This window comes from Bacillus sp. FDAARGOS_235, assembly GCF_002073415.2.
Lineage (GTDB): Bacteria > Bacillota > Bacilli > Bacillales > Bacillaceae_G > Bacillus_A > Bacillus_A toyonensis.
In genome coordinates this window covers 2,573,014-2,620,000 of sequence record NZ_CP020437.2, presented here as the reverse complement: position 1 = coordinate 2,620,000, position 46,987 = coordinate 2,573,014, and the positions used below count along the sequence as shown (strand labels likewise).

Genomic DNA, 46,987 nt, shown 5'->3' with positions numbered 1-46,987 from the left:
GCAGGTTACCCGCGACAGGACGGAAAGACCCCGTGGAGCTTTACTGTAGCCTGATATTGAATTTTGGTACAGTTTGTACAGGATAGGCGGGAGCCATTGAAACCGGAGCGCTAGCTTCGGTGGAGGCGCTGGTGGGATACCGCCCTGACTGTATTGAAATTCTAACCTACGGGTCTTATCGACCCGGGAGACAGTGTCAGGTGGGCAGTTTGACTGGGGCGGTCGCCTCCTAAAGTGTAACGGAGGCGCCCAAAGGTTCCCTCAGAATGGTTGGAAATCATTCGTAGAGTGCAAAGGCATAAGGGAGCTTGACTGCGAGACCTACAAGTCGAGCAGGGACGAAAGTCGGGCTTAGTGATCCGGTGGTTCCGCATGGAAGGGCCATCGCTCAACGGATAAAAGCTACCCCGGGGATAACAGGCTTATCTCCCCCAAGAGTCCACATCGACGGGGAGGTTTGGCACCTCGATGTCGGCTCATCGCATCCTGGGGCTGTAGTCGGTCCCAAGGGTTGGGCTGTTCGCCCATTAAAGCGGTACGCGAGCTGGGTTCAGAACGTCGTGAGACAGTTCGGTCCCTATCCGTCGTGGGCGTAGGAAATTTGAGAGGAGCTGTCCTTAGTACGAGAGGACCGGGATGGACGCACCGCTGGTGTACCAGTTGTTCTGCCAAGGGCATAGCTGGGTAGCTATGTGCGGAAGGGATAAGTGCTGAAAGCATCTAAGCATGAAGCCCCCCTCAAGATGAGATTTCCCATAGCGTAAGCTAGTAAGATCCCTGAAAGATGATCAGGTTGATAGGTTCGAGGTGGAAGCATGGTGACATGTGGAGCTGACGAATACTAATAGATCGAGGACTTAACCATATAATATGTAGCAAATGTTATCTAGTTTTGAAGGAATATGCCTTCATAGTTTGGTGATGATGGCAGAGAGGTCACACCCGTTCCCATACCGAACACGGAAGTTAAGCTCTCTAGCGCCGATGGTAGTTGGGACCTTGTCCCTGTGAGAGTAGGACGTCGCCAAGCAAGCTTAAGACGAGTCAGAATGACTCGTCTTTTTTGTGTTTATTTTTATTTACCAAATGTCATAATCCATAAATTTAATAACGCCAAAAATGAAAAAAGAATGAAATAGAGACTGTTTAAAATAATGGCAATGATTTTTGGTGTTCCTGATTTTCCGACTGCCCTAAAATAATACTTAAGAACAGGAAACATTATTTCTATTATAAGTATATATTTTAAAAAATGAGAGTAGAAAAAATGGGATGATATAAATAAGTATTCAATCATTATAGCAATTACTGCGATAGAGAAAAATAAATAAGATAATAGCATAGTTATTTTTTTTCACGGTTATTCTCCCCCTAAAAATTAAATCGCTATAATATAAGTTCTATTGATGTATAGAGAATAAGAGTTTATATACTTTTATTAAAATGTACTGAAGTACCATATAAACAATTGTACGTAAAATAGATCTCTAGAAATATATATTCTAATTCCCTTTCCTTCTTGCATATAGTTGCAATTCTTCTTTTGAATATAACTAAAACACGAACGTTATTGGTAACTAGTAAAAAAACATTCGATTATTTATTGACATTGTTTATAAAATATTGTTAATATAGCCATAGAAACAATAATATATAAGACCTCATATAATCGCGGGGATATGGCCTGCAAGTCTCTACCTAACGACCGTTATTCGTTAGACTATGAGGGAAAGTCACTCGGTATTTTTCTATTCACAAGGGATACGTATGCCTGAGTAGAGCGCTTTCTCTCATAGTAAAAGAGAAACTGTTCTATTTCAGGCTTTTTTTATTTGAATCGGGGGGATTCTAATATGAAATCACTAGTTGGAGTCATAATGGGAAGTACGTCAGACTGGGAAACAATGAAATTTGCTTGTGACATTTTAGATGAATTAAATATACCGTATGAGAAAAAAGTTGTATCCGCTCATCGGACTCCGGATTATATGTTTGAATATGCAGAGACGGCTCGTGAACGTGGATTGAAAGTTATTATTGCTGGAGCTGGTGGAGCAGCGCATTTACCAGGAATGGTTGCAGCGAAGACAAATCTTCCTGTAATTGGCGTTCCAGTTCAATCAAAAGCGTTAAACGGATTAGATTCATTATTATCCATCGTCCAAATGCCAGGAGGGGTTCCAGTTGCAACTGTTGCAATTGGTAAAGCTGGTTCAACAAATGCTGGATTACTTGCTGCACAAATACTTGGATCATTCCATGATGATATACATGATGCATTGGAATTGAGACGAGAAGCGATTGAAAAAGATGTGCGTGAAGGTAGTGAGCTAGTATGACGAGAATCATTTTACCTGGAAAAACAATCGGCATTATTGGAGGCGGCCAGCTTGGAAGAATGATGGCATTGGCAGCTAAGGAGATGGGATATAAAATTGCTGTTTTAGATCCTACAAAGCATTCACCATGTGCACAAGTTGCTGATGTTGAAATTGTTGCACCATATGACGATTTAAAAGCAATTCAGCATTTAGCAGAGATAAGTGATGTTGTCACATATGAATTTGAGAATATTGATTATAGATGTTTACAATGGCTTGAAAAACATGCTTACTTACCACAAGGTAGTCAGTTGTTAAATAAAACGCAAAATCGTTTTACAGAAAAGAATGCAATTGAAAAAGCCGGGTTACCGGTAGCGACGTATAGATTAGTTCAAAATCAAGAGCAGCTTACTAAAGCGATTGCTGAGTTATCATATCCTTCCGTCTTAAAAACAACGACAGGTGGATATGATGGGAAAGGGCAAGTTGTTTTAAGAAGTGAAGCTGATGTTGAGAAGGCACGAAATCTTGCGAATGAAGCAGAATGCATTCTAGAAAAATGGGTGCCTTTTGAAAAAGAAGTATCAGCTATTGTCATTCGTAGTGTAAGTGGTGAAACGAAAGTGTTTCCAGTAGCGGAAAATATTCATGTGAATAACATTTTACATGAATCTATCGTTCCAGCTCGCATTACAGAAGAACTTTCTCAAAAAGCAATTGCTTACGCAAAGGTACTTGCGGATGAATTAGAACTTGTGGGAACACTAGCGGTAGAGATGTTTGCTACAGCTAATGGTGAGATTTACATTAATGAATTAGCACCAAGACCTCACAATTCAGGACACTATACACAGGATGCATGTGAAACGAGTCAATTTGGTCAACATATTCGAGCAATCTGTAATTTACCTCTTGGAGAAACAAATTTGTTAAAACCAGTTGTCATGGTAAACATTTTAGGCGAACATATAGAAGGGGTCCTAGGACAAGTGAATAGATTAACCGGGTGCTATTTACACTTGTATGGAAAAGAAGAAGCAAAAGCGCAGCGAAAAATGGGGCATGTTAATATTTTAAATGATAATATTGAAGTCGCTCTAGAAAAAGCGAAGAGTTTGCATATTTGGGACCATCAAGAACAACTGTTGGAGGGAAAAAGATGATTAATCGTTATACACGCCCTGAAATGGGTGCTATTTGGACGGAAGAGAATAAATTTAAAGCATGGTTAGAAGTTGAGATTTTAGCTTGTGAAGCATGGGCTGAGCTTGGCGATATTCCAAAAGAAGATGTTAAAAAAATTCGTGAGCATGCATCATTTGATATTGATCGTATTTATGAAATTGAAAAAGAAACACGTCATGACGTAGTTGCTTTCACTCGTGCTGTATCAGAAACACCAACATTAGGTGAAGAACGCAAATGGGTTCATTACGGTTTAACATCTACAGACGTAGTAGATACAGCTTTATCTTACATCTTAAAACAAGCAAATGAAATCTTGTTAAAAGACTTAGAAAACTTCGTTAGCATTTTAGCTAACAAAGCGAAAGAGCATAAATACACGATTATGATGGGAAGAACGCACGGTGTTCATGCAGAGCCAACGACATTTGGTTTAAAACTTGGTCTTTGGTATGAAGAAATGAAACGTAACGTAGAGCGTTTCAAACAAGCTGCGGATACAGTTCGCGTTGGTAAATTATCTGGTGCAGTTGGTACATACGCGAACATTGATCCATTCGTAGAAAAATTTGTTTGTGAAAACTTAGGATTAGAAGCGGCACCAATTTCAACACAAACATTGCAACGTGATCGTCATGCACATTACATGTCAACACTTGCGCTAATCGCAACATCTATTGAAAAGATGGCAGTTGAGATTCGTGGTTTACAAAAGAGTGAAACACGTGAAGTTGAAGAGGCTTTCGCAAAAGGTCAAAAAGGTTCTTCTGCAATGCCACATAAACGTAATCCAATTGGATCTGAAAATATGACTGGTTTAGCTCGTGTTATCCGCGGTTATATGATGACGGCTTACGAGAATGTTCCATTATGGCATGAGCGCGACATTTCTCACTCTTCAGCAGAACGCGTAATTCTACCAGATGCTACAATCGCATTAAATTACATGTTAAATCGCTTTGGTAATATCGTTAAAAACTTAACTGTATACCCGGAGAATATGAAACGCAATATGACAAGAACATACGGCTTAATTTACTCTCAGCGCGTAATGCTTACACTAATCGACAAAGGTATGGTACGTGAAGAAGCTTATGATATCGTACAGCCTAAAGCGATGGAAGCTTGGGAAACACAAGTACAATTTAAAGAGCTTGTAGAAGCTGATGAGCGTATTACGAGCAAATTAACGCAAGAGGAAATTAACGAATGCTTCAACTATGAGCATCATATGCAACATGTTGATACAATCTTTGAACGCCTAGGATTAAACGAAGCGTAAAATTTTATATGGCACAGAATAGAGTCATTCTGTGCCATTCTTTATAAAAATATTATTCACATTTTTCAAACTACAGGGGGCTTGCGAAATGCAAAAGCTAGAATTGCTGTATGAAGGTAAGGCAAAAAGAATTTATCGTACAGAATCAGCAGATATGGTTTGGGTAGAGTACAAAGATAGTGCGACTGCTTTCAATGGGGAGAAAAAAGAGACGATTACAGGAAAAGGTCGTTTGAACAATGAGATTACAACTTTATTGTTCAGAAAGTTACAAGAAGTAGGAATAAAAACACATTTTGTTGAGAAGTTATCTGAAACAGAGCAACTTGTAAAAAAAGTGAGTATTATTCCTTTAGAAGTTGTCACAAGAAATGTAATTGCAGGAAGCCTTTCAAAGCGATTAGGAATGGAAGAGGGAACTGTACTTGCAGAACCAATCGTAGAATTTTACTTCAAAGATGATGATTTAGGAGATCCGCTTGTAACGGAAGATCATATTCGTGTATTAAATGTTGCGTCACCAGAGCAAGTAAGCGTATTACGAGATATGGCTCTACAAATCAATCAAGTATTGATTGAGCATTTCGCAAGCTGTCGTGTAAGATTAGTAGATTTTAAATTAGAGTTTGGTGTAACGGAAGAAGGAGAAATCATATTAGCGGATGAGATCTCACCAGATACTTGCCGTTTATGGGATGAAACGAGCAATGAAAAGTTTGATAAAGACGTATTCCGTCGCGATCTTGGAAATTTAACAGAAGCTTATGAAGAGATTTTAAAACGTTTAGGAGGAATTTCACATGTATAAAGTTAAGGTATATGTAACGTTAAGAGAAAGCGTATTAGATCCACAAGGAACAGCAGTAAAAGGGGCACTTCATAGTCTTTCATTTACAGAAGTACAGGATGTTCGAATCGGAAAGTACATGGAACTAACAATTGATAAATCTGTATCTGACCTTGACGCAAAGGTAAAGGAAATGTGTGAAAAATTATTAGCAAACGTTGTAATGGAAGACTTCCGTTATGAAGTTGAGGAGGTTGTCGCACAGTGAAATTTGCCGTAATAGTATTTCCGGGTTCGAACTGTGATGTCGATATGTTCCATGCAATTAAAGATGAGCTTGGTGAAGAAGTAGATTACGTTTGGCACGATAAAGAGAATTTAGATGAATATGATGCAATTTTACTACCTGGTGGATTCTCTTACGGTGACTATTTACGTTGTGGTGCTATTTCTCGCTTTGCTAACGCAATGAAAGCAGTGCAAAAAGCTGCTGAGCAAGGAAAACCAATTTTAGGAGTGTGTAATGGATTCCAGATTCTTGTTGAATCAGGATTACTACCAGGAGCACTAATAAGAAACGAAAACTTAAAATTTATGTGTCGCACGGTTCAGTTACGTGTTGAAAATAACGAAACGATGTTTACATCACAATATGAAAAAGATGAAGTAATCAATATTCCAATTGCACATGGTGAAGGGAATTACTATTGTGATGAAGTAACTCTTAAACAATTAGAAAAGAATAATCAAATCGCATTCCGTTATGTAGAAAATCCGAATGGTAGCGTTTCAGATATTGCTGGTATTGTAAATGAAAAGGGAAATGTACTTGGTATGATGCCACACCCAGAGCGTGCTGTAGATGAATTGCTTGGTGGTGCTGAAGGGTTAAAAGTCTTTCAATCTATCTTAAAACAGTGGAGGGAAACATATGTCGTTAATGCTTGAACCAAATCCAACACAAATTAAAGAAGAGCGTATATATGCGGAAATGGGGCTAACAGACGAAGAGTTTGCCATGGTTGAAAAGATTCTAGGCCGTTTGCCGAATTATACAGAAACAGGTTTATTCTCTGTAATGTGGTCTGAACATTGTAGTTATAAAAATTCAAAACCAGTTCTTCGCAAGTTCCCAACAACAGGTGAGCGTGTCCTGCAAGGCCCTGGAGAAGGCGCTGGAATTGTAGATATCGGTGATAATCAAGCGGTTGTATTTAAAATGGAAAGCCATAACCATCCTTCTGCTATTGAACCATATCAAGGAGCAGCAACAGGCGTTGGTGGTATTATCCGTGACGTATTCTCTATGGGAGCACGTCCAGTAGCTCTATTAAACTCACTTCGCTTCGGTGAACTACAATCACCACGTGTGAAATATTTATTCGAAGAAGTAGTAGCAGGAATCGCAGGATACGGTAACTGCATCGGTATTCCTACTGTTGGTGGCGAAGTACAATTCGATCCATGTTACGAAGGAAATCCACTTGTAAATGCAATGTGCGTAGGTTTAATTAACCACGAGGATATTAAAAAAGGGCAAGCACACGGTGCTGGCAATACAGTAATGTACGTAGGAGCATCAACTGGTCGTGACGGTATTCACGGTGCAACATTCGCATCTGAAGAACTATCTGAAAGCTCAGAAGCGAAACGTCCGGCAGTTCAAGTAGGAGATCCATTTATGGAGAAACTTCTTATCGAAGCATGTTTAGAACTTATTCAGTCTGATGCACTTGTTGGAATTCAAGATATGGGAGCTGCTGGTTTAACTTCATCTTCTGCAGAAATGGCAAGTAAAGCAGGTATGGGTATTGAAATGTACTTAGATGATGTACCACAGCGTGAAACGGGAATGACACCATATGAAATGATGCTATCTGAATCACAAGAGCGTATGTTAATTGTTATCAAAAAAGGTAGAGAGCAAGAAATAGTAGATTTATTTGAGAAGTATGGTCTTGCAGCAGTTACGATGGGGAAAGTAACGGAAGACAAAATGCTTCGCTTATTCCATAAAGGTGAAATGGTAGCTGAAGTACCAGCAGATGCTCTTGCAGAAGAAGCGCCAATTTATCATAAACCATCAAAAGAAGCAGCATACTTTGCTGAGTTCCAGCAGATGAAAGTGGAAACACCGCAAGTAGAAGATTATAAAGAAACGTTATTCGCTTTACTACAACAACCGACAATTGCAAGTAAAGAGTGGGTATATGATCAATATGATTATCAAGTACGCACAAGCACAGTTGTTACACCAGGTTCAGATGCAGCGGTTGTACGTGTACGCGGTACAGAAAAAGGATTAGCAATGACGACAGATTGTAACTCTCGCTATATTTACTTAGATCCAGAAACGGGCGGTAAAATTGCAGTAGCAGAGGCAGCGCGTAATATCGTATGTTCTGGTGGAGAGCCACTTGCAATTACAGATTGCTTAAACTTTGGTAACCCAGAAAAACCGGAAATCTTCTGGCAAATTGAGAAATCGGTAGATGGTATGAGTGAAGCTTGTCGCACATTACAAACGCCAGTTATTGGCGGAAACGTATCGATGTATAACGAGCGTAGTGGTGAAGCGGTATATCCAACACCGACTGTTGGGATGGTTGGTCTTGTCCATGATTTAAAACATGTAACAACACAAGAATTTAAGCAAGCTGGCGATTTAGTGTACGTAATTGGAGAGACGAAAGCTGAATTTGGTGGAAGTGAATTACAGAAAATGGTCCACGGCAAAATTTTCGGCCAATCACCAAGTATCGATCTAGATGTAGAATTAAAACGCCAAAAACAAGTATTAGAAGCAATTCAAGCTGGCCTTGTTCAATCGGCACATGATGTTGCTGAAGGTGGTTTAGCAGTTGCAATTTCTGAAAGTGCAATTGGTGCTAACGGTTTAGGTGCTACTGTGAAATTAGACGGTGAAGCAACGGCGGTATTATTTGCGGAATCACAATCTCGCTTCGTTCTAACTGTAAAACGTGAAAACAAAGAAGCGTTCGAGAAAGTCGTCGAAGCAATTCAAGTTGGAGCAGTGACAGATACAAATGAAGTAACAATTCATAATGAAGAAAATGAAGTATTACTTACAGCAAATGTAGATGAAATGAGACAGGCTTGGAAAGGGGCAATCCCATGCTTGCTGAAATAAAGGGGTTAAATGAAGAATGTGGCGTCTTTGGAATTTGGGGGCATGAAAATGCGGCACAAGTTTCGTACTACGGATTGCACAGTTTGCAGCACCGTGGGCAAGAGGGCGCAGGCATTGTTGTAAATAATGGGGAAAAAATCGTCGGTCACAAGGGATTAGGTTTAATATCGGAAGTGTTCTCAAGAGGTGAGCTAGAAGGGTTGAACGGAAAATCAGCAATCGGACACGTACGATACGCGACGGCTGGTGGAAGTGAAGTAGCTAACGTTCAACCATTATTATTCCGTTTTTCTGATCATAGTATGGCATTAGCTCATAACGGAAATTTAATTAATGCAAAAATGCTTCGCCGCGAATTAGAGGCAGAGGGAAGTATTTTTCAAACGAGTTCAGATACAGAAGTACTTTTACATCTTATTAAGCGTAGTACGAAAGATTCTTTAATTGAAAGTGTAAAAGAGGCACTAAATAAAGTGAAAGGTGCGTTTGCATACCTTTTACTAACTGGGAATGAAATGATTGTTGCGCTAGATCCGAATGGGTTCCGTCCTCTTTCAATTGGAAAGATGGGTGATGCTTACGTTGTAGCATCAGAAACATGTGCTTTCGATGTAGTAGGTGCAACATACATTCGTGATGTAGAACCGGGTGAATTACTTATCATCAATGATGAAGGAATTCACGTAGATCGTTTTACAAATGAAGTAGATCATGCAATTTGTAGTATGGAGTACATTTACTTTGCGCGTCCGGATTCTAATATCGCTGGTATTAATGTCCACGCAGCACGTAAAAACATGGGGAAACGTTTAGCGGCAGAAGCTCCTATTGAAGCTGATGTTGTTACTGGTGTACCAGATTCTAGTATTTCAGCTGCGATCGGTTATGCTGAGGCGACAGGTATTCCATATGAGTTAGGATTAATTAAAAATCGTTACGTTGGACGTACGTTTATTCAACCTTCTCAAGAACTGCGAGAGCAAGGGGTAAAGATGAAGCTTTCCGCAGTAAGAGGTGTAGTTGAGGGGAAACGAGTTGTTATGATTGACGACTCTATCGTAAGAGGAACGACAAGCAAACGAATTGTTCGTATGCTTCGTGAAGCTGGAGCGACAGAGGTTCATGTAAGAATTGCTTCACCGCCTCTAAAATATCCATGTTTCTATGGTATTGATATTCAAACGAGAAAAGAATTAATTGCAGCAAATAATACAGTAGAAGAAATCCGTGAAATGATCGGAGCGGATTCTTTAACATTTTTAAGTGAAGATGGATTAGTAGATGCAATTGGACGTCCATATGAAGGGAAATATGGCGGCCTATGTATGGCTTACTTCAATGGAGACTATCCAACAGCTCTTTATGATTATGAGCAAGAGCTTTTAGAAAGTATGAAATAAGAAAGTGAAAAAAGCTTCTACTTCTTTTGATGTAGAAGCTAGCTTCTTTCTTAAAAACGGCCGCCCTGGATGGGGAGAAATTAAAAGACGAGGTGTAAATAACGATGGCGAATGCATATAAGCAAGCAGGAGTAGATATTGAAGCTGGATATGAAGCGGTATCTCGCATGAAAAAACACGTACAAACAACAATGAGAAAAGAAGTACTAGGCGGTTTAGGCGGTTTTGGAGGTATGTTTGATCTATCAAAATTTGCATTAGAAGAACCTGTATTAGTATCTGGAACAGATGGCGTGGGAACAAAATTGATGCTCGCTTTTATGGCAGATAAACATGACACAATTGGTATTGATGCAGTAGCGATGTGTGTAAATGATATTGTTGTCCAAGGGGCAGAGCCGCTTTTCTTCCTTGATTATATTGCTTGTGGTAAAGCTGAACCTAGTAAAATTGAAAACATCGTCAAAGGTATATCGGAGGGCTGTCGCCAAGCTGGTTGTGCATTAATTGGTGGGGAAACAGCTGAAATGCCAGGAATGTATTCTACGGAAGAATACGATTTAGCTGGTTTTACAGTTGGGATTGTTGATAAAAAGAAAATTGTAACAGGTGAAAAGATTGAAGCTGGTCATGTATTAATTGGCTTAGCATCTAGCGGTATTCATAGTAATGGTTACTCTTTAGTACGAAAAGTGTTACTAGAAGATGGAGAACTATCTTTAGATCGCATTTATGGACGCTTAGAACTACCTCTTGGTGAGGAGTTATTAAAACCAACGAAAATTTATGTCAAACCTATTTTAGAACTATTGAAAAAACATGAAGTGTACGGTATGGCTCATATTACAGGTGGTGGATTCATTGAAAATATTCCACGTATGTTGCCAGAAGGAATTGGTGCTGAGATTGAACTTGGATCTTGGGAAATTCAGCCGATTTTCAATTTGCTTCAAGAAGTTGGGAAACTAGAAGAGAAAGAAATGTTCAATATTTTTAACATGGGTATTGGTATGGTAGTAGCGGTAAGGGAAGAAGATGCAAAAGATATTGTTCGTCTTCTTGAAGAGCAAGGAGAAACAGCTCGTATTATTGGTCGTACTGTACAAGGGGATGGCGTTACCTTCAATGGGGGCACAGCACTATGAGTAGATTAGCAGTTTTTGCTTCTGGAAGCGGATCTAACTTTCAATCTCTCGTTAATGCGGTAGAAGAAAAGAGATTGGATGCAGATATTAGTTTATTAGTATGTGATAAACCAGAAGCACGCGTTATTGGACGGGCACATTATCATCATATCCCATGTTTCGCTTTTTCAGCGAAAGCATATGAGTCAAAAGAAGCATTTGAAAAAGAAATATTAAAGAAGCTAGAAGAGTATGAAATTGATTATGTTATTTTAGCTGGATATATGCGTTTAATTGGGCCAACTTTACTAGAAGCATATGGCGGGAAGATTATTAACATTCATCCATCACTACTACCGAGTTTCCCAGGGAAAGATGCTGTCGGTCAAGCGTTAGAAGCAGGTGTGAAAGTAACTGGAGTAACAATTCATTATGTAGATGCAGGTATGGATACAGGTCCAATTATTGCGCAAGAAGCAGTAGTTGTTTCTGAAGGTGATACGAGAGAAAGCTTACAAAAGAAAATTCAACAAGTTGAACATAAATTATACGTAAATACAGTGAATCAAATTGTTCAGTCTGTGAAAGAACCAACTGTTAACTAACATACAACCAGGGGTGAAGGATAAATGAAAAAGCGTGCATTAGTAAGTGTTTCAGATAAAACAGGAGTAGTAGGATTTGTTAAAGGTTTACTAGAACAAGGGATTGAAGTTATTTCAACAGGTGGTACGAAAAAATTACTAGAAGAAAATGGTTTACAAGTAATCGGTATTTCTGAAGTAACTGGTTTCCCAGAAATTATGGATGGCCGTGTAAAAACATTACATCCAAATATTCATGGTGGTCTATTAGCAGTTCGTGATAATGAAACACATGTAGCGCAAATGAATGAATTAGGCATTCAACCAATTGACTTTGTTGTTGTTAACTTATACCCATTTAAAGAAACAATCGCTAAGCCTGATGTAACATTTGCTGATGCAATTGAAAATATTGATATTGGTGGCCCAACAATGATTCGCTCTGCTGCGAAAAATCATAAATTTGTATCGGTAATCGTAGATCCAGTAGATTATGATGTTGTATTAGCAGAACTGAAAGAGAACGGCGAAGTAAAAGAAGAGACGAAACGTAAATTAGCAGCGAAAGTATTCCGTCATACAGCGGCATATGATGCGTTAATTTCTAACTACTTAACAGAACAAATGGGTGAAGAAAGTCCAGAAACGTTAACTGTGACGTTTGAGAAAAAGCAAGACTTACGTTATGGAGAGAACCCACATCAAAAGGCTACTTTCTATAAAGCACCATTTGCTGCAACTTCTTCTGTTGCATATGCAGAACAATTACATGGTAAGGAATTATCTTATAACAATATTAATGATGCAGACGCAGCGCTTAGCATCGTAAAAGAATTTACAGAACCAGCAGTAGTAGCGGTAAAACATATGAATCCATGTGGCGTTGGAGTAGGAACTGATATTCACGAGGCATATACTCGTGCTTATGAAGCGGATCCAGTATCAATCTTCGGCGGTATTATTGCAGCAAATCGTGAAATTGATAAAGCTACAGCAGAAAAGTTACACGAAATTTTCTTAGAAATTGTTATCGCTCCTTCGTTCTCGCAAGAAGCTTTAGAAGTGTTGCAAAGCAAGAAGAACTTACGCTTACTAACTGTAAATATTGAAAAAGCGACAAGTGCAAGCAAAAAACTAACTTCTGTACAAGGTGGTCTTCTTGTTCAAGAGGAAGATACGTTATCATTAGATGAGAACACAATTTCAATTCCAACGAAACGTGAACCATCAGAGCAAGAGTGGAAAGATTTAAAACTAGCTTGGAAAGTTGTAAAACATGTGAAATCAAATGCAATTGTTTTAGCGAATGATAACATGACGGTTGGTGTAGGCGCGGGACAGATGAACCGTGTAGGCTCTGCAAAAATTGCAATTACACAAGCTGGCGAAAAAGCACAAGGTAGCGCACTTGCATCTGATGCTTTCTTCCCAATGCCAGATACAGTAGAAGAAGCAGCAAAAGCTGGTATTACAGCAATTATCCAACCAGGTGGATCAATTCGTGATGAGGATTCTATTAAAGTGGCAGATAAGTATGGGATTACGATGGTGTTCACTGGCGTACGTCATTTCAAACACTAATAGAGGATGTCTAAAAGGTCCGGTCGAGATAATCTTCGCATGTCGTCGTTGCAATGCCAGTGCGGTACTCATGTAGGAAAACTATACTCCGTATCCTCTTGGAAAATGCGCCTCGACCTGCTCGGTTCTCTCGATCCTCCCTTTTAAACTTCTATTGATATGAAAAAGCAAACTAGGAGCATAGCTTCTAGTTTGTACCTATTTAATTATTGGGGGATGAAATATGAATGTTTTAGTAATTGGCCGCGGTGGGCGTGAGCATGCTTTAGCTTGGAAGTTTGCACAATCTGAAAAGGTGGAGAAGGTGTATGTAGCACCAGGTAATGAAGGTATGCGAGATGTTGCAATACCAGTTGATATTGATGAAAATGATTTTGATGCATTAGTTTTATTTGCCAAAGAGAATAATGTTGAATTAACTTTCGTTGGGCCAGAAATTCCGCTTATGAATGGAATTGTTGATCGTTTTAAAGAAGAAGGACTTCGCGTATTTGGTCCGAATAAAGCGGCTGCTGTTATTGAAGGCAGTAAAGCTTTTACGAAAGAGTTGATGAAAAAGTATAATATACCAACTGCTGCATACGAAACTTTTACAGACTATGATGAAGCAGTAAAGTACATTCAAAAAGTTGGTGCGCCAATTGTTGTTAAAGCTGATGGATTAGCTGCTGGTAAAGGTGTAACGGTAGCAATGACGCTTGAAGAGGCATTACAAGCTGTGAAAGAAATGCTACAAGATGTGAAATTCGGCGTGGCAAGTAAGAAGGTCGTTATTGAAGAGTTTTTAGATGGACAAGAATTTTCATTGATGGCATTTGTAAATGGAACAAATGTACATCCGATGGTAATTGCTCAAGACCATAAACGAGCTTTTGATGGCGATAAGGGTCCTAATACAGGTGGAATGGGCGCATATTCTCCAGTACCACAAATTCCAGAATCAGCAGTTCAAGAGGCGATTGAAACAGTATTACACCCAACTGCTAAAGCGATGATCCAAGAAAATCGTTCGTTTACAGGTATTTTATATGCAGGGCTTATTTTAACAAATGATGGTCCAAAGGTAATTGAATTTAATGCTCGCTTTGGTGATCCTGAAACGGAAGTTGTATTACCTCGCTTAGAGAATGATTTAGTTGATGTATGCAACGCTGTGTTAGATGAAAGTGAACTAACTTTACAATGGTCAGAAGATGCTGTTATCGGTGTTGTACTTGCTTCTAAAGGATATCCAGAAGCGTATAAAAAAGGTGAAGTTATTAACGGATTAGATACATTGCAAGATGTGATTGTTTTCCATGCGGGGACAGTAATGAAACACGGTGATTTTGTAACAAATGGTGGCCGTGTATTATTTGTTGCTTGCAAGGCGAATAGTTTACAAGAAGCAAAAGATAAAGTATATAAAGAAATCGGTAAAATTGAGAGTGATGGTCTATTTTATCGAAGTGATATAGGATATCGTGCAATTGGGCATGAGATGACGAGAAGTTAATGTATAAAAAATCCCGCTGAGAAATCAGCGGGATTTTTATGCATCTTTATCTTTTTTCAATTTTCCTTTTTGCTTTGCCATTTCTCGAAGTAAATACTCGATGTGTGCATTGACGCTACGAAACTCATCATTCGCCCATTTTTCGATGACTGCGTGTAATTCAGGATCAATACGTAATGGAAAGCTTTTCTTTTTAGCCATTATTATTTACAACCTATTAATATAGGCTTCCTGTATTAATAACTGGTTGCGCACCTTTATCTGAAACGATGGCAACCAATAAGTTATTTACCATATTTGCTTTACGCTCGTCATCGAGTTCCAGTACGCCTTCTTCATCTAACATATGGATTGAATCTTTGGCCATCTTCACAGCACCTTCAACAATCTCTTTTCTAGCAGCCAACACTGCTTTTGCTTGTTGACGTTGTAGCATTGCATGGGCAATTTCTGTTGCGTAAGCTAAATGCGTTAAACGAGTTTCTAATACTTCTACACCAGCGATTTCAAGACGCGCTTCTAATTCGCGTTTTAGCTCTTCTGAAATTTCCTCAGTATTTCCACGTAACGTAATACAAGTTTCATCTTGGAAATTATCGTAAGGATATTTTGTTGCAACGTGGCGGATTGCTGTTTCACTTTGGATTTCTACGAATCGATCGTAATGCTCAACACCAAACATTGCTTTTGCAGAATCAACCACTTTATATACGATAACAGCTGCAATTTCAATTGGATTTCCTTCAATATCATTTACTTTTAATTTCTTACTATTAAAGTTTTCAACACGTAAAGATACAGTTTGACGGAATGCAAATGGAATTGTTAAAAATAAACCGTTTTGACGAATTGTTCCTAAATAATTACCGAAGAACGTAATAACTTTCGCTTGATTCGGTTGAACGATACCGATGCCTGTAGCCAAAACAGATGCTAATATGAGAGCTAAAATAGCTATTACAAACATTTCTTGTACAAGGCAAAATACACCGATAGCGGCTAAAACTAAAATTCCAATAACACCCAGAAACCCATTTACATAAAATACTTGTTTTTCTTTCATATGATCGCCTCCTGATATAAAAATGATATCATTTTTATATCATTTTAAGCAAGGGGTTCACACCTAATTTTCTGAATTTTTTTATTTGGTATCTTTTATGTACGTGTTAGGGATGAAAAAAGAATGTATGTTCTGTTTTGTGGTAAAATAAAGAGGACTTAACCGCCCACTGCAGCAGCTAAGTCCCTTTGAGAGCATCTTGCATCGTGACAAATGATTCAAAGCGGTTTGGCCAGGATTATTTCTTCAATCGCTGACTCAATCTCTTTGTCAGAAGAGTCGTAACTTCCATTTGACTTTGGTTTGTCATGGGTAGAAGTTTGATTCACTTCTTCTTTAGCATGTCCTTTTTCAGTAAAATTCATGCTAGGCATTTTAAATGCGCCCATACTCATGTATTTTCCAAATTTACATACTTCAGCAATAGGGCAGAAACGAACAATCCCCTCTGCAATTTTCATGGCACCAATCCATAGTAAAACTTTAGACCAAGTGCACCACGGTTTGCGTACGAGTTTCGCTGTACTACAACCGAAGAGGATAAGTCCGAGTGTAATTCGAATTAGAGCGTTTATTGTACCGATGTTTTGCTTCATTTGAAAAACACTCCTTTTTGATGAACTTCGAAATAGCAAATACTATTTCTTTTATTAGTATTCCATGTGATTTTTGTGATATGTAATCCAACATTTGACGTTAAAAAAGATGTTGGAATGGGCGTGTGTGTAAGTAGCTTTTTTTGTTATAATGAAAGAATGCACAAAAAGAAGTTTAAAACTAGATCCTCTTTTTGAACAAATAGGGAAGAGGAGATTTAAAAGGAATTTTAAAAAATCCTGATGCAAATTAACTGTTATTTTGAACAGACATAGATATAACTAGAGAAAAGAAAGGGTGTTTTCATGTACGATATTTCCGGATGGAAACATGTATTTAAGCTTGATCCAAATAAGGAGTTAAGCGATGAACATTTAGAAATGATTTGTGAGTCTGGAACCGATGCTGTTATTGTAGGCGGAAGTGATGGAGTTACAATTGATAACGTATTACACATGCTAGTTAGCATTCGTAGATATGCAGTTCCTTGCGTGTTAGAGGTTTCTGATGTGGAAGCAATCACACCAGGCTTTGATTTTTATTACATCCCAAGCGTATTAAATAGCCGAAAAGTAGAATGGGTAACAGGTGTTCATCACGAGGCATTGAAAGAATTTGGGGATATTATGGACTGGGACGAAATTTTCATGGAAGGGTATTGTGTTTTAAATCCTGAAGCGAAAGTAGCCCAGCTTACAGATGCAAAATGTGATTTAACAGAAGATGACGTTATTGCATACGCGCGTTTAGCAGACAAGCTATTACATTTACCGATATTCTATTTAGAATATAGCGGTACGTATGGAGATATTGAACTTGTTAAAAATGTAAAAGCAGAATTGAAACAAGCTAATTTATATTATGGCGGTGGCATTTCTAATGCAGAACAAGCGAAAGAAGTAGCGCAGTATGCCGATACAGTAGTTGTTGGAAATGTTATTTATGATGATATAAAATCGGCGTTAAAAACAGTTAAAGCAGTAAAAGGAGAGTAGGTGCAGGCGTATATGAGTATGACGGATAAGTTATTAAATGGTTTAAATCCACAGCAACAAAAAGCAGTGCAAACAACGAATGGACCGCTACTATTAATGGCGGGAGCGGGTAGTGGTAAAACACGTGTGTTAACACATCGTATTGCATATTTACTTGGTGAAAAAGGTGTAGCGCCATGGAATGTACTAGCTATTACCTTTACAAATAAGGCTGCTCGTGAAATGCGCGAGCGTATTGATACACTTGTCGGACCAGAAGCAGAAGATATTTGGATTTCTACGTTCCACTCTATGTGTGTACGTATTTTACGACGTGATATCGATCGTATTGGTATTAATCGTAACTTTACAATCTTAGATTCAGGCGATCAGTTAACTGTAGTCAAAAAAATTATGAAAGAGCGTAATATTGATCCGAAGAAATTTGAGCCGCGCTCTATTTTAGCCGGCATTAGTAATGCGAAAAATGAACTGTTATCTGCAGATAAATATGCAAAAAAAATTACAATCGCTGATCCATATGAAAAATTAACGAGCGATGTATATACAGAATATCAAAAACGTCTTTTGAAAAATAACTCATTAGACTTTGATGATTTAATTATGACAACGATTCAGCTATTTGAACGTGTTCCAGAAGTACTAGAGTTTTATCAGCGCAAGTTCCAATATATTCACGTGGATGAGTATCAAGATACGAACAAAGCACAGTACCTTCTTGTTAAACATTTAGCAACACGTTTTAAAAACCTTTGTGTTGTGGGTGACTCAGATCAGTCTATTTATCGTTGGCGTGGTGCGGATATTTCTAACATTTTGTCATTCGAAAAAGACTATGAGAATGCGCAAGTTATTCTGTTAGAACAAAACTATCGCTCGTCACAAAATATTTTAAATGCAGCCAATGCTGTTATTGAAAAAAATACGAATCGTAAACCGAAAAAATTATGGACAGACAACCAAGTTGGGAGCAAAATTTCGTATTATCGTGCTGCAACTGAAAAGGACGAAGCGTATTTTGTTGCGAAAAAAATTCGTGATGATATTCAAATGGGTAACCGAAAATATACTGACTTTGCAGTATTATATCGTACGAATGCTCAGTCTCGTATGGTTGAGGAGATTTTCCTGAAATCTAATATCCCTTATAAAATTGTCGGCGGTACGAAGTTCTACGACCGTAAAGAAATTAAAGACATTTTGGCGTACTTACGTTTAATTGGGAATCCTGATGATGAGATTAGTTTCGCACGTATTATTAACATGCCGAAGCGCGGGATTGGTGCGACTTCTATCGATAAAATTATTAATTACGGTGTGCAAAACGGAATTTCATTAACGGCTGTATTTGATGAAATTGAGCATGTTGGTGTAAGTGCAAAAATTACAAAGGCAGTAAAAGAATTCGCAAGTTTACTACACAACTGGGTAAATATGCAAGAGTACTTATCTGTTACAGAATTAGTAGAAGAAGTCATTGAAAAAACAGGATATCGCGAGATGTTGAAAAATGAGCGTTCTTTAGAAGCAGAAGGCCGTTTAGAAAACTTAGATGAGTTTTTATCTGTTACGCAAACGTTCGAATCTCAAAGTGAAGATAAGAGCCTTGTTGCATTCCTAACAGACTTAGCTCTTGTCGCGGATATTGATCGTGTAGATGAAGATCCAACTGCTGGTGAAGAAGTTATTTTAATGACGATGCACTCAGCAAAAGGGCTAGAGTTCCCTGTAGTCTTTATCGTTGGTTTAGAGGAAGGAATATTCCCGCATACGCGTTCTCTTATGGAAGAAGATGAAATGCAAGAAGAGCGTCGCCTTGCTTATGTAGGTATTACTCGTGCAGAAGAAGAATTATACTTATCGAATGCGCAAATGCGTACTTTATTTGGTAGGACAAGTATGAATGCAGCATCTCGATTTATTACAGAAATCCCGGCAGAGTTGGTGGAACCATTAAATGAAACAGCGCCGAAGCGTGAAACTTCGTTTAGTGCAAAAGGAAGAACGACAGGAGCTGCGGCAACAACAACACGCTCTCGTTCAGCTTTCGTACGTCCGGCTGTTAAGACAACAGGCGGCGAGCAAATTGGCTGGGCAGTAGGCGATAAAGCTTCCCACCAAAAATGGGGAGTCGGTACAGTTGTAAGTGTAAAAGGCGAAGGTGATTCAAAAGAATTAGATATCGCGTTCCCAAGCCCGATTGGTGTTAAACGTTTATTAGCAAAATTTGCACCTGTGACGAAACAATAGGAAAGGAATGAGGATATGTCAAAAGAGATAGCAAAAAAGCGTATAGAAGAACTACGTGATTTGTTAAATACATTTAACTATCAATATCACGTATTAGACAATCCTTCTGTTTCTGATGCGGAGTATGACCGTAATATGCAGGAGCTTATAAAATTAGAAGCAGAGAATCCAGAGTTCATGAGTGAAGACTCTCCCTCCGTGCGCGTTGGGGGAACTGTTCTTGATATATTTGAAAAAGTAACGCATAAGTCACCGATGTTAAGTTTAGGAAATGCATTTAACGAAGGAGATTTGCGTGATTTTGACCGAAGAGTACGTCAAGGAATTGATGATGCGAATGTAAGATATATATGCGAATTAAAAATTGACGGACTTGCTGTTTCACTTCATTATGAAAAAGGACGCTTTATTCAAGGTGCAACACGTGGTGATGGTATAACAGGTGAAGATATTACCCAAAACTTGAAAACGATTAAAGCAATTCCACTTCGATTAAATGAAGAGGTAACGTTAGAAGCGCGAGGCGAGGCTTATATGCCGAAGCGTTCATTCGTTAAACTAAATGAAGAAAAAGAGCAAAACGGTGAAGATGTATTTGCGAATCCGCGTAATGCGGCAGCAGGTTCAATACGTCAACTTGATACGAAAATTGCAGCAAAGCGTAACCTATCCATGTTTGTATATGGTCTTGCAAATGTAGAAGAAAAAACAATTTCATCGCATAGCGAATCACTTGATTTCTTAGGTGAACTGGGGTTTAAGACAAATCCAAATCGCCGTACATGTGAAACAATTGAAGAGGTTATAGCTTATGTAGAAGAATGGCAGGAAAAACGTCCGAATCTTGATTATGAGATTGATGGGATCGTTATAAAAGTAGACGATGTTGCTCTTCAAGAAAGCCTAGGAACTACTGCAAAGAGTCCAAGATGGGCGATTGCTTATAAATTCCCGGCTGAAGAAGTTGTAACGAGATTAACGGGCATTGAATTAAGTGTTGGCCGTACAGGGGTTGTAACACCGACTGCAGAGTTAGAACCAGTACGAGTGGCTGGTACGATCGTTCGTCGTGCTTCCTTACATAACGAGGATTTAATTCGTGAAAAAGACATTCGAATTGGTGACTACGTTGTTGTGAAAAAGGCTGGAGATATTATTCCTGAGGTTGTGAACGTTATTTTTGATAAGCGTACTGGTGAGGAAGAAGAATACCGCATGCCAACGCATTGTCCGGCATGTGAGAGTGAACTAGTTCGTTTAGAAGAAGAGGTTGCACTTCGTTGTATAAATCCAACTTGTCCTGCCCAAATTCGCGAGGGATTAATTCATTTCGTTTCAAGAAATGCAATGAATATTGACGGACTTGGCGAGCGTGTCATCACACAGCTCTTTGATGCAGATTATATTCGTACGTTTGCAGATTTATATGCATTGACGAAAGAACAATTACTACAGCTAGAGCGTTTTGGTGAAAAATCAGCAACAAATTTAATACAAGCAATTGAGAATTCGAAGGAAAACTCGTTAGAGCGATTATTATTTGGCCTTGGAATTCGCCATGTCGGGGCGAAAGCAGCACGTACATTTGCAGAGCATTTTGAAACGATGGATGCACTTGTGAAAGCGACGGAAGAAGAGCTAAAATCAATTAATGAAATTGGAGAAAAAATGGCGCAATCCGTTGTGACATATTTTGATAATGAAGATGTATTAGAGCTATTACAACAGTTTAAAGAGTATGGCGTGAACATGACATACAAAGGCATAAAAAGTGCAGATTTACAAAATGTTGAATCTTACTTTGCAGGGAAAACTGTCGTCTTAACTGGGAAATTAGAAGTGATGGGACGCAGTGAAGCGAAGAAGAAGATTGAGGCATTAGGTGGAAAAGTAACAGGAAGTGTTAGTAAAAGTACGGATTTAGTTGTTGCTGGTGAAGCTGCTGGCTCAAAATTAGCGCAAGCAGAGAAGCACAATGTTGAAGTTTGGAATGAAGAGAGGTTCTTACAAGAGCTAAATAAGTAAGAGGTGCAAACTTACCATGAAAAAAATAGCATTAGCGGTATTAAGTCTTGGCCTACTTGTAAGTGGTTGTAGCGCAGGTGCCGACAAAGATGAAAAAGTGGCTGAGAAATCAGGGAAAGCAAAAGAGCAAGCAGTCGTTCCGAAGTATGCTATTTCGGATGAATATTATAAGACGACTGTTCCATTTGATGCAGGATCTGCACGTGGATTAGTTGTGCAGGGATTAAATAATCGTCTTGATATAGATGAATTTGAAACAGGATTAATGCGTATTGCAAAAGAATCATTTAATACGAAAGATTATTTCTTTAAAGGTGGAAGTACTCTAGATGATCAAACCGTAAAAATGCTTGTAAAAAGAAAGCGTACAGATGCCGAACAAAAGGAACTAGAGAGCAAATTAAAAAAAGATGCAGTTAAATTTCCGAATATAGGGCTCAATCCAGCGTTAGGCGAAGGATCAGAATCACTAGAAGTGAAAAATAAAAAAAATCCAATATATATTTCAAATATTTTAGAGCATAATTATTATGTGAAAAAAGGCGATAAAGATGTTGAACTTGGTGGTATTGTAGTTGGTTTAGCAATGAATTCTGTTCAATATTTTAATGAAGAGCATGGTTATCCGCGTGAGGCTAAAATCGAGGACGAAAAAATGTTAGCTGAAGGGAAAAAAATGGCGCAAGAAATCTTGAAAGTTATGCACCAAAAAAAGCCCGACATAAAAAACGTTCCGATTACATTTGCGATTTATCGTCAATCTCCAAAGTCTGCACTTGTGCCAGGAAACTTTGTTTCTTATGCTAATGTGGAAAAAGGTAGTGAAACGGTTGAAGATTGGAAACAAATTAACGAGAAATACTATTTGTTCCCGTCTGAACAAGCAAAAACAGACAATAAGCGTGAAGATCTTGCAAGGGTATCTAACTTCAAAGCAAAACTAAGCGATTATTTCCAAGGCGATTATTCCGCTGTTATCGGTACTGGTATGTATAGAGACGAGGAATTAAAAGAAATGAAGCTGGATATTCCTGTCCAGTTTAATGGAAAAGCGGAAATAATTGGTTTTACACAATATGTAGCAGGGCTTGTTATGGAATACTTCCCAAATTATATGAGAGTACAAGTAACGATTAAATCTGTAGAACGTCCAGAAGCGATTATTATACGTGAAGCGAAGCAAGATGAGCCACTCGTAAAAATTTTAGATTAAAGATAAAAGCTGTTCCACAAAGGAACAGCTTTTTTTCTTGAGGAATTTTGTTATAATTTTAAATGTTATAAATAAGGGGATAAGGGGTAAAGGTCATGGACGAACTAAGTCTTCAAGTCATTATTTTATTAATTGCATTCGGATTTTTAGCAGCTTTTATTGATTCAGTTGTTGGAGGTGGAGGATTAATTTCGCTTCCTGCACTAATGTTTGTCGGTTTGTCACCAGCTTCGGCAATTGCAACGAATAAATTAGCTGCAACGATGGGGACGTTTACGAGTGCAATTTATTTTATTCGATCAGGAAAAGTCGATTTTAAAATTGTAGGAAAGTTAATCCCGTTAACTATTATTGGAGCGGTCGCAGGTGCTTTAGTGGTAAAATTTATTCCACCGGATATTTTACGTCCATTAGTACTTGTAATGTTGGTGTTTATTGCCATTTATATTATTGCAAAAAAGGATTGGGGAAGCGTATCTACCTATAAGAAGATGACGAAAAGGAAAACATTAATATTTTTCTTTGTTATTTTAATGATAGGGTTTTATGATGGTTTTTTTGGACCAGGGACAGGATCATTTTTAATTTTTGCATTTTTATTAATAGGTTTGGATTTTATTCAAGCAGCGGCATCTGGAAAACTTTTGAACTTTGTTAGTAATATCGTATCTTTAATTACTTTTTTATTTTTAGATATAATTCATTTTGAATACGGTATTATTATGGGATTATCAATGATTTTAGGTGCTTATTTTGGATCGAAGTTTGCAGTTCAAAAAGGCGTTGGATATGTAAGGACTTTATTTTTATTAGTTACTATATTATTGATCGGAAAAAATGTTTTGGAATATACTCATATTTTGTAGATTCATACGCATGTATGAATCTCTTTTTTTTGTTATATTTTAAAAATTTATTAATTTTTAAAATATAAGTCTAGGAATATTTGAATAAATCTAAATTATCGTGTAGAATAATGTTGTAAAATGTAAACGTTTTTCTAAGGGGAGGCTAAAAAGAATGGTAGTAGCATACAAACATGAGCCATTTACAGATTTTTCAGTAGAGGCTAACAAATTAGCGTTTGAAGAAGGTTTAAAGAAAGTAGAATCTTATCTTGGACAAGACTATCCATTAATTATTGGGGGAGAAAAAATCACTACAGAAGATAAAATTGTTTCTGTAAACCCTGCAAATAAAGAGGAACTTGTTGGTCGTGTTTCAAAAGCAAGCCGTGAATTAGCTGAAAAAGCAATGCAAGTAGCGGATGCAACATTCCAAACTTGGAGAAAGTCAAAACCAGAAATGCGTGCAGACATTTTATTCCGTGCTGCAGCAATTGTTCGTCGTAGAAAACATGAGTTCTCTGCTATCCTTGTAAAAGAAGCAGGTAAACCATGGAATGAGGCAGATGCTGATACAGCGGAAGCAATCGATTTTATGGAATATTATGCTCGTCAAATGTTGAAATTGAAAGACGGTATTCCAGTAGAAAGCCGTCCAATTGAATATAATCGTTTCTCTTACATTCCATTAGGAGTAGGTGTTATCATTTCTCCTTGGAACTTCCCATTCGCAATTATGGCAGGTATGACAACAGCTGCTTTAGTTTCTGGTAACACAGTATTACTAAAACCAGCTAGTACAACTCCTGTAGTAGCTGCGAAATTCATGGAAGTATTAGAAGAAGCTGGCTTACCAGCTGGCGTAGTAAACTTCGTGCCAGGTAATGGTTCTGAAGTTGGTGACTACTTAGTAGATCATCCTCGTACACGTTTCGTAAGCTTCACTGGATCTCGTGATGTAGGTATCCGCATTTATGAGCGTGCAGCGAAAGTAAATCCAGGTCAAATCTGGTTAAAACGTGTTATCGCTGAAATGGGCGGTAAAGATACAATCGTTGTTGATAAAGAAGCAGATCTTGAATTAGCAGCTAAATCTATCGTTGCATCAGCATTCGGATTCTCAGGACAAAAATGTTCTGCATGTTCTCGTGCTGTAATCCACGAAGATGTATATGATCACGTATTAAATCGTGCTGTTGAATTAACAAAAGAATTAACAGTTGATAACCCAGCTGTATTAGGTACAAATATGGGTCCTGTTAATGACCAAGCTGCATTCGATAAAGTAATGAGCTATGTTGCAATTGGTAAAGAAGAAGGTAGAATCCTAGCAGGTGGCGAAGGAGACGATTCTAAAGGCTGGTTCATCCAACCAACAATCGTTGCTGATGTTGCAGAAGATGCTCGCTTAATGAAAGAAGAAATCTTCGGACCAGTAGTAGCATTCTGTAAAGCAAAAGACTTCGATCATGCACTTGCAATTGCAAACAATACAGAATACGGTTTAACAGGAGCAGTTGTTTCTAATAACCGCGACCATATTGAAAAAGCACGTGAAGACTTCCACGTAGGTAACTTATACTTTAACCGTGGATGTACTGGTGCAATCGTAGGTTACCAACCATTCGGTGGCTTTAACATGTCTGGTACAGACTCTAAAGCTGGTGGCCCAGATTACTTAGCACTTCACATGCAAGCAAAAACTACTTCTGAAACTTTATAAGAAATAGTAGAGGAGCTTTTCACAGAATGTGAAGAGCTCCTTTTAAATTAGAATCCCATATATTACTATTATTCGAAGAGGACGAGCTAAACCCTATTAATAGCGGGATAAACATGTAAATAGAAATAAAGTGACGGGAAAAGTTGATTTATTAGTCACATTTTTTAGTATTCATTTTAAGAATTTCCTGTATAATACAATTTGAAAGAAAATCTATGGTTTGACAAGAAACACTCTTTTCGGTTTTGCTCACTGAATGGAGTGTTTTTTTGTAACCAAAAATTCCTCTGTACTCATTGCATTTGCATATACTCCATTTAAACTGGCCAAAATTGTATTGTGAATATAAACAGCTGGTATAGTAGCATTCTTAAAAGAAAGATCTTTTGTAGCACAAGCATCGTGTATAACGGTACAATGAAAGCCGAAATCAAAAGCAGCTCTTACGGTAGCATCAATACACATATGAGTCATCATCCCGCATATGACGATGTGTTCAATGTCTAAACGTTGTAATTGTTCTAAAAGATTAGTTTCTCGGAAGCTATTTGGATAATGTTTGAGTATAACAGTTTCTTCTCTAAGCGGACGGACATTCTCGTGAATATGGACACCTTCTGTATTAGGTAGGAAAAAAGTAGCATCATTTTTTATTGCTACATGCTGGATATGAAAAATAGGTCCGCCGTTCATTCTAAAGTGTTTTAGTAGCTCACTGGCATACTCACTTGCTTCTACCGGATTGCGCAATTCCATCTTTCCATTTGGAAAATAATCATTTTGGATATCAACGAGTAATAGAGCTGTTTTCATATATTCACCTTCCTCTGATTTCATATTCAAATAATAGTATTCAATTCATAGAAAAAATAATCCTTTTAAAAAATATGAGGGAGAAGAATTTTACATAACCTTCAAGATTACTATTTTATTATGAATTTTTATTTGAAAATTTTAATAAAGAAATAATTAATATTTTTCTAAAAAATGTATTGACTCTCACTATTCTGAGTTCTATAATGAGAATTAATTAAACGACAATTAAATCGATACATTCTTATCCAGAGAGGTGGAGGGACTGGCCCTACGATACCTCAGCAACGGGTTTTTTAATACCGTGCTAACTCCAGCAAGTCTTTATAGGCTTGGAAGATGAGAAGATGTGAACGAGTACATATAAGTGCTCTCCTTCTTATCTTTTATTACTGATAAGAAGGAGAGCACTTTTTATTTTACCTCGAAAGCTCTACTTCTAGTTTTTACAGCATATAGGAGGGAAGAAAATGATTTCTTTTAATAACGTAAGTAAAGTATATGAATCAGGTGGGCAATCTGTTCATGCTGTGGAGGATGTAACATTATCAGTTGAGAAGGGCGAAATTTTTGGCATTATCGGATTTAGTGGTGCTGGAAAGAGTACGTTATTACGCCTAGTAAACATGTTAGAGAGACCGACTGCAGGAACGATCTCAATAGATGATAAAGATATTACATCCTTATCAACGAAAGAATTACGGAAACTTAGACAAAGAATTGGGATGATTTTTCAAAGTTTTAATTTATTTAATTCAAGAACAGTGTTTGGGAATATTGCTTATCCATTAAAGTTAGCGAAAGTACCAAAGAATGAAATAAAAGAAAGAGTCAATGAACTGCTGAAGTTTGTAGGGCTAGAAGATAAAGCAAACTATTATCCGGAGCAGTTATCAGGCGGACAAAAGCAACGTGTTGGGATTGCTAGGGCACTTGCAACATCACCAGATATACTTATATGTGATGAGGCAACATCAGCCTTAGATCCAGAAACAACGACAGAGATTTTAAACTTATTAAAGAAAGTCAATCGTGAATATAATTTAACAATTCTTCTTATTACACACGAAATGCATGTTGTGAAAGAAATTTGTCACCGTGTAGCTGTAATGGAGAAGGGAAAAGTTATTGAAGAAGGAAAACTGTTTGATGTTTTCACACAACCAAAAACAAAGACAACTCAAAACTTTGTACGTTCTGTTATTAATGACCACTTGCCAGAAAGTGTTCTAGCGAAAATTCAAAATGGTGGTCAGATTTATCGCTTAACTTTTACTGGTGAGGAGACAGGACAGCCGGTACTATCATATATCGCAAAAAACTATAACGTCGATGTAAATGTACTGTACGGAAATATTATTGAACTTCAAAATGTGCTATTTGGAAATCTTCTTGTAGAATTGCAAGGTGAACAGAAGGAAATTCAAAAAGCATTACAACATTTAAGACTGCAAGTGAAGCTGAAGGAGGTAGAAGCTCATGCGAGTTGATTGGAGTATATTTTGGCCTCGCATATTAGATGCGACGGGGGACACCCTCTTAATGGTAATTGTAACCCTTATATTCGCTATAATTCTTGGTATACCTCTAGGTTTACTTTTATATGTAACGAGAAAAGGTAATTTTTTAGAAAATAAATGGGTTTTTTCTATTCTTAACGTCATCATTAATACAATTCGTCCAGTTCCATTCATTATCTTTTTAGTAGCTTTAAGCCCACTAACAAGAAGCGTGATCGGAACGACGATTGGAACAGCGGCAGCAATCTTCCCAATGACGTTAGTGGCATCTATTGGTATTGCTAGAATGGTTGAAACAAATCTTGTCTCAGTTCCGAAAGGAGTAATTGAAGCTGCACAAGCGATGGGCGCTTCACCACTTAGAATTGTTTTTGAAATTCTCGTGCCAGAAGCGTTAGCACCATTGATCTTAGGTGTTACGTTTATGACAGTTGGTTTAATTGAATTTTCTGCAGTTGCTGGGCTTGTCGGTGGTGGTGGTCTTGGTGACTTAGCGATGACATATGGTTATCAACGTTTTGATACATCAGTTATGTTCGTAACGGTCGTTTTACTTATTATTCTCGTACAGATAGCTCAAAATTTAGGAAACTACTTTGCGAAAGTGTTTTTACGCAGATCATAAAAAGGAAGAGGGGAAAAGAAAATGAAGAAAATTTTAGCATTTGCATTATCAGCGATTGTAGGAATTTCAGCACTAAGCGGCTGCTCGGGTGGAGACACAGGTGCAGGAGCAAAAGAGAAAGTAGTTCGCGTCGGTGTAACTGGAACGGATGGAGACGTTTGGGAAATTTTGAAGAAAAAAGCTGAAAAAGAAGGGATTAAAATTAAACTGGTTGAGTTCTCTGATTATACAACGCCAAATAAAGCGTTAGCTGATGGAGATATTGAATTAAACTCATTCCAGCATATTGCTTTCTTAGAGCAATTTAAAAAGGAGCATAAGTTAGATATTACAGCTGTCGGTACAACACAAATTGCACCAATGGGCTTATTCTCTGAAAAATATAAGAAAGCAAATGAAATCCCAGATGGTTCAGAAATTGCTATTCCAAATGATCCAACGAACCAAGCACGTGCATTAAAACTTCTTGATGCAGCGGGGTTATTGAAACTTAAAAAAGATTTTGGTCTATTTGGGGATCCAAGTGGTATCGCTGAAAATCCGAAGAAGTTAAAAATTACACCGGTTATTGCACAGCAAACACCTCGTGTATTAAAAGATGTAGCTGCTTCAGTTATTAATAACGGTGTGGCTGGTCAAGCTGGATTAGATCCAGCGAAGGATCCTATTTTCTTAGAAGATCCAAAGAATGAAAATGCGAAGCCTTATATTAATATTTTCGCAGCTCGTACGAAAGATAAAGACGATCCAACACTGAAAAAAGTAATTGAATTATATCATTCAAAAGAAGTAACAGATGCAGTTAAGAAAGAAACAAAGGATGGTTCAATTTCAGTAGATCTTTCATTTGAGGAGCTTGAAAAAATCGTAAAATAATCATTGGGTTTAATGAACTAATAGAAGGAACCCCTCCGCTGTTAGTTCGTTCAACATATAATCTACTTAACAAACAAAACCCTAATTTTGTACCTTCCAATTTTGTATAACGTAGAATCCAATGTTTGTTAAGTAGAGTGATGGACCGGGAGTTTTCCTGGTCTTTTTTTATTACTGAAAGCAGCTAGCGAATAGTAAGGTAATCCAAATTATAAGGGGATAAGAAAGTAAGCTGAAAATGAGTGTAATTACGAATTGCTTTTTATGAATTAATTGTTTTTTGGATGAAAAAAAGAAAATAGAAAAGATAACAATGAAAACTGAGGATATTACGCCAGGATTATAGGAGCGATAAATCAAAAACAAAATAATATGTTGCACTGCGTTAAAGAAAATGGCCCCTTGTATAAAAATAATCCAGTATATAGAAGACAAGAAGTTTAGTTGATATAGAAAGACGATAAGTACGACGAAGATTGTTAATATGGAAATGGCAATGAAAAATTGTTGGCTAGTTATAAGATGAATTGAAAATTGATTAGCAAGATATTGTCGCATTTGGAAAGCTTCTTCAAGGTTATGAATGAAAAATAATAAAGGAATGATCCAAAGCGTAATAGTGGAATGTTTTTTTATCAACTTATATCACTCCAATAAAGTATAGAAAGCCTAAAAAGGCCCTCTATACAGAGATGATTATTCAATTATGATACTTTTTAAATTATCTTCATGATGCTCTCGTTCTTTCGGATAAGCAGCTAGCTCCTCTTGCAAAATACTTAGCATTTGCTTAGCTGATTGCTGGATTGGAGTAGGTAGCTCTTCTAATATACGCATACCGACTCTTACTTTTGTCCGAATTACTTTTCGTAGTAATTCCTCATGCATGCACCACACCTCCAAATCGAATGTTTAGTACATCCTCTTCAAACTTGGCTCCTTGAATAGAAAGGTGTGTTAATGTTTTTGGTAATGTGATGTTACGTTTAACAGAGCCGGCTCGAATAATAAGCTCATCACCTTTTTGATTTAATGAAAGTTCACTTTTGTTTGAGAAGGGGATGGACAGAACGAAAATATATTCATCGCCATCTTTTTTCACATATTGTGTGCGACCATTGAATTTCACTTCAGTAGGAGAGGGATCGGATTTAAATAAAGCATTGCCTACACGCTCTAACATAGGTAAACCAACAACTTCTTGTTCAAACATGGGAGCTTCGTAAATAGGAAGCGGCTGAAAACTATCTTGAATTAATGTTTTATATTTCTTTTGCGTATCTTTCCATGCTTGAAAATAAGGATCGGTGACAGTGTTAGGGATGACACGGTTAATCATGATGGCATCTACGTTATAATCGTATAAATTTAAATAAGTAAAACTACGCTGAGCTTCTTTAATGACCATTTTTTCGGGATTTACAACGATGCGGATACTTGTTATTTCTCGGTTCGATAAAATATCTCTCATTTCTCCAAGCTGTTCAAGTGTATTTGTTAATTCGTCCATAATATCATCGGTTGGAAGGGGGACACCAAGAAGTGGTTGAGCTACAGGACGAACGACTTTTAAAACTTTTCTTTTAATAGGAAATAATTTTTCCATCCACCAGCCGAGCATGTCTGGAAAACTAAGCATTGCTAATGTTTCTCCTGTTGGAGCGCAATCGATGATGATAACGTCGTATGTGTTTTTTTTATAATAATCGAGCACGCGAAGTAAGCTAATTAAATCTTCCATACCAGGAAACATCGTTAATTCTTCTGTTGTAATATCATCAGCTGCTTTGGAAGTGAATAACAAGGTAATGTATTTCTGTAACTTTCCCCAGCCTTTTTCCATTTCATAAATCGTATTAATCTCTTGTGCCCACAAGTTTTCGCGAATTTCTAATGGCTCAGAAGATAGCTTTATACCAAATGAATCTCCTAAACTATGAGCAGGATCTGTACTCATTACTAATGTTTTTAATCCTTGTTTTGCGCTTTGAAGTGCTGTTGCTGCTGAAATGCTAGTTTTTCCTACGCCGCCTTTACCTGTATACAAAATAATTCTCATCATTCTATCCCCTTTGTTTCGGTTATCGAATATTACGAACATCGAAGTATTTAAGTGAATAAAAACCCAGTTAGGGCTTTATCCCGCATTAACGGGCAGTAAGACTTCCGTCCAAAAATTCGGCTGGAGCAAAGAAATTAGGTGGGGGGGCAACTGTCCGTAAATGCCCGATTGGTTCAACTAATAATCAGTGAGGGATGAGAAAACCCCTCACTGATTAAAGTTTCACTTTATTCAATCGGAATGTTTTTCATTCTAGGTGTAGAAACCTTTTCTTCTATTTTTTGCTGTGACGTAGCAATGTGATTCATAATTTTTTGGAAGATTTGTAGTAAGAATGCTTTTTCTTCTTCTGACAATGCTTCTGTCACTAGGCTAAAGTAATGGGCTGCATTTTGTTTTACTTCTTGAACGAGCATTACGCCGTTTTCTGTTAAACGAATTAATACAATGCGTCGATCGTTTTCATCACGGTACCGTTCAATATACCCCTTTTTTACAAGGCGATTTACAACACCTGTCGTTGTACTCATCGGTATATCAAGAAGGTCAGCAATTTTTGTCATTGTAATATCTGTATTTCGCTCCATCCAAAGTAAACAAAATACTTCTGTCTTGGAAAGTGTTAAATCAAGGCTTACCCATTCTTCAGGATAGAAAAGTTTCTTGGCGTTATCCAGCAGTAAGTCTAAAAAGTGTTCATATTGCAACAATTAATTCCACTCCCGTATATTTCGAGGTTCGTAATATTTGTTTTTATTTTATATAGAATAGAAATAAATGTCAATATTTTTAATTTATTTTTCAGATTAGACAGAAAACAATCTTTAAAAGGGCATTTTTTTATGATAGATTAATAAATAGAAAAAGAATTTTACATAAAAATCCATAACGGTAAATATATTTATCTATAATGGATGTGCATCTAACAAGGGGGATAATGATGAGAAGAAGAAATACGCAAGCGTTCACGTTTTTAGCATGGACTTCATTTGTTTGTGCGCTTTCAGGGATGCTAATTGGGATTTACACGTTAGATGAAACGCTTAGTGTAAAAGGGTACTATTTAATTGGAACGTTATTTTTAACGATGTCTTGTTTTGTATTACAAAAAACAATTCGTGATAATGAAGAAGATAACGAGAGATTTCCAAAAAATAAACCGTTAGATAAAGAGTAAATTGTAAAGAAAGGCGTTTGCCTTTCTTTTTTTATGTAAAAATGCCGTAAGTGCCATGTGTTGACTTGCTTGAAGTACTGAAAATTTGGTATCATCAATAGTATTGTAGATTGAACGATATATTATGGAGGTGGCCTAGCCGTGTCAAGAATTTCCGTTGAGAATGTAAAGCACGTAGCACATTTAGCACGTCTTGCAATTACTGATCAAGAAGCAGAAAAATTTCAAAAACAACTAGATGCAATAGTTACATTTGCAGAACAGTTAAATGAATTAGATACAACAGATGTAAAACCAACAACTCATGTATTAACTATGAAAAATGTTATGCGTGAAGATGTGCCAGAAAAAGGTTTACCAGTAGAAGAAGTATTAAAAAATGCACCGGATCACAAAGATAATCAAATCCGTGTTCCAGCAGTATTAGAATAGAGGAGGGGAATTTCGATGTCATTATTTGATCATTCTGTATCAGAGTTACATAAGAAGTTAAACAACAAAGAAATTTCCGTTACGGATTTAGTAGAAGAATCTTACAAACGTATTGCGGATGTTGAAGATAACGTAAAAGCTTTTCTTACATTAGATGAAGAAAATGCACGCGCGAAAGCGAAAGAATTAGATGCTAAGATCGGCGCTGAAGATAATGGTTTATTATTCGGTATGCCAATCGGTGTAAAAGATAACATTGTAACTAACGGTCTTCGTACTACTTGTGCGAGCAAAATGTTAGCAAACTTTGATCCAATTTACGATGCGACAGTTGTGCAAAAGTTAAAAGCTGCTGACACAGTTACAATCGGTAAATTAAATATGGACGAGTTCGCAATGGGTTCTTCAAATGAAAACTCAGGTTTCTACGCTACAAAAAATCCATGGAACTTAGATTACGTTCCAGGCGGATCTAGTGGTGGTTCTGCAGCAGCTGTAGCAGCAGGAGAAGTATTATTCTCTCTAGGTTCTGATACGGGTGGTTCTATTCGTCAGCCAGCTGCATATTGCGGTGTTGTAGGTTTAAAACCAACTTACGGACGCGTATCTCGTTACGGATTAGTAGCATTCGCATCTTCACTTGACCAAATCGGACCGATTACACGTACAGTAGAAGACAATGCATACTTATTACAAGCTATTTCAGGTATTGACCGCATGGATGCAACTTCTGCAAATGTTGAAGTTGGAAACTACTTAGCTGGTTTAACAGGCGATGTTAAAGGTTTACGCATTGCTGTACCGAAAGAATACTTAGGCGAAGGTGTTGGCGAAGAAGCTCGTGAGTCAGTACTAGCTGCTTTAAAAGTATTAGAAGGTATGGGCGCAACTTGGGAGGAAGTATCTCTTCCACACTCTAAATACGCTCTAGCAACGTATTACTTATTATCTTCTTCTGAAGCATCTGCTAACCTTTCACGCTTTGATGGCGTACGTTACGGTGTTCGTTCTGATAATGTAAATAACTTATTAGATCTTTACAAAAACACACGTAGCGAAGGTTTCGGTGACGAAGTAAAACGCCGTATTATGCTTGGTACATTTGCACTTAGCTCTGGTTACTATGATGCATATTACAAAAAAGCACAACAAGTACGTACATTAATTAAAAACGACTTTGAAAATGTATTTGCTAACTACGATGTTATTATTGGACCAACAACGCCAACTCCAGCATTTAAAGTGGGCGAAAAAGTGGATGATCCAATGACAATGTATGCAAACGACATTTTAACAATCCCAGTAAACTTAGCAGGTGTTCCAGCGATTTCTGTTCCATGTGGATTCGGTGCTAATAGTATGCCACTTGGATTACAAATCATTGGTAAACACTTCGATGAAGCGACAATTTACCGCGTTGCACATGCGTTTGAGCAAGCAACAGACTATCATACAAAAAAAGCAAGTCTGTAAGGAGGCGAGCATAGATGAATTTAGAAACAATTATTGGTTTAGAGGTTCACGTTGAGTTAAAAACAAATTCGAAAATTTTCTCTGCGAGTCCAACAGAATTCGGAGCAGAGCCAAATACACAAACGAGTGTAATTGACTTAGGATACCCAGGGGTACTTCCGACTTTAAATAAAGAAGCAGTTAACTTTGCAATGAAAGCTGCAATGGCATTAAACTGTGAAATCGCAACGGAAACGAAGTTCGACCGTAAAAACTATTTCTATCCAGATAATCCGAAAGCTTACCAAATCTCTCAGTTTGATAAGCCAATTGGAGAAAATGGTTGGATTGAAATCGAAGTAGATGGCAAAAAGAAACGTATCGGTATTACACGTCTTCATTTAGAAGAAGATGCTGGTAAATCAACGCATACAGCTGACGGGTCATTAGTAGACTATAACCGTCAAGGTATGCCTTTAATCGAAATCGTGTCTGAGCCAGATATGCGTACGCCAGAAGAAGCATACGCATACTTAGAGAAGTTAAAATCAATCATTCAATACACTGGCGTATCTGATTGTAAGATGGAAGAAGGTTCTCTACGTTGTGATGCGAATATTTCCCTTCGTCCAGTTGGACAAGAAAAATTCGGTACAAAAGCAGAACTGAAAAACTTAAACTCATTCACTTACGTACAAAAAGGTCTTGAGCACGAACAAGTGCGTCAAGAAAAAGAATTGTTATCTGGTGGTATCATCCAACAAGAAACACGTCGTTATGATGAAGCAACGAAGAAAACAATCTTAATGCGTATAAAAGAAGGATCTGACGATTACCGTTACTTCCCAGAGCCAGATTTAGTTGAACTTTATATCGATGATGCGTGGAAAGAAGAAGTGCGTGCTTCTATTCCAGAACTTCCAGATGCACGTAAAGCTCGCTATGTTGCTGAAATTGGATTACCAGCTTATGATGCACACGTATTAACATTAACGAAAGAGATGTCTGATTTCTTTGAAGCAACAATTACAGATGGAGCAGATGCGAAATTAACATCAAACTGGTTAATGGGTGAAGTACTTGCATACTTAAACAAACAACAAAAAGAATTAAAAGATGTTGCATTAACGCCTGCTGGTTTATCTAAAATGGTTCAATTAATTGAAAAAGGTACAATTTCTTCTAAAATCGCGAAGAAAGTATTTAACGAGTTAATTGAAAAAGGTGGAGATCCAGAAGAAATCGTTAAAGCGAAAGGTCTTGTTCAAATTTCTGACGAAGGTACACTTCGTAAAGTCGTAACAGAAATCCTTGATAATAATGAACAATCTATTGAAGACTTCAAAAACGGTAAAGACCGTGCAATTGGCTTCTTAGTTGGTCAAATTATGAAAGCGACAAAAGGACAAGCAAACCCACCGCTTGTTAACAAAATCTTACTTGAAGAGATTAATAAGCGATAAAATAAGAGAGAGATTCTTATTTTTGAATGCTAAAATAGTATAGATTCTTAAAGATTAAACAGAAAAAACACCCTTATTTGGGTGTTTTTTCTGAGTTAATCAAACGTTTGTTTAAATGGTGAAAAATAATTTAAATAAACGTTTGATTAACTGTCAAAAGTGAAAAAATGTTTGTATAGCAACTATGGTATGATAGTTGCAAAAAGGTGGGAATAATGATAAATCTAGACATAGAGGTTTTTTTTCATCTCATGAAATAATAGATAATTATTATTCGTTATATGTAAATTTTTATGGAAGAATGGATAGACATAAAGTGAAACTTTAATCAGTAGTGGGGGTGTTCATCCCCCGTTGATTATTAGCCTTCACCAATCGGGTTCTTACTGCCTGTTTGAGCGGGATAAAAGAAGGATAGGAAGATGAGAGGAGGTAGGCATAGGGATACTGAATAAGAATTCGGTGTATTCTTTTTTTCAATGAATAAGGAATTTCCTGTGCTAATAAATGATGAAACGAGCAAGGATTATTTATAACCCTACTTCTGGGCGTGAGCTATTTAAGAAGAGCTTACCAGAAGTATTACAAAAATTAGAACAAGCTGGATATGAAGCGTCTTGTCATGCGACGACTGGTCCTGGAGATGCAACTGTAGCGGCGAGACAAGCTGCGGATCGTAAGTTTGATGTTGTTATCGCCGCTGGTGGTGACGGTACGTTAAACGAAGTGGTAAATGGTTTAGTAGGACATGAGCATCGTCCGAAGTTTGGAATTATTCCAGTTGGAACGACAAATGACTTCGCACGTGCGATCGGTGTACCTCGCGCTATAGAAGAGGCAGCCGATATTATTTGTGAAGGGAAAACAGTTCCTTTAGATCTTGGTAGAGCGAATGATACATATTTCATTAATATTGCTGGTGGCGGCCGTATTACAGAATTAACATATGAAGTACCAAGCAAGCTAAAGACAGTATTAGGCCAACTTGCTTACTATTTAAAAGGAATAGAAATGTTACCATCATTACATCCAACATATGTTGAAATCGAGTATGATGGGAAGTTATTACAAGAAGAAATTACGATGTTTTTAATTACAAATACTCGTTCAGTTGGTGGATTTGAAAAAGTAGCACCGTATGCATCGATTAACGATGGATTATTTGACTTATTAGTGCTGAAAAAAGGTTCTATCGCTGATTTAATTAAAGCAGCAACACAAGCGCAGCGTGGGGAACATATTAACAATCCGAAAGTACTATACACACAAGCAAATCGAATTAAAGTGCATTCACCAGATAAACTAATGATTAATTTAGATGGTGAGTACGGTGGGGATGCCCCGATGGAATTCGAAAACATATATCATTGTCTGGAATTATTTGTTCCTGAACATCAAGAGGATGCCCTGTAAGGGCATCTTTTTTTATTAGAATTGTAAATTGGAAGTTAGTTTGATTTTTATGGTATTTTTACAATTCATTTATTTTATATCCATATTTTATTGATACACTGAAGAGGATAAGAAATGAGAGGTAGGGTGCTATGGAGAAGGTAAAAGCAATACTATTTGATAAAGATGGGACATTAATGGATTTTCACTCAATTTGGATAAAAGTAGCGGAAGAGCTTGTAGCGGAATGTATAAATTTATATCAATTACCAGAGTCAATGCAGCAAGCTTTATTAAAAGAGATTGGTGTGGATGGGGTATTTGTTCATCCAAGTAGCGCACTAGCGGCTGGAACAAGCCTCGATGTAGCAAAGGGGCTTTGTAAGTATATTAAGTCATCTAAGGAAGAGGAGATGCATGAATGGGTAAGTGAAAAATTATTTTCGCTTATGTACGAGCATCGTTCCTATATGAAAATGACGGCAGATCTACCAAGAATTTTACAAAGTTTAAAAGATAAAGGATTTATTTTAGGTGTTGTTACAGCTGATGATTTTGCGCCGACAGAATTATTTTTAAAACAATATCAATTAGAATCCTTTTTTGATTATATTGTAGCTTCTGATACGTTTCCGGCACAGAAACCTGATAAAAGAATTATAGAATCCGTTTGTGAAAGGTTTCATTTAGAGGCATGTGAGGTGGCAGTCGTTGGAGATACGCCAACCGATCTATATTTAGCTAAAAACGGTGGTGATTGTTATGCTATTGGAGTACTATCTGGTACGGGGGACCGTAAAACTTTAGAACCACTTGCGGACTTAGTCGTAGAATCTGTTGGTGAGTTTATTTCTCATTCAGGTGAGTTTATTTGGGAACAAGGAAAGTCTAGTATGCAAGGGAAATAAGTCTATAAAGACTCTTGATGAGTCTTTATAGACTTATTTTTTATGCCTGGATACAAAGAGTATAGGATGAATACTAGAACGGAAAGTTGGCATGTATTTTGCAATAAAAAGAGAAAACAATGTAAAGAAAAGGATGGGGTACGCAATGAACACAAAAAAATTTGCTAAAGTAAATGAACAAATTCCAGGACCAAAAGCAGCAACTTTATTAGAGCGCCGCCAAAATATAGTACCAAAAGGAGTAAGTAACGGCATATCAACGTTTGTACAATCTGCAAATGGAGCTCTTGTAACAGATGTTGATGGTAATCAGTATATTGATTTTGCTGGGGCAATAGGGACAATTAATGTAGGGCATTGTCATCCGGCTGTTAAAGAAGCACTTCATAAACAAGTAGATCAATACATTCATACGGGATTTAATGTCATGATGTATGAGCCATATATTGAATTAGCGGAAAAGCTTGCTGCATTAGCGCCAGGAAGTTTTGATAAACAAGTACTATTTTTAAACAGTGGTGCTGAAGCGGTAGAGAATGCAGTGAAAATCGCCCGTAAATATACGAAAAGATCAGGTATTATTGCGTTTTCTAAAGGTTTCCACGGGCGTACATTGATGACAATGACGATGACAAGTAAAGTGAAGCCATATAAATTTGGATTCGGTCCATTTGCTCCAGAAGTATATAAAGCGCCATTCCCATATGAATACCGTCGTCCAGAGGGGTTAACGGAAGAGCAGTACGATGATTTTATCATTGAAGAGTTTAAGAACTTCTTTATATCAGAAGTAGCACCAGAAACAATTGCAGCTGTTGTTATGGAGCCGGTTCAAGGGGAAGGCGGATTTATCGTCCCAAGTAAGAAATTTGTTCAAGAAGTACGCAATATTTGTTCAGAACATGGCATCTTATTTGTAGCGGATGAAATTCAAACTGGATTTAGCCGTACAGGAAAATACTTTGCAATTGATCATTATGATGTCGTTCCAGATTTAATTACAGTGTCTAAGTCATTAGGAGCTGGTGTACCGATAAGCGGTGTTATTGGACGTAAAGAAATTATGAATGAGTCTGCACCTGGAGAGCTTGGTGGAACGTATGCAGGAAGTCCATTAGGATGTGCGGCTGCATTAGCGGTTCTGGATGTAATAGAAAAAGAAAAATTAAATGATAGAGCGATAGAATTAGGAAAAGTCGTAATGGACCGATTCCAAGAGATGAAAAATAAATATAATTGCATCGGTGATGTGCGCGGATTAGGGGCAATGTGTGCATTTGAAATCGTTCAAGATCGTAAGACGAAAGTGCCTGACAAAATATTAACAGCTAATTTGTGTGCGGAAGCAAATAAACGAGGATTACTTTTATTATCTGCGGGGACATATGGAAATGTTGTCCGTGTATTAATGCCATTGGTTATTACAGGTGAGCAACTTGAGGAAGGTTTAACGATTATTGAAGAATCATTACAAGCTTGTTATGAGCAAGCAAATATCGCCCGTGTATAAAAACTGAATGATAAATCGCAAACATTCTAGCTGACTCTATATAAAATGCAGAAAATTCACTTTATAATAAAGGTAGTGAAGTGAATCGATGGATTTGAAGTTAGGGGTGGCTAGGATGGTTGCAGAAAAGGAACGAGTGTTAATGGATTTAAAAGATGTATTTGAATATGCGTTTGACGAAATTTTTGTTACAGATGAGCAGGGAATCGTTGTCCGTGTAAATAGTACATGCGAAAGGCACTATCAACTAGCTGCTGAAGAGTTAGTAGGTAAACATGTAAAGGAACTACAAAAGGATGGAATCTTTTATCCATCTGCAACATTAGAAGTAATTGAAAAAAAGAGACCGATTGAACTCGTTCAAACGACGAAATCGGGAGAGTATTTACATGTTCGGACGAGGCCAGTTTTTGATGATGAGGGAAATTTAAGAAGAGTGATTAGTTATTCTCGAGATCTTACTGAACTCTATCAATTACGACAAAAGGTAGAGGAAATGGATAATCAGTTAAAAACATACAAAAAAGAATTAAGGGAAACATATGAACATGAAGGACTTATTTTTAAAAGCATTGCTATGCAAAAAATAATAGAAACGATTAAAAAAGTATCTGTGGTAGATAGTACTGTTCTCGTTTTAGGTGAGACAGGCGTGGGAAAAAGCCGCTTAGTACGTCATCTACATGAAGTAAGTCACCGGAAGAATGAAAGTTTCTATGAAATTAATTGTGCGGCTTTGCCAACAAATTTAATTGAATCGGAGCTTTTTGGATATTCAGGTGGGTCTTTTACAGGTGCAAATCGTGAAGGGAAAAAGGGATTATTAGAGTCAGCACATAAAGGGACTCTTTTCTTAGATGAAATTGGTGAAATGCCGCTTGAAATTCAAGCGAAGCTTCTGCAAGTATTGCAAGAAAAAACATTTCGTCCTATAGGCGGAAGAGAATTAAAAAAGGTGGACGTTCGAATTGTAGCGGCAACAAATAGAGATTTAAGTGAGATGGTGAAACGAGGAACATTTCGGAAAGATTTATATTATCGTCTGAATGTCATTCCGATTTCAATTCCGCCACTTCGGGAAAGAACAGAAGACATTTTACCACTCGTTTATTATTATTTACAGCACTTTAATAAAAAGTACGGACGTGATGTAAAGTTAGCACCTAGTACGTTACAAATGTTTGTTGGATACCCGTGGGAGGGAAACAATAGAGAAATAGAGAATGTAATTGAAAGAATTGTTATTACTGCTGACGATGTCGTTACGATAGAGGATTTACCAATAGCAATGCAGGAATCAACAGTTGAACAGTCAGGTCAAAGTCTCTATAAAATGTTGGAAGAAGTGGAACGAAATATTATTTTAAAAGCGTATAAAACATGTGGATCAAGCTATAAAGTAGCAGAGTTTTTAAAAATAAGTCAATCTGCTGCCACTAGGAAGATTAAGAAGTTCATAGAGGAGGAAGAAAACATTGGATAAAAAATCGACGTTTGTAAATGTAGAGAAAAAAGCGATGTATATAAATGGTGAGTGGATTACACTGCAAGAGCAAATCGAAGTAAACAATCCAGCAACGAAAGAAATATTTGCAACTGTACCAAAGGGCGGGATAACAGAGGCAAAGCAAGCCGTTGATGCGGCGCATGAGGCTTTTAAAACATGGTCAAAATTAACAGCCGCGGATCGTGCAACGAAATTAAAAAAGTGGTTCACACTTATTGATGAAAATAAAGAAGAAATCGCAGCGATTATGACGAAGGAGCAAGGAAAGCCGTTTGCAGAAGCGCTTGGTGAAGTGAATTATGCAAATAGCTTTGTTGAATGGTATGCAGAAGAAGGGAAGCGCGTATACGGTGAAATGATTCCTGCTTCTCATCCGAACAAACGTATTTTAGTTATGAAGCAACCAGTTGGGGTTATGGCAGCTATTACACCGTGGAACTTCCCAGCGGCTATGATTACGAGAAAGGTAGCTCCAGCGCTTGCAGCAGGTTGTACAGCAGTTGTAAAGCCTGCAAGTCAAACACCGTTAACTGCATTGAAGTTAGCTGAATTAGCACACGAAGCGGAAATTCCAAAAGGTGTAATAAACATTGTAACAGGTAGTGCAAAAGCAATTGCTGATACGTGGATGGAAGATGAGCGCGTTCGAAAAGTGTCCTTTACAGGATCAACGGAAATTGGGAAAGAGTTAATGGCTAGCGCTGCGCAAACGATGAAAAAAGTTTCATTAGAATTAGGTGGTCACGCTCCATTTATCGTAATGAATGATGCAGATTTAGATAAAGCGGTAGAAGCCGTTATTGGTTCGAAATTCCGTAATGCAGGACAAACGTGTATATGTACAAACCGAGTATTCGTTCAAGAAGAAGTATACGAAGTATTTGTAGAGAAGTTCCAAAAGGCAGTAGGGCAACTTAAAGTCGGAGAAGGATTCGGTGCGGGAACTACTGTAGGACCACTTATTGATGAGAATGCAGTTTCAAAAGTACAAGAACATATTGAAGATGCAGTTCAAAAAGGTGGAGAACTTTTATATGGAGGCCAACAGGTTACAGAACTAGATGGACATTTCATTCAGCCGACTGTAATTGGATTGGCAAATGATACAATGCTTTGTATGACTGAAGAAACATTTGGACCAGTTGCACCAGTTGCGAAATTTAAAACAGTTGAAGAAGTAATTGAACGTGCAAATAATACACCATACGGTTTAGCTGCGTATATTTTTACGAAGGATATTAGCCAAGCGTTCCAAATTAGTGAAGCGCTAGAGTACGGTATTATCGGTTTAAATGATGGTCTTCCGTCAGTTGCACAAGCGCCGTTCGGTGGGTTTAAAGAAAGTGGTATCGGGCGTGAAGGCGGTCATTTCGGCATCGAGGAATATTTAGAAATCAAATACATTTCATTAGGATTATAAGTAGTACACTAGAATCTCTATAAGGTAACAGAGAAGGAGATTCCAGTATGATATATTGGCTATTATTACTTGTTACAATTATTTTTGAAGTAGCTGGAACGATTGCGATGAAATTATCGAATGGCTTAACAAAGCTTGTTCCAAGTGTACTTATTTTCGTTTGTTATGGTATTTGTTTCAGTATCTTTGCTATCGTTGTAAAAAAGATTCACTTAAGTATTGCTTATGCGATCTGGTCTGGCCTAGGGACACTACTTATTACGATTATTAGTATATACTTCTTTAAAGAGCATATTAACTTATTCCAAGCGTGTTGTATTTTATTTATCGTTTTAGGTGTAATTGGACTTAAAGTATCATCGGCATCATGAGAGCTATCTTGTGTAGAAGATAGCTTTTTTCTATTTGTGAAGTTAGCAATTAATACGACAAAATATGACAAGAAAGTGTGAAGGGTTTTGTTATGATACATATGAAATGTTGTCTTATGTGGAGGAAAAAGTATGTTAAAAAAGGTGAGTCAAATTGTTTTAATTTGTGGCATAGTTTTTAGTTTAAGTGCTTGTACCGAGACTGAAAATAGTAATGAAAGTAAACAAGAGAACGTTCAAGAAAAAATTTATAAAATAGGTGAGACAGTAGATGTAGATGGTTTGCAAGTAACTCTCGATTCAGTCCAATTAGGGTATCCAGATTACACCATAGATAAAAAGAAAGATGATATTTTAGGGATTGTTTTCACGGTGAAAAATAATAGTAAAAAAGAAATACCTTTTGCATTTTACGAATTTGAGATTACAAATAAGAAAGGTACAAAGTTTAAAGAATATAAATATGATAGCTTCATTAGTAAAAAGGTAGCACCAGATGAAAAAATCCAAGACATCATGCGATTTGATGTAGATAAAGAAAATACATATATCGCCACATACAGGCCGGAGTTTACACGTGAGAATAGAACGATAAAATTTGAATTGAAACCAAATAAATAAAAAACACATTGGATTATCCAATGTGTTTCTTTATGGTAATTAATTTAAAACGCCCAGTTACCTTTACGGAAGATAGGCTCATGTCTGCCATCAGCTGTAATACCGTCAATATCAAGCTCAGCTGATCCAATCATGAAGTCGTTGTGTGTGATACTAGCGTTTGCTCCGTTTTCAGCAAGTTCTTCTTTAGACATTGTTTTTCCGCCAACTAAGTTAAATGCATAAGCATTTCCGATTGCAAGGTGGCAAGATGCATTTTCGTCAAATAGTGTATTGTAGAATAAAACATTTGTGTTTGAAATTGGTGAGTCATGAGGTACTAAAGCTACTTCTCCTAAGAAGTGAGAACCTTCATCTGTTTCTACTAAATGTTTTAAAGCTTCTTCACCAGCTTCAGCTTTATAGTCTACGATACGTCCGTTTTCAAATGTTAACGTGAAATTATCGATAATATTACCTGCAAATACTAACGGTTTTGTACTAGAAACTTGGCCGTTTACACCTGTTTTAAGTGGCATTGTAAATACTTCTTCAGTTGGAATATTAGCCATAAATGGTACGTTCTTTTCATTTAGGCTACCGGCACCAGCCCATACATGTTTTTCTGGAAGTTCGATTGTTAAATCTGTTCCAGGACCTGTATAGTGAAGAGCTTTATAATGCTTTTCGTTTAAGTAATCCACTTTTGTATGTAATGTTTCATCATGTTCTTTCCATGCTTCTACAGGATTTTCTAAATCAGCACGAGTAGCTTTGAAAATAGCATCCCATAACTTTGCTTCTTGTTCATCTGGCGCTACGTCAGGGAATACTTTCGCAGCCCATTCTTTCGTAGGAACAGAAATTACACACCAACTTACTTTATCGGCTTGTACGTAATCACGGTATACTTTCATCGCTTCACCAGCTACTTTATGAGCTGTTGCGATACGTGTTGCTTCTACACCTTTTAATAAATCAGGGTTTTCTGCATAGATAGACATAAATGCAGCGCCTTCTTTTGCTAATTCTTCACGAGCATGTGCTTTCCAAGAAGGGAATTCAGCAAATGCTTCTTCAGGAGCTAGATCGAACTTTAAGCGTGTTAACGTCTCATCATTCCAATCAACATATACGTGTTTTGCACCAGATTTATATGCTTTTTCTGTAACGAGGCGTACGAATTGTACAGCTTCAAGAGGTGCGCTAATTGATAAAGTTTGTCCGGGTTGAATATTAACACCAACATTAACTGCAAGGGCAGCATACTTCTCTAACGTTTGTTCAAATGACATATGTATAATCTCCTTTAGTTTGAAAGATTTCTTACTATATATAATACAAGAAAATTCTAAAAATATATATAAATATAAAGTAAAAAGAGAGCTCAAAATGTATTGAGCTCTCACATTTATTTAATGGAAGAAGCGAACTGTTCAACTGTAGTTGTATGGTGTATACGAACACGTTTCATTTTTAGCAACTCATCTGGTTCACCTTTCGTAATGAACTTTCCAGGCTTTGTTGTCGTCGCAAATTGATAATATTTCTTCGTTTCTGTAATGACTTTATCATCTACATGGCCGAATGGATAAGCAATTGCGATAACGGGCTTACCTGTTATTTTTTCTAGCTTTTCTTTCGATCCTTTTAATTCTTCTTCGTAGTTTGTAATCTTCGGTAAATCAGCATGTGTTGCTGTATGAGACTGCACTGAGAAAATACCGGAATCAACCATTTCCTTTATTTCATTTGTAGAGAGAGAACTTTCAACATCGACATTATCAACAATCATATATTCTGTTGCTGTCGGCTTGAAAGTATCGTCTTTTAGTTTTTGCAAAATATGAAATGCAGTCATATTATTTTTCATACCATCGTCAAATGTAACAAAAATTGGCTTGTTGACTTTATTAATATCGCCCCAGCGTTCAAACGTTAATAATGTATAACCGTTATCTTTTAAATATTTCATTTGGCCTTCAAAGTTAGCAGGTGATACGAATAAGTCTTTAATGCCTTGTCCATGATAATCATCGATTGCATGGTACATAAGAACGGGAACCTTTTGCTCGAAAGTAATAGCAGATTTTGTGAGTGAGATGATTTTTCCATCTTCCTTGACTCCTGTTGCTTCAATTTGGAACTCACCGCGTTTTCCTTCAAATTCTTTTATGTCAAATGGAAGTGTAAATTGTTTCTCCTTTTCTTTAGAAGAAAAAGATTTAGCATGTTCCTTTCCATCCGCAGTGCGCCAAATTTTATATTGTACTTCGGTTAGAGAATCTTTTATTTCTGTAATATGGATACTTGTGTTTGTAGAATCGTGTGTAATCGGATTATAAGAAATTTTACCTTGTTCTTGCACAGTCTCCTCTTGTTTTTTAACTTCTTGAACCTTTTTCTCTTTTTTAGGTTCTGGACTTATAGTGCTAGTATTACATCCTGCTAGAATAGCAGACGTACATAAAGCAATTGTTGCGTATTTTCTCATAAAATCACCTTCTATTGTGTAGTATGTTGCATACTTATATTTAAAATCCCCACCGCTGTAAGAGCGGTGGGGACTTACCCTTGTTTATCGTATCATTTTTAGATGGGGGATAGGTTAGTGACTGTAAACAGATCTCTTCTTTCATTTTTTAGTAAGATTTAAAATATCTTATGGTTTACTTTATAAGAGATGCGAATTTCTCCATTGACATATCAGGTCCTACAAAATGGCGTTTAATTAAGAGTTGCTCGTTTGGGGTGCCTTTTGTAATATGATTGCCGTGATCGGTAGTTACTGCGAACTCATAATGTTTTTTTGTTTCTTCGACAGCTGGGTCATTATAAGAGCCGACTGGGTAGGCGAGAGCGATGACCTTTTTACCGGTAAGAGTTTCAATTTTTTCTTTAGAACCGCTTAATTCCTCATCATAATTACCTGAATGAGCCATCATTGTATGATTTGCAGTATGAGATTGAATAGAAAAAATACCTGAATCTATCATTTGTTTTATATCATCTGTTGATAGACGGTTCGGTTTGTCTATCTCATTTGAAGTAAGAAATTCAGTTGCTGCAGGTTGGAATGTATCATCTTTTAATTTTTGTAAAACATGAAGAGCATTCATATTATTTTTTCGACCATCATCCATTGTTATAAAAATAGGTTTATTAACACGGTTTATATCATTCCAACGTTCAAATGTGAGCATCGTATAACCGTTATCTTTTAAATACTGCATAT

Annotated in this window: 44 protein-coding genes, 2 rRNA genes and 2 riboswitches (2 of these 48 running past the window's edge); of the genes, 34 read left to right on the top strand and 12 right to left on the bottom strand. The window is 37.3% G+C overall.

All coding sequences use genetic code 11. The annotated features are described in order from the left end of the window. Both A6J74_RS15280 and rrf read left to right on the top strand, forming a co-directional pair. A 23S ribosomal RNA gene (locus tag A6J74_RS15280) occupies positions 1-865 on the top strand; it begins 2,057 nt to the left of the window's first position. Positions 866-914: 49 nt separating this feature from the next. Continuing rightward, positions 915-1,030, top strand: a 5S ribosomal RNA gene (gene rrf / locus A6J74_RS15275). A 45-nt stretch (positions 1,031-1,075) separates the two neighbouring features. Here rrf and A6J74_RS30455 read toward each other — a convergent pair. Next, on the bottom strand, positions 1,076-1,342 hold the full coding sequence (locus tag A6J74_RS30455) for a hypothetical protein (protein WP_000927496.1): 267 nt from the start codon (positions 1,340-1,342) through the stop codon (positions 1,076-1,078). Between the two features lie 299 nt (positions 1,343-1,641). Continuing rightward, positions 1,642-1,743: riboswitch (purine riboswitch) on the top strand. Positions 1,744-1,853: 110 nt separating this feature from the next. Between A6J74_RS30455 and purE the strand changes: the two genes are divergently transcribed. The 12 genes from purE to purD all read left to right on the top strand — a co-directional run bounded on the left by purE (position 1,854) and on the right by purD (position 14,913). Beyond that, positions 1,854-2,339, top strand: a complete 486-nt coding sequence (gene purE, locus A6J74_RS15265; RefSeq protein ID WP_000839361.1) for a 5-(carboxyamino)imidazole ribonucleotide mutase — start codon at positions 1,854-1,856, stop codon at positions 2,337-2,339. Continuing rightward, on the top strand, positions 2,336-3,487 hold the full coding sequence (purK, locus tag A6J74_RS15260) for a 5-(carboxyamino)imidazole ribonucleotide synthase (RefSeq protein ID WP_000196786.1): 1,152 nt from the start codon (positions 2,336-2,338) through the stop codon (positions 3,485-3,487). The genes purE and purK overlap by 4 nt, the downstream gene beginning before the upstream one ends. After that, positions 3,484-4,791 carry an adenylosuccinate lyase gene (gene purB / locus A6J74_RS15255; RefSeq protein ID WP_000610752.1) on the top strand — a complete coding sequence of 436 codons (1,308 nt, stop codon included), beginning with the start codon at positions 3,484-3,486 and terminating at the stop codon, positions 4,789-4,791. Before purK ends, purB begins: the two co-directional genes overlap by 4 nt. 88 nt (positions 4,792-4,879) lie before the next feature. Further along, positions 4,880-5,599: a phosphoribosylaminoimidazolesuccinocarboxamide synthase gene (gene purC, locus A6J74_RS15250; RefSeq protein ID WP_001170546.1), complete on the top strand. Its 720-nt coding sequence runs from the start codon at positions 4,880-4,882 to the stop codon at positions 5,597-5,599. Next, a complete protein-coding gene (purS, locus tag A6J74_RS15245) occupies positions 5,592-5,846 on the top strand; it encodes a phosphoribosylformylglycinamidine synthase subunit PurS (RefSeq protein ID WP_000278820.1) in 255 nt (84 codons plus the stop codon). The genes purC and purS overlap by 8 nt, the downstream gene beginning before the upstream one ends. After that, on the top strand, positions 5,843-6,526 hold the full coding sequence (purQ, locus tag A6J74_RS15240) for a phosphoribosylformylglycinamidine synthase subunit PurQ (RefSeq protein ID WP_000666769.1): 684 nt from the start codon (positions 5,843-5,845) through the stop codon (positions 6,524-6,526). Before purS ends, purQ begins: the two co-directional genes overlap by 4 nt. Beyond that, complete coding sequence (gene purL / locus A6J74_RS15235; RefSeq protein WP_000055552.1) at positions 6,510-8,729, top strand: phosphoribosylformylglycinamidine synthase II; 2,220 nt, start codon at positions 6,510-6,512, stop codon at positions 8,727-8,729. The genes purQ and purL overlap by 17 nt, the downstream gene beginning before the upstream one ends. Further along, the gene (gene purF / locus A6J74_RS15230) at positions 8,714-10,129 is read left to right on the top strand and encodes an amidophosphoribosyltransferase (protein WP_000879031.1); all 1,416 of its coding nucleotides are present in this window, start codon (positions 8,714-8,716) and stop codon (positions 10,127-10,129) included. The genes purL and purF overlap by 16 nt, the downstream gene beginning before the upstream one ends. A gap of 104 nt (positions 10,130-10,233) precedes the next feature. Continuing rightward, on the top strand, positions 10,234-11,274 hold the full coding sequence (gene purM, locus A6J74_RS15225; RefSeq protein WP_001262428.1) for a phosphoribosylformylglycinamidine cyclo-ligase: 1,041 nt from the start codon (positions 10,234-10,236) through the stop codon (positions 11,272-11,274). Further along, complete coding sequence (purN, locus tag A6J74_RS15220; RefSeq protein ID WP_000088570.1) at positions 11,271-11,858, top strand: phosphoribosylglycinamide formyltransferase; 588 nt, start codon at positions 11,271-11,273, stop codon at positions 11,856-11,858. The genes purM and purN overlap by 4 nt, the downstream gene beginning before the upstream one ends. A 24-nt stretch (positions 11,859-11,882) precedes the next feature. Continuing rightward, positions 11,883-13,418: a bifunctional phosphoribosylaminoimidazolecarboxamide formyltransferase/IMP cyclohydrolase gene (gene purH, locus A6J74_RS15215; protein WP_000745448.1), complete on the top strand. Its 1,536-nt coding sequence runs from the start codon at positions 11,883-11,885 to the stop codon at positions 13,416-13,418. Positions 13,419-13,641: 223 nt separating this feature from the next. Continuing rightward, positions 13,642-14,913: a phosphoribosylamine--glycine ligase gene (gene purD / locus A6J74_RS15210; RefSeq protein ID WP_001101934.1), complete on the top strand. Its 1,272-nt coding sequence runs from the start codon at positions 13,642-13,644 to the stop codon at positions 14,911-14,913. Between the two features lie 36 nt (positions 14,914-14,949). Here purD and A6J74_RS15205 read toward each other — a convergent pair whose 3' ends face one another. From A6J74_RS15205 to A6J74_RS15195, 3 genes are all read right to left on the bottom strand, one after another. Beyond that, complete coding sequence (locus A6J74_RS15205; protein WP_001085171.1) at positions 14,950-15,114, bottom strand: type II toxin-antitoxin system antitoxin; 165 nt, start codon at positions 15,112-15,114, stop codon at positions 14,950-14,952. A gap of 16 nt (positions 15,115-15,130) precedes the next feature. Then, the gene (locus A6J74_RS15200) at positions 15,131-15,976 is read right to left on the bottom strand and encodes an SPFH domain-containing protein (protein WP_000660691.1); all 846 of its coding nucleotides are present in this window, start codon (positions 15,974-15,976) and stop codon (positions 15,131-15,133) included. 218 nt (positions 15,977-16,194) lie between these two features. Further along, positions 16,195-16,572, bottom strand: a complete 378-nt coding sequence (locus tag A6J74_RS15195; RefSeq protein WP_000812337.1) for a YgaP family membrane protein — start codon at positions 16,570-16,572, stop codon at positions 16,195-16,197. A 306-nt stretch (positions 16,573-16,878) separates the two neighbouring features. Between A6J74_RS15195 and pcrB the strand changes: the two genes are divergently transcribed. The 6 genes from pcrB to pruA all read left to right on the top strand — a co-directional run bounded on the left by pcrB (position 16,879) and on the right by pruA (position 25,624). Further along, positions 16,879-17,568 (top strand): heptaprenylglyceryl phosphate synthase, encoded by a 690-nt coding sequence (gene pcrB, locus A6J74_RS15190; protein ID WP_000272083.1) that lies wholly within the window; start codon positions 16,879-16,881, stop codon positions 17,566-17,568. Further along, positions 17,569-19,818 carry a DNA helicase PcrA gene (gene pcrA / locus A6J74_RS15185; protein ID WP_001149618.1) on the top strand — a complete coding sequence of 750 codons (2,250 nt, stop codon included), beginning with the start codon at positions 17,569-17,571 and terminating at the stop codon, positions 19,816-19,818. A 15-nt stretch (positions 19,819-19,833) separates the two neighbouring features. Next, a complete protein-coding gene (gene ligA, locus A6J74_RS15180; RefSeq protein WP_000031436.1) occupies positions 19,834-21,843 on the top strand; it encodes an NAD-dependent DNA ligase LigA in 2,010 nt (669 codons plus the stop codon). A 16-nt stretch (positions 21,844-21,859) separates the two neighbouring features. Further along, a complete protein-coding gene (locus tag A6J74_RS15175; RefSeq protein WP_000717024.1) occupies positions 21,860-23,056 on the top strand; it encodes a CamS family sex pheromone protein in 1,197 nt (398 codons plus the stop codon). Between the two features lie 95 nt (positions 23,057-23,151). Next, complete coding sequence (locus tag A6J74_RS15170; protein WP_000343983.1) at positions 23,152-23,922, top strand: TSUP family transporter; 771 nt, start codon at positions 23,152-23,154, stop codon at positions 23,920-23,922. Positions 23,923-24,076: 154 nt separating this feature from the next. After that, positions 24,077-25,624: an L-glutamate gamma-semialdehyde dehydrogenase gene (pruA, locus tag A6J74_RS15165; protein ID WP_000259542.1), complete on the top strand. Its 1,548-nt coding sequence runs from the start codon at positions 24,077-24,079 to the stop codon at positions 25,622-25,624. Between the two features lie 249 nt (positions 25,625-25,873). Here the strand turns inward: pruA and A6J74_RS15160 are convergent, their stop codons facing one another. After that, positions 25,874-26,437 carry a cysteine hydrolase family protein gene (locus A6J74_RS15160; protein WP_000844920.1) on the bottom strand — a complete coding sequence of 188 codons (564 nt, stop codon included), beginning with the start codon at positions 26,435-26,437 and terminating at the stop codon, positions 25,874-25,876. Positions 26,438-26,678: 241 nt separating this feature from the next. Beyond that, positions 26,679-26,783, top strand: a riboswitch (SAM riboswitch). Between the two features lie 124 nt (positions 26,784-26,907). Between A6J74_RS15160 and A6J74_RS15155 the strand changes: the two genes are divergently transcribed. The 3 genes from A6J74_RS15155 to A6J74_RS15145 are packed head-to-tail and all read left to right on the top strand — an operon-like array spanning position 26,908 to position 29,458. Continuing rightward, the gene (locus A6J74_RS15155) at positions 26,908-27,927 is read left to right on the top strand and encodes a methionine ABC transporter ATP-binding protein (RefSeq protein WP_000622986.1); all 1,020 of its coding nucleotides are present in this window, start codon (positions 26,908-26,910) and stop codon (positions 27,925-27,927) included. Continuing rightward, on the top strand, positions 27,917-28,582 hold the full coding sequence (locus A6J74_RS15150) for a methionine ABC transporter permease (RefSeq protein ID WP_001261855.1): 666 nt from the start codon (positions 27,917-27,919) through the stop codon (positions 28,580-28,582). The genes A6J74_RS15155 and A6J74_RS15150 overlap by 11 nt, the downstream gene beginning before the upstream one ends. Positions 28,583-28,603: 21 nt before the next feature. Further along, positions 28,604-29,458, top strand: coding sequence for a MetQ/NlpA family ABC transporter substrate-binding protein (locus tag A6J74_RS15145; protein ID WP_000721581.1), 855 nt, complete (start codon positions 28,604-28,606; stop codon positions 29,456-29,458). Between the two features lie 171 nt (positions 29,459-29,629). Here the strand turns inward: A6J74_RS15145 and A6J74_RS15140 are convergent, their stop codons facing one another. From A6J74_RS15140 to A6J74_RS15125, 4 genes are all read right to left on the bottom strand, one after another. After that, entirely contained in the window at positions 29,630-30,097 is a 468-nt protein-coding gene (locus tag A6J74_RS15140) for an HXXEE domain-containing protein (protein WP_002106705.1), read from the bottom strand. A gap of 57 nt (positions 30,098-30,154) precedes the next feature. Further along, positions 30,155-30,346, bottom strand: coding sequence for a DUF3926 domain-containing protein (locus A6J74_RS15135; protein WP_000544097.1), 192 nt, complete (start codon positions 30,344-30,346; stop codon positions 30,155-30,157). Then, positions 30,339-31,520, bottom strand: a complete 1,182-nt coding sequence (locus A6J74_RS15130) for an ArsA family ATPase (RefSeq protein WP_002037861.1) — start codon at positions 31,518-31,520, stop codon at positions 30,339-30,341. The genes A6J74_RS15135 and A6J74_RS15130 overlap by 8 nt, the downstream gene beginning before the upstream one ends. A 227-nt stretch (positions 31,521-31,747) precedes the next feature. After that, positions 31,748-32,230 carry a MarR family winged helix-turn-helix transcriptional regulator gene (locus A6J74_RS15125; protein WP_000942480.1) on the bottom strand — a complete coding sequence of 161 codons (483 nt, stop codon included), beginning with the start codon at positions 32,228-32,230 and terminating at the stop codon, positions 31,748-31,750. Between the two features lie 230 nt (positions 32,231-32,460). On the opposite strand from A6J74_RS15125, the gene A6J74_RS15120 reads away from it, so the two are divergent. The 11 genes from A6J74_RS15120 to A6J74_RS15070 all read left to right on the top strand — a co-directional run bounded on the left by A6J74_RS15120 (position 32,461) and on the right by A6J74_RS15070 (position 43,773). After that, a complete protein-coding gene (locus A6J74_RS15120; protein WP_001254393.1) occupies positions 32,461-32,697 on the top strand; it encodes a YiaA/YiaB family inner membrane protein in 237 nt (78 codons plus the stop codon). Positions 32,698-32,838: 141 nt separating this feature from the next. Further along, positions 32,839-33,129, top strand: a complete 291-nt coding sequence (gene gatC / locus A6J74_RS15115) for an Asp-tRNA(Asn)/Glu-tRNA(Gln) amidotransferase subunit GatC (protein WP_000086999.1) — start codon at positions 32,839-32,841, stop codon at positions 33,127-33,129. A 15-nt stretch (positions 33,130-33,144) separates the two neighbouring features. Beyond that, on the top strand, positions 33,145-34,602 hold the full coding sequence (gene gatA, locus A6J74_RS15110) for an Asp-tRNA(Asn)/Glu-tRNA(Gln) amidotransferase subunit GatA (RefSeq protein WP_000051450.1): 1,458 nt from the start codon (positions 33,145-33,147) through the stop codon (positions 34,600-34,602). 14 nt (positions 34,603-34,616) lie between these two features. After that, positions 34,617-36,044, top strand: a complete 1,428-nt coding sequence (gene gatB, locus A6J74_RS15105) for an Asp-tRNA(Asn)/Glu-tRNA(Gln) amidotransferase subunit GatB (RefSeq protein ID WP_001047676.1) — start codon at positions 34,617-34,619, stop codon at positions 36,042-36,044. A gap of 507 nt (positions 36,045-36,551) precedes the next feature. Then, a complete protein-coding gene (locus A6J74_RS15100; protein ID WP_000977668.1) occupies positions 36,552-37,457 on the top strand; it encodes a diacylglycerol kinase in 906 nt (301 codons plus the stop codon). Between the two features lie 131 nt (positions 37,458-37,588). Next, entirely contained in the window at positions 37,589-38,344 is a 756-nt protein-coding gene (locus tag A6J74_RS15095) for an HAD family hydrolase (RefSeq protein ID WP_000416653.1), read from the top strand. A 145-nt stretch (positions 38,345-38,489) separates the two neighbouring features. Further along, positions 38,490-39,854: a 4-aminobutyrate--2-oxoglutarate transaminase gene (gene gabT / locus A6J74_RS15090; protein WP_001093028.1), complete on the top strand. Its 1,365-nt coding sequence runs from the start codon at positions 38,490-38,492 to the stop codon at positions 39,852-39,854. 115 nt (positions 39,855-39,969) lie between these two features. Beyond that, a complete protein-coding gene (locus A6J74_RS15085; protein WP_000225131.1) occupies positions 39,970-41,337 on the top strand; it encodes a sigma-54 interaction domain-containing protein in 1,368 nt (455 codons plus the stop codon). After that, on the top strand, positions 41,330-42,781 hold the full coding sequence (gabD, locus tag A6J74_RS15080) for an NADP-dependent succinate-semialdehyde dehydrogenase (protein WP_000358974.1): 1,452 nt from the start codon (positions 41,330-41,332) through the stop codon (positions 42,779-42,781). The genes A6J74_RS15085 and gabD overlap by 8 nt, the downstream gene beginning before the upstream one ends. Positions 42,782-42,828: 47 nt before the next feature. After that, positions 42,829-43,152: a DMT family transporter gene (locus A6J74_RS15075; protein ID WP_000641000.1), complete on the top strand. Its 324-nt coding sequence runs from the start codon at positions 42,829-42,831 to the stop codon at positions 43,150-43,152. Positions 43,153-43,284: 132 nt separating this feature from the next. Then, positions 43,285-43,773 (top strand): DUF4352 domain-containing protein, encoded by a 489-nt coding sequence (locus tag A6J74_RS15070; protein ID WP_000915101.1) that lies wholly within the window; start codon positions 43,285-43,287, stop codon positions 43,771-43,773. 44 nt (positions 43,774-43,817) lie between these two features. On the opposite strand, the gene A6J74_RS15065 is transcribed toward A6J74_RS15070, so the two are convergent. From A6J74_RS15065 to A6J74_RS15055, 3 genes are all read right to left on the bottom strand, one after another. Then, positions 43,818-45,047 (bottom strand): aminopeptidase, encoded by a 1,230-nt coding sequence (locus tag A6J74_RS15065; protein WP_000007350.1) that lies wholly within the window; start codon positions 45,045-45,047, stop codon positions 43,818-43,820. A 116-nt stretch (positions 45,048-45,163) separates the two neighbouring features. Next, the gene (locus tag A6J74_RS15060) at positions 45,164-46,246 is read right to left on the bottom strand and encodes a polysaccharide deacetylase family protein (protein WP_001233762.1); all 1,083 of its coding nucleotides are present in this window, start codon (positions 46,244-46,246) and stop codon (positions 45,164-45,166) included. A gap of 175 nt (positions 46,247-46,421) precedes the next feature. Further along, positions 46,422-46,987, bottom strand: the 3' portion of a protein-coding gene (locus tag A6J74_RS15055; protein ID WP_000760986.1) for a polysaccharide deacetylase family protein. 544 nt of this gene lie beyond the right edge of the window; only the last 566 of its 1,110 coding nucleotides appear in the window; the start codon falls outside the window, past its right edge; the stop codon is at positions 46,422-46,424.

What these genes read in the sequence shown, in the direction of transcription:
- A6J74_RS15065 (WP_000007350.1), bottom strand. Translation starts at nt 45,047, where the DNA reads ATGTCATTTGAACAAACGTTAGAGAAGTATGCTGCCCTTGCAGTTAAT.
- A6J74_RS15195 (WP_000812337.1), bottom strand. Translation starts at nt 16,572, where the DNA reads ATGAAGCAAAACATCGGTACAATAAACGCTCTAATTCGAATTACACTC.
- A6J74_RS15155 (WP_000622986.1), top strand. Translation starts at nt 26,908, where the DNA reads ATGATTTCTTTTAATAACGTAAGTAAAGTATATGAATCAGGTGGGCAA.
- ligA (WP_000031436.1), top strand. Translation starts at nt 19,834, where the DNA reads ATGTCAAAAGAGATAGCAAAAAAGCGTATAGAAGAACTACGTGATTTG.
- A6J74_RS15095 (WP_000416653.1), top strand. Translation starts at nt 37,589, where the DNA reads ATGGAGAAGGTAAAAGCAATACTATTTGATAAAGATGGGACATTAATG.
- purE (WP_000839361.1), top strand. Translation starts at nt 1,854, where the DNA reads ATGAAATCACTAGTTGGAGTCATAATGGGAAGTACGTCAGACTGGGAA.
- A6J74_RS15075 (WP_000641000.1), top strand. Translation starts at nt 42,829, where the DNA reads ATGATATATTGGCTATTATTACTTGTTACAATTATTTTTGAAGTAGCT.
- purN (WP_000088570.1), top strand. Translation starts at nt 11,271, where the DNA reads ATGAGTAGATTAGCAGTTTTTGCTTCTGGAAGCGGATCTAACTTTCAA.
- purH (WP_000745448.1), top strand. Translation starts at nt 11,883, where the DNA reads ATGAAAAAGCGTGCATTAGTAAGTGTTTCAGATAAAACAGGAGTAGTA.
- purC (WP_001170546.1), top strand. Translation starts at nt 4,880, where the DNA reads ATGCAAAAGCTAGAATTGCTGTATGAAGGTAAGGCAAAAAGAATTTAT.
- purL (WP_000055552.1), top strand. Translation starts at nt 6,510, where the DNA reads ATGTCGTTAATGCTTGAACCAAATCCAACACAAATTAAAGAAGAGCGT.
- A6J74_RS15150 (WP_001261855.1), top strand. Translation starts at nt 27,917, where the DNA reads ATGCGAGTTGATTGGAGTATATTTTGGCCTCGCATATTAGATGCGACG.
- purK (WP_000196786.1), top strand. Translation starts at nt 2,336, where the DNA reads ATGACGAGAATCATTTTACCTGGAAAAACAATCGGCATTATTGGAGGC.
- purS (WP_000278820.1), top strand. Translation starts at nt 5,592, where the DNA reads ATGTATAAAGTTAAGGTATATGTAACGTTAAGAGAAAGCGTATTAGAT.
- A6J74_RS15120 (WP_001254393.1), top strand. Translation starts at nt 32,461, where the DNA reads ATGAGAAGAAGAAATACGCAAGCGTTCACGTTTTTAGCATGGACTTCA.
- pruA (WP_000259542.1), top strand. Translation starts at nt 24,077, where the DNA reads ATGGTAGTAGCATACAAACATGAGCCATTTACAGATTTTTCAGTAGAG.
- A6J74_RS15145 (WP_000721581.1), top strand. Translation starts at nt 28,604, where the DNA reads ATGAAGAAAATTTTAGCATTTGCATTATCAGCGATTGTAGGAATTTCA.
- purD (WP_001101934.1), top strand. Translation starts at nt 13,642, where the DNA reads ATGAATGTTTTAGTAATTGGCCGCGGTGGGCGTGAGCATGCTTTAGCT.
- A6J74_RS15170 (WP_000343983.1), top strand. Translation starts at nt 23,152, where the DNA reads ATGGACGAACTAAGTCTTCAAGTCATTATTTTATTAATTGCATTCGGA.
- A6J74_RS15175 (WP_000717024.1), top strand. Translation starts at nt 21,860, where the DNA reads ATGAAAAAAATAGCATTAGCGGTATTAAGTCTTGGCCTACTTGTAAGT.
- purB (WP_000610752.1), top strand. Translation starts at nt 3,484, where the DNA reads ATGATTAATCGTTATACACGCCCTGAAATGGGTGCTATTTGGACGGAA.
- A6J74_RS15085 (WP_000225131.1), top strand. Translation starts at nt 39,970, where the DNA reads ATGGTTGCAGAAAAGGAACGAGTGTTAATGGATTTAAAAGATGTATTT.
- purF (WP_000879031.1), top strand. Translation starts at nt 8,714, where the DNA reads ATGCTTGCTGAAATAAAGGGGTTAAATGAAGAATGTGGCGTCTTTGGA.
- A6J74_RS15060 (WP_001233762.1), bottom strand. Translation starts at nt 46,246, where the DNA reads ATGAGAAAATACGCAACAATTGCTTTATGTACGTCTGCTATTCTAGCA.
- pcrB (WP_000272083.1), top strand. Translation starts at nt 16,879, where the DNA reads ATGTACGATATTTCCGGATGGAAACATGTATTTAAGCTTGATCCAAAT.
- A6J74_RS15135 (WP_000544097.1), bottom strand. Translation starts at nt 30,346, where the DNA reads ATGCATGAGGAATTACTACGAAAAGTAATTCGGACAAAAGTAAGAGTC.
- A6J74_RS15070 (WP_000915101.1), top strand. Translation starts at nt 43,285, where the DNA reads ATGTTAAAAAAGGTGAGTCAAATTGTTTTAATTTGTGGCATAGTTTTT.
- A6J74_RS15205 (WP_001085171.1), bottom strand. Translation starts at nt 15,114, where the DNA reads ATGGCTAAAAAGAAAAGCTTTCCATTACGTATTGATCCTGAATTACAC.
- A6J74_RS15160 (WP_000844920.1), bottom strand. Translation starts at nt 26,437, where the DNA reads ATGAAAACAGCTCTATTACTCGTTGATATCCAAAATGATTATTTTCCA.
- A6J74_RS30455 (WP_000927496.1), bottom strand. Translation starts at nt 1,342, where the DNA reads ATGCTATTATCTTATTTATTTTTCTCTATCGCAGTAATTGCTATAATG.
- A6J74_RS15100 (WP_000977668.1), top strand. Translation starts at nt 36,552, where the DNA reads ATGATGAAACGAGCAAGGATTATTTATAACCCTACTTCTGGGCGTGAG.
- A6J74_RS15200 (WP_000660691.1), bottom strand. Translation starts at nt 15,976, where the DNA reads ATGAAAGAAAAACAAGTATTTTATGTAAATGGGTTTCTGGGTGTTATT.
- gatB (WP_001047676.1), top strand. Translation starts at nt 34,617, where the DNA reads ATGAATTTAGAAACAATTATTGGTTTAGAGGTTCACGTTGAGTTAAAA.
- purM (WP_001262428.1), top strand. Translation starts at nt 10,234, where the DNA reads ATGGCGAATGCATATAAGCAAGCAGGAGTAGATATTGAAGCTGGATAT.
- gabT (WP_001093028.1), top strand. Translation starts at nt 38,490, where the DNA reads ATGAACACAAAAAAATTTGCTAAAGTAAATGAACAAATTCCAGGACCA.
- gatA (WP_000051450.1), top strand. Translation starts at nt 33,145, where the DNA reads ATGTCATTATTTGATCATTCTGTATCAGAGTTACATAAGAAGTTAAAC.
- A6J74_RS15130 (WP_002037861.1), bottom strand. Translation starts at nt 31,520, where the DNA reads ATGATGAGAATTATTTTGTATACAGGTAAAGGCGGCGTAGGAAAAACT.